Raw genomic sequence first — 56,976 nt, 5'->3', positions numbered from 1 at the left:
GGACTGCCGGTGCTCAAGTACGCCGGTTTCGGCCGCGCCGCCAACATCACCCTAGGCCTGCCGCTGGTGCGCACCTCGGTGGATCACGGCACGGCCCTCGACCTGGCCGGCTCGGGGCGCGCCGACCTCGGCAGCCTGCAAGTCGCGGTGGCTCTCGCCGCCGAGATGGCACAACGTGCTTAGCGGGGCGCCGGGGATAGACCGAAGCGGAGGTCCTATTCCAGGGATGGAATCGGTAGCGCCCAGGGATGGGTTCACAGCGCCTCCGCGCAGGTCTGTCGCCGGGTCAGCCCATTCAAGATGCTGAAGAAGCTCACAGAGACAGAAGGACACCCCTGAATGGCATCCCGCCCCCCGGGCCATCGCGCCCGCAAGCGCTTCGGCCAGAACTTCCTGCGCGACCGCGGCATCATCGCCGGCATCGTGCGCGCCATCGCGCCCCGCCCCGGGGAGCGATTGGTGGAGATCGGCCCCGGACAGGGGGCGCTCACCGAGCCGCTGCTCGAGGCGACGGGGGGGCATCTCGAGGTGATTGAACTGGACCGTGACCTGATCCCGGGGCTGCGCGTGCAGTTCTTCGATCAGCCGGGCTTCGTCATCCACGAGGGAGATGCCCTCAAGGTCGACTTCCGGGCGCTGCGCGGAGAAGGGGCGCCGCTGCGAGTGGTGGGGAATCTGCCCTACAATATCTCCACGCCGTTGATCGGCCACCTGCTCGAGGCCGGTGACGCCGTCGCCGACATGCACTTCATGCTCCAAAAGGAAGTGGTCGAGCGCCTGGCCGCCGCGCCGGGGGCGACCGAGCGCGGTCGCCTCTCGGTGCTCGCCCAGTACCACTGCCGGGTCGAGTCGCTGTTCACCGTGCCGCCCGAGGCCTTCGTGCCGCGGCCCAGGGTGGAGTCCGCCATCGTGAGGCTCACGCCCCACGCATCGCCGCCCCAGGTCGCCCGGGACGAGCGGCTACTCTTCGCACTGGTGCGTGAGGCCTTCGGCCAACGGCGCAAGACCCTGCGCAACAACCTCAAGGGGCGCCTCGATGCCGTCTCGCTCGAGACCCTGGGCATCGACCCCAGCCGGCGTCCCCAGACATTGACCGTGGAGGAATTCGTGCGCATTGCCAATCACCTCGCCCCGGAGGGCATCACCCCATGATGGCCACTGATGCCCTCGACAACGAGATCCGCGTCGACGTAGAACCCGTCTTTCGCAAGGAGGAGTCCTCGCCCGACGAGGGGCGCTACGTCTTCAGCTACACCGTCACCGTGCACAACGCTTCCGGCCACAGCATGCAATTGCTGGCCCGTCACTGGAAGATCACCCAAGGGAGCGGCAAGGTGCAGGAAGTGCGAGGCAAGGGCGTGGTGGGCAAGCAGCCCATGATCGGCCCGGGCCAGACCTTCCGCTATACCAGTCGGGCCATCCTCGATGGGCCGGTGGGGGTCATGGAGGGCGCCTATACCTGCGTCGACACCACCACCCAGCGCCCCTTCGAGCTGCCGGTCGCCCCCTTCCGGCTGGCCGGACCCAACCAGGTCCACTGAGCGTGTTCCCCTCACCGACGAGACGGAGTTGCCATGTCCACCTACGCCATCGGAGATTTGCAGGGCTGTCACGCCGAATTCGTGGCGTTGCTCGAGCGGCTCGCGTTCGATCCGCGACGCGACCGGCTATGGTTGGCCGGCGATCTGATCAACCGGGGCCCGGACTCGCTGGCCTGCCTACGCGAGGTGATGGCGCTGGGAGACCGGGCAGAGGTGGTGCTGGGCAACCACGACCTGCACCTGCTGGCGGTAGCCCGGGGTGGCGCGCCGCAGAAGCGCAAGGATACCCTGTCCGGGATCCTCGATGCCCCCGACCGGGAGCGGATTCTCGACTGGCTGCAGGCCTGCCCGCTGCTGGTCCGTCGGCCGGGCAGTGCGCAGGGCGAGACGGTGATGACCCATGCCGGGCTCCTGCCGCAGTGGTCCGTGGCGCAGGCGGCGGGCCTCGCCGGTGAGGTCGAGGCACGGCTCAACGGTGAGCAAGCCGGCGCCTTCCTCGAGAGGATGTACGGCAACCAGCCGGCCTGCTGGCGCGACGACCTCGACGGCATCGAGCGGCTGCGCCTGATCGTCAACATTTTTACCCGCATGCGCTTCATCGACGCCGAGGGCTGCCTGGACTTCGAGGCCAAGGAGGGGCTCGACAGTGCCCCCCCGGGGTTCGCCCCCTGGTTCCAGTACCCGCGCGACGACGATCCCTGGCTGATCTTCGGCCACTGGGCCGCCCTGCAGGGACAGACCCCGGGGCAGCGGGTGCGCGCCGAGGCGCTCGATACCGGCTGCGTCTGGGGGGGCACGATGACCGCCCTGGACCTGGAGAGCGGCGAGCGCATCAGTGTTCCCAGCCGACAGTAACATCCATCCGCGAGTGGAGACCCCATGACCATGCCGACCTTCCACCACCTCGACATTCCCGCCCTGGACGACTGGCTCGCGGGCGAGGCACGCCTCACCCTGGTCGATATCCGTGACCCGCTGAGCTTCGCCCAAGGGCACATCCCCGGTAGTTGTCGCCTGGACAACGATAGCGTAGCGACCTTTCTCGAGGAAGCCACTCCGGACATCCCGCTGGTGGTGGTCTGCTACCACGGCCACTCCAGCCAGCAGGCCGCGGCCTGGCTGGCCGGTCAGGGCTTTCGCGAGGTCTACAGTCTCGACGGTGGCTTCACCGAGTGGCAGCACCGCCACCCCGACCGGGTGGCGCGTTGAACATGCCACTCGACCGCGACCCCCGTCTCGACGGCCTCGAGGTCTACCGGGTCGGTGGGGCGGTACGCGATGCCCGGCTGGGATGGCCGGTCAAGGACACCGACTGGGTGGTGGTGGGCGCCACCCCCGAGGCGATGCGCCGCCGGGGCTTCAAGCCGGTGGGACGTGACTTCCCGGTGTTCCTGCACCCCGAGACCCACGAGGAGTATGCCCTGGCCCGCACCGAGCGCAAGTCGGGCCACGGTTACACGGGATTCGTGGTGCATGCCAGCCCGGAGGTCAGCCTTGAAGAGGACCTGGCTCGTCGGGACCTGACCATCAATGCCATGGCCGAGACCCCCGGGGGCACCCTGGTCGACCCCTACCGGGGACTCGATGACCTCGAGGCCCGCCGGCTGCGCCATGTCTCCCCGGCCTTCATCGAGGACCCGCTGCGTGTGCTGCGCACCGCCCGCTTCCTGGCCCGCTACGCCGATCTCGGCTTTGTCATCGCCGAGGAGACACGCGAGTTGATGCGTGAACTGGTCGTGAGCGGCGAGCTGTCCCACCTGGTAGCGGAGCGGGTCTGGGCCGAGACCGAGAAGGCGCTAGGCGAGCCCTGGCCGGAGGTCTACTTCCAGGCGCTCGACGAGTGCGGGGCCCTCGCGGAGCTGATGCCGGAACTCGCCGATAACCCCGCGGCGCTGGACGCCGCCCTGGGCCGCCTGCATCGTCTGCCGGAGGACATCGCCGACGAGGCGCTGGTCCGCTGGCGCTGGGCACGGCTCGTCGAGCATCTGGACGACGCGGCCCGGGAGCGACTCGCCGAGCGGCTCCGCCTGCCGAAGGTCCACCGTGACCTGGCCCGGCAGGCGGCCCTGACCCGATGCCTGCGGCTGGCGGCCGGACAGGAGCTCGATGCCACGCAAGTGATGACCTGGCTCGATGGCATCGATGCCTGGCGCCGCAGCGAGCGGGTGGCGCCGCTGATCGCCCTGGTCAGTCTCGATGATGCCGGGCTGGCGGCGGATCTTGCCCTGGCCTGGCGCTTGGCGGCTCAGGTCCTGCCGAGCCCCTTGGTGGAGGAGGGCTTCAAGGGACGCGCGCTGGGCGAGGAACTGGCCCGACGGCGCCGCGAGGCCATCGCGGCGGCCCTGGCCAGCTAGTTGGCGCTCCGGGAGATCGTGCGCCCTTGCCACACGAAGCCGATCGGCCACAGGCGCTGCCCGGCGGTATCGAACTCGGCCCAGTGGTCACGATAGGGGCGACCGGTCAGCGGATGCGGGGTGTCGGGGAGCAGCTCGACCAGCGGTTGCAAGACGAAGGCGTGGTGCAGGATCTCGTCCCGCGGCAGGCTGACACCGTCATGCTTCCCGGTCAGCGAGCCTACGGTCAGCAGGTCGAGGTCCAGGGTACGGGGGCTGTACTTGCGGCTGTCCTGGCGGCGGCCATTGGCGAACTCGAGCCGCTTGCACCAGGCCTGTAGCTCGCCCACCCGCCAGTCGCTCTCGAACACCACGACCAGGTTGTAGAAGTTGCGACCGTCTCGGAAGCCCACCGGTTCGCTCTCGTAGACGCGGGAAATCGCCAGGCGACCGAAGGTCTCGGCCAGGGCGTCGAGGCCGCGGTGCACGTGACGGTCGCGTTCGATGTTGCTGCCGATGCTGACGCTGACCGTGGCCATCAGTTCGCCTCGTGCCATATGCCCCGCGTGATGCTCACGCCCACGGCACGCGCGGCCGACACGGCACCGGGCTTGCGCAGGGTCAGGCGCAGCCAGGGGATGCCGAACTCCTGCTGCAGTAGGGCGGCCAGGCGCTCGGCGAAGGTCTCCACCAGGGCGAACGCGCTCGTCGCGCCGAAGGCGGCAATCCGCTCGCTGATCGCCGCGTAGTCCAGGGTCCGGGCGAGGTCGTCCGCGGCGGCGGCGGGGCGGATGTCGGTGGCGAGTTCGAGGTCCAGCTCCAGGGTCTGGGTGAGGGTGCGCTCCCAGTCGTAGACGCCGATCACGGTGTCCACCTTCAGCGCTTCGATCAGCACGAGATCCATCGAGGGGCTCCCTCTAGGCGTTGGACGACGCGGTCTACCCGCTCTGGCGGGAGATTGTACGCCACCGGCCCGGTGGAGGACAGGTGCGCCCACGTACGACCCGGGGTGCCTGTCGCCACGCGGGTGGGGCTGGCAGAATCGAGGCACTCATTGATCAGAGGCGGTGGCCGTGCTCGAATCGATCCTCACGCTGATGGCGCTGGGCTACCTCAGCGGCAGCTGGCTCGGCGCCCTGACGGTGTGTCGCCTGGTCGGCGTCCGTGATCCGCGCCTGGCCGGTTCCGGCAATCCAGGGTTCTCCAATGTGCTGCGCCTGCATGGCCGGCGACTGGCCCTGGCCACCCTGCTGGTGGATGCTACCAAGGGCATGCCGGTGCTGTGGTGGGCCAGGGCCCTGGAACTGCCGCCTTGGGGGCTGGGGCTGGTCGGGCTGGGGGTACTGCTCGGCCACAGCTATCCGGCTTGGCATCGTTTCCGCGGCGGCAAGGGGGTGGCCAGTGCCTTCGGCGTGATGCTGGTCCTGACCCCCGGCGTGGCCCTGATGTGTGCCGGGCTGTGGGCGCTGCTGGCCTGGCGGGTGCGCACGGCGGCGATCGCGTCGCTGGTCAGTGCCGCCGTGGCCCCGCTGGCCAGCATCTGGCTGGCTCCCGACTTCGTCGGGGTAGTGATCGTCTTTACCCTGCTGGTGCTGACGCGCCATGTGCTCAACCTCCGTCGCCTGGGGCGGGGCGACGAGCCGCCCCTCTAAGCTTTGGGCTACGGGCTACGGGCTACGGGCTACGGGCTACGGGCTACGGGCTACGGGCTACGAGTGCTATCCTTCGGCTCGCGGCTCGCGGCTCGCGGCTCGCGGCTTAGCGCTTACGGCACGCTGAGGGTTTCCATCGGCCAGCGCGGTACGGCCTTCATGATCCCGGTCTCGTCGTGTTCGCCGGCCTGCAGGCGCCGGGCCCCCACATAGGCAATCATCGCCCCGTTATCGGTACAGAAGCGTCCGCGAGGATAGTAGGCTCGGGCATGGCGCTTGGCACACTCGTGCGCCAGGCCTTCGCGCAGCCGGATGTTGGCACTCACCCCGCCGGCTACTACCAGCCGCTTGAGGCCGGTCTGGTCGAGGGCCCGGCGGCACTTGATCACCAGGGTGTCCACCACCGCGTCCTCGAAGGCTCGGGCCACGTCGGCCTGGGCCGCCCCGTCCAGCGCCCCTTCGGCCTCCAACTGGCGAAGGGTGGTCAGGGTATGTGTCTTGAGTCCCGAGAAGCTGAAGTCGAGTCCCGGGCGGTCGGTCATTGGCCGGGGAAAACGGAAGCGGCCGGGGTCTCCTGCCTCGGCGAGCCTTGCGACATGCGGGCCACCCGGGTAGTCAAGCCCCAGCATCTTGGCCGCCTTGTCGAAGGCCTCGCCGGCGGCGTCGTCCACCGACTCCCCGAGCAGGGTGTACCGGCCAAGGCCGTGCACCTCCACCAACTGGGTATGGCCGCCGGAGACCAGCAGGGCCACGAAGGGAAAGCCGGGGGGGGCGTTTTCCAGCATCGGGGCCAGCAGGTGCCCCTCCATGTGATGGACCCCGAGCACCGGGATGTCCAGCGCCCGGGCCATGCCGTGGGCGGTGCTGGCGCCGACCATCAGCGCGCCGACCAGGCCAGGGCCGGCGGTGTAGGCGATGGCATCGAGCTCGCCGCGTGCGACTCCGGCCTCGTCGAGGACCTGCTGGATGAGCGGTAGTAGGCGGCGGGTATGGTCGCGGGAGGCCAGCTCCGGCACCACGCCGCCGTACTCGGCGTGCATGGCGACCTGGCTGTAGAGGGCGTCGGCCGCGAGGCCACGCTCGGTGTCGTAGAGGGCGACGCCGGTCTCGTCGCAGGAGGTCTCGATGCCCAGTACACGCATGGTCATGGCTCGGTGAGGCGAAGGGAAAGCGCCCTATTCTATCCCTTTTGCCGCGCTCGCGCAGGGCACGGTGGGCAAAACGCAGGGCTATCGCAGATAGCGGTATCGCTCGGGGCTGATCCGTCGACAGGTCTGCGAGGGGGCGCTGTGAACCTCTCCCTGGGCGCTACCGACGCCGTCCCTGGCGTAGGCCCCCCTCTACGACCTGTCCCCGGCGCCCCTCGTCAGATCCAACTGCGATAGCCCTGGGGCAAAACAGGTTTGCATGGCACCCACTCGCCGTCTAGAATACTGTGCGCTGTAAGACTGGGTCGTGCACCCGGGCTGGTTTTCCGTCTTCACGCTGCGTTTCCGGGTCGCCTGGCGATGCCGGATGATTGTCGTGGAGGCGACCCCTAAAGGGTGTACGTTCAAACCGAACTCAAGTTACCCAAGGTAGGTGAGTGCTTAATGCCTTCTGTCAAAGTACGTGATAACGAGCCGTTCGACGTCGCGCTGCGTCGCTTCAAGCGTTCCTGTGAAAAGGCCGGTGTCCTCTCGGAGGTTCGCCGTCGCGAGCAGTACGAGAAGCCGACCGCCGAGCGCAAGCGCAAGGCGGCCGCTGCCGTCAAGCGTCACGCGAAGAAGCTGCAGCGCGAGCGCAAGCGTTTCGAACGGCTCTATTGATCCGTACGTGAGTCGGCCGGCGTCGAGCGGGCCGGCTCGGAAGGGACGCCAAGCGGCCGCCATGGGGTGGCCGCTTGTTTTTGCGTTCTCCTCCTCCTGCTCCTCGCTGGCATGGGTGGCCTGAATGGCTGGGCAGATACCGCAACGCTTCATCGATGATCTGCTGGCCCGCATCGACGTGGTCGAGGTGGTGGGCGAGCGTGTCAAGCTGAAAAAGGCTGGGCGTAACCATTCGGGGCTCTGCCCCTTCCACCAGGAAAAGAGCCCATCATTCACGGTCAGTGCCGACAAGCAGTTCTATCACTGCTTCGGCTGTGGCGCCCATGGCAATGCCCTGCGCTTCTTGATGGAGTACGACAAGCTGCGCTTTCCCGAGGCGGTGGAGCAGTTGGCGGCGCGGCTAGGCATGGAAGTGCCTCGGGAGGGCGACGATGACCCCCGGGCCCTGGCGCGAGAGAAGAAGCGCAAGGAAGGCGTCAACCTGCTGGAACTGGCGGCCGCCTTTTTCCGTGAGCGGTTGAAGATGCCCGAAGGGCAGGGCGCCCGCGACTACCTGGAGCGGCGGGGACTGTCGCCGGAAGTGGTGCGCGACTACGGCATCGGCTATGCCCCTGCCGACTGGGAGGCGCTCAGGCATCACCTTGTTGAGCGTGGCATCGGTGAGGCGGTGCAAGTCGAGTACGGTCTGTTGGTGCAGCGTGAGGAGAGCGGGCGCACCTATGATCGTTTCCGCGACCGGGTGATGTTCCCGATCCGGGACCCGCGCGGACGCACCATCGCCTTCGGGGGTCGGGTGCTGGGCGATGCCAAGCCTAAGTACCTCAATTCCCCCGAGACACCGGTCTTCCACAAGGGGCGCGAGCTCTACGGCCTGTACGAGGCCCGCCAGGCCGAGGTGCGCCTGGAGCGGGTGGTGATCGTCGAGGGCTACATGGACGTGGTGGCGCTGGCGCAGTTCGGCATCCGCAACGCGGTGGCCACGCTTGGCACCTCCACCAGCGAGGAGCATCTCTCTCGGCTGTTCCGCCTGGTCGGCGAGGTAGTGTTCTGTTTCGACGGCGACCGGGCTGGGCGCCAGGCCGCCACCCGGGCCCTGCAGACGGTGCTGCCGCTGATGATCGACGGCCGCCAGGCGCGCTTCCTGTTCCTGCCCGAGGGCGAGGATCCGGACAGCCTGGTGCGGCGTGAGGGGCCCGAGGCCTTCCAGGATCGCATTACCTGTGCCAGTCCGCTGTCGGAGTTCCTCTTCGAGCAGGCGGCCCAAGGGCGCGATCTCGAGCGTATCGAGGAGCGCGAGCGCTATGCCAGCCAGGTGCTAGCAGCGATCGGCCGACTGCCAGAAGGCGTGCTGAAGTCGCTGCTGTTGACGGAACTCTCGCGTCGCACCGGCGTCGATCAGTCAAGCTTCGCGGCCTTGATGGCCAAGAAGAGTGGCACCGCGACGGAGGTGTCCAAGGCTCCGACGATGGCGCCCGAAACACCCGTCGCGGCGCCGTCGGGCCGCAAGGCCGATGGCGCGACGCTCGGGCTGATGGCTCGCGCCCTGCAACTGCTGGTGCACGAGCCGGCGCTGGTCGCGCGCCTGCCCGAGCGCGACGACTGGTGTGACCCGGAGGATCCGGACGGTCGCCTGTGCCGCGAAGTAGTACGGCTGCTGAAGGCAGGGGGCTACCGCAGCGCCCAGGTGCTGCTGGCACATTTCCACGGCACGCCGGAGGGGGAGCGGCTGGCGGTGTTAGCCCGGCGAGAGCCGCTGGTGCCCAGGGGCTTGCGTGGTGCCGAGTTGGATAACTGGGTGGCGTACTTTCAGCGGCATCGGCAGCAGCCGAGTCGCCAGGAGGAGATCGATGCCCTGCTGGCCAAGCAGGCCGGGGGTGAGCGGTTGACGAGCGAGGAGCGTCGGCAACTGATGGCCTTGCTGGCCGAGGTGGGGAAGTGAGTCACGCGACCCCCATGGCGCAGGAAATTGGCGGCCGGGTTGAAATTTCTCCTACCATCACCATATATATCGGCGTCACCTGAACGGGACGCAACCTGACAACCTAACACACCTGACTGACCGCGCAAATACATCGAACTGGCAAAAAGGCGGTCTGACCCGCTATACTGTTCGGCTTATCGAGTTTTCTCTCCGCTTCAGTGCTTCAGGTGCTTCATTCTTCTTCGTCGAGATAGGGTTTCTATGGCTGGAAATGCGCAGCAGCAGTCACGTCTGAAGGAGTTGATCGCGCGCGGCAAGGAACAGGGCTTCCTGACCTATGCCGAGGTCAACGACCATCTACCCGAGGATATCGCCGACCCCGATCAGGTGGAAGACATCATCGGCATGATCAACGACATGGGTATCAATGTCGTCGAGGAAGCGCCCGATGAAGATACCCTGATGATGGCCGACCATTCCACCGACGAGTCGGCGGCCGAGGAGGCCGTGGCCGCGCTGGCGGCGGTAGAAAGCGACGTGGGTCGGACCACCGACCCGGTGCGCATGTACATGCGTGAGATGGGCACGGTGGAGCTTCTGACCCGCGAAGGCGAGATCGAGATCGCCAAGCGTATCGAGGAGGGCACTCGCGAGGTGATGTCCGCGCTGGCCTATCTGCCTGGTGCCGTGGACTCCATCCTCGAGGCCTATGATGCCACTCAGGACGAGGAGGTCCCGGGCCGCCTGTCCGATCTGTTCTCCGGCTTCATCGATCCCGACGAGGGCATCCCGGGCGTGGCCGAGGCGGAGGTGCCCGAAGAGCCCGAAGCCAGCGTTGGCGAGGCCGACGAGGATGACGACGGCACCGACGAGGAAGACGACAGCGGCGGCGGCCCGGACCCCGAGGAGGCGCGGGCGCGCTTCGAGCAGATTCGCGAACAGAACGAGGCGGTGCGCCAGGCCATCGAGTCCCGTGGGCGTGGCTCCGCGGAGGCCCAGGCCGAGCTCGCTCGCCTGGCCGAGTTGTTCTCGCCGATCAAGCTGGTGCCCAAGCACTTCGAGCGCCTGGTCGGCCAAGTGCGCATCAGCGTCGAGCAGGTGCGCGCCCAGGAGAAGGTGGTGATGCAGCTGTGCGTCAAGAAGGCCAAGGTGCCGCGCAAGGGCTTCATCAAGGCCTTCCCCGGCAACGAGTCGCGCCAGGACTGGCTTGACGATTTCATGGCCAGCAACCCCCGGTACGCCGATCGCCTGGCGCCCCTCAAGGCCGACATCCAGCGCGCCCAGCGCAAGATTGCCTTCGAGGAAGAGATGGTCCAGTTGCCGGTGACCGAGATCAAGGAGGTCAACCGTCGGCTGTCCATCGGCGAGGCCAAGGCTCGGCGGGCCAAGAAGGAGATGGTCGAGGCCAACCTGCGCCTGGTGATCTCCATCGCCAAGAAGTACACCAACCGTGGCCTGCAGTTCCTGGACCTGATCCAGGAGGGCAACATCGGCTTGATGAAGGCAGTGGACAAGTTCGAGTACCGCCGCGGCTACAAGTTCTCGACCTATGCCACCTGGTGGATCCGTCAGGCAATCACCCGCTCCATCGCCGACCAGGCGCGCACCATCCGTATCCCGGTACACATGATCGAGACCATCAACAAGCTCAACCGGGTGTCCCGGCAGATGCTCCAGGAGATGGGTCGTGAGCCGACGCCGGAAGAGCTCGGCGAGCGCCTCGAGATGCCCGAGGACAAGGTGCGCAAGGTGCTCAAGATCGCCAAGGAGCCGATCTCCATGGAGACCCCGATCGGCGATGACGACGACTCGCATCTGGGCGACTTCATCGAGGATGGCACCATCCTGCTGCCCATCGACTCGGCAACCGGCGAGGGCCTGATCGAGGCGACCCGCAACGTGCTTGGCGGCCTCACCGCCCGCGAGGCCAAGGTGCTGCGCATGCGCTTCGGCATCGACATGAACACCGATCACACCCTAGAGGAGGTCGGCAAGCAGTTCGATGTCACCCGCGAGCGGATCCGCCAGATCGAGGCCAAGGCACTGCGCAAGCTGCGCCATCCCAGCCGCTCCGAGCCGCTGCGTTCCTTCCTCGACGAATAACCGCTCGACGAGTCCCTCGAAGCGCGTGACCACGACGCCCGCCGGCGGGCGTCGTCATGTGCGCGGGGAATGATTCTGGCCTTCCTGATCGCCCGCGCTGCGCCGGGCCTCCTCGACAATCCAGTCGTGGACCGCCGCCACTCGACGGTCGTCCAGGGCGCCGGCGGCATGCACGATGCCGTACGCCATCTCCGTCTCGACCCGCTGAGGGAAGGGGGCGATCAGAGCGCGGCGCTCCAACTCGTCGGTGATCAGGGTCTGGCGCGCGATGGCCACTCCCATGCCGGCGATGGCGGCCTCCATGGTCAGGTGGTTGCGATTGAAGGTGTAGCCACGGCGAACGTTCAGCGCGGGGGCGTCGATCGTGGCCAGGTAGTGCTCCCACTCCCCGTAATCGTGGCTGCCGCGCCAGGCGGTGACGTCATGCAGCAGCGGATACCAGGCCAGGTCGGCAGGATGGCGTAGGGGAGGGCGGCCCCGCAGCAGGGACGGGGCGCAGACCGGAAAGATTCGCTCGGTCATCAGCGGGGTGATGGAAAGGCCCGGTACTTGGCCATCGTTGAGATCCAGCGCCAGATCGAAGTCGCCCTCGCGCAGCGAGAGGCTGCTGTCCTCGGCGCGCACGTGCAACTCGATGTCGGGGAAGCGGGCCTGCAGCCTTGGCAGGCGTGGCATCAGCCACTTGTGCAGGAAGGAGGGCACCGAACGCACCCGGATGACGCCGCTCATCACCCCGCTGCGCAGCCGTTTCACTTCCAGGCCGACGGCCTGATAGGCCTCGTCCACCACCCCGGCCAGTCGGCGCCCCTCCTCGGTGAGGGCCAGGCGCCGCGGCAGCCGACGGAACAGCTTGAAACCCAGGCGCGTCTCCAGTTGCTTGATCTGCTGGCTGACCGCCCCCGTGGTCACGTGCAACTCCTCTGCCGCTCGGGTGAAGGAAAGGTGCCGGGCGCTGATGGCGAAGACCTTCAGCCAGGCATGGGTCTGGGCATTGAGAAGGCGGCTCATGGTTAAGCTCTGCTAAAGCCAGGAACAGATATTATCGATTGCAGCGAGTGGGCCATAGGACGAGGATACCGTCAATGCCTGGATAAGGCACCCTGTGGCGCACGGCAGGATCACAGAACGCTTTAATTTGGCTCATCTGTCCGTGCTCGAATGGTCGTAATGGCGACGCGCGATGTCGCCCCGGAGCAAACCCGATGTCCATTAGTGTGTTCGACCTGTTCAAGATCGGTGTAGGGCCGTCCAGTTCCCATACCGTGGGCCCGATGCGGGCCGCCTATGATTTCCTCGCAGAGCTGCGTGCCGCCGACCTCCTGTCACGAGTAGCACGTATCGAGGTCTGCCTCTACGGTTCGCTCTCGGCCACCGGCGTCGGGCACGGTACCGACCGTGCGGTGATCATGGGGCTGATGGGCGAACGCCCGGATCGGATCGACCCGGCGATCATCGGACCATGCCTCGAGGAGTTGCTCGAGTCGCAGACCCTGATGCTCGATGGTCGTATGGCGATTCCCTTTGTCTGGACGCGCGACATGCAGTGGAACGACGAGAGCCTGCCGCACCATCCTAATGCCATGCGGCTGATCGCCCATGGCCACGGCGACGAGTTGCACCGCAATACCTACTACTCGGTAGGCGGCGGCTTCGTCATCGACGAGGCCCAGGCTCAGGCCGGTGATCTGGATACTGATACCACGCCGCTACCTTATGACTTCAATACCGCCGGCGAGCTGCTGGCCCTGTGCCGCATGCACGACCTGCGTATCAGCGAGCTGATGCTGGAGAACGAGAAGGCCTGGCGCAGCGAGCAGGAGATCCGCGACGGCCTGTGGACGATCTGGCAGGCGATGTGCGACTGCATCGATACTGGCTTCGCCCACGAGGGTGTGCTGCCCGGTGGACTCAACGTCAAGCGACGTGCCGCCGCCCTGCATCGCCGCCTGGTGGCCATGGAGGGTAGTCACAGCCTGATCGCCTCGACCTTCTCGGCGATGGACTGGGTCAACGTCTTCGCCCTGGCGGTCAACGAGGAGAACGCCGCCGGCGGGCGCATGGTCACCGCGCCTACCAACGGCGCGGCGGGCATTATCCCGGCGGTGCTCAGCTACTACATGAAGTTCCAGCCCGGTGCCTGCGAGCGCGACGTGGTCGACTTCCTGCTGGTCGCCGGCGCCGTGGGCATCCTGTGCAAGAAGAACGCCTCCATCTCCGGCGCCGAGGTCGGCTGCCAGGGTGAGGTGGGCTCGGCTTGTGCCATGGCTGCCGCCGGCCTCGCCGAGATCATGGGCGGCAGCGTCGGCCAGGTCGAGAACGCCGCCGAGATTGGCCTGGAGCACAACCTGGGGCTGACCTGTGACCCGGTCGGCGGACTGGTGCAGGTGCCCTGCATCGAGCGCAACGCCATCGCCTCGGTCAAGGCGATCAACGCCGCCCAGATGGCCTTGCGCGGCGATGGCGAGCACTTCATCTCCCTGGACAAGGTGATCCGTACCATGCGTGACACCGGGGCCGACATGCAGGAGAAATACAAGGAAACCTCCCGCGGCGGCCTGGCGGTCAACGCCATCGAGTGTTGAGGGAGCCGACATTCGACGGCCCGGATCAACGGCCACGCGGCACCGGCGCGATCCCCGTCCAGGGGGTCGCGCTTTTGTTTACAAGCTATTAGAACTCTTGGAGGCCTACGCCATTGGTCGAGTTCGATGCTTCTGCGGTTGCCTAGGCGTCGCACGTCCTCTAGTTTACGTTGACGTAAAGGTTAGAAGTTCTGGGCCGAGACGCAGAAGCCAGGACCCGACGTCGGCGAGCCCCCGCAACGACAACGTCACCGGGCCGACGTCACCAGAACAACGACAACGGAACGACAACGGCGGATCGCCTCGCGATCCAGAGAGGATCCCACATGACCCAGGCGTTCATACTGGAAACTCGTGGGTTGACCAAGGAGTTCCGCGGCTTCACTGCCGTGGATGACGTCAACCTGCAGGTCCGGGAAGGGCATATCCATGCCCTGATCGGCCCCAACGGGGCTGGCAAGACTACCGTCTTCAACCTGCTCACCAAGTTCCTGCCGCCGACCCGCGGCGAGATCCTCTATCGCGGCAAGCCCATCACCGGCATGAAGGCCAACGAGATCGCCCGCCTGGGGCTGGTGCGCTCCTTCCAGATCTCGGCGGTGTTCGGTCACATGACCGCGCTGGAGAACGTGCGCGTGGCCCTGCAGCGCACGCTTGGTACCTCCTTCCACTTCTGGAAGTCCGAGAGAAGCCTCGATCATCTCAATGAGCGCGCCCTGGAACTGCTCGACGAGGTCGGCCTTGCCGACTATGCCGACGTGCTCACCGTGGAGATGCCCTACGGGCGCAAGCGGGCGCTGGAGGTGGCCACCACCCTGGCGCTGGACCCTACTCTGATGCTGCTCGACGAGCCCACCCAGGGCATGGGCGCCGAGGACGTGGATCGCATCGTCGAACTGATCCGCCGGGTCTCGAAGGGGCGCACCGTGCTGATGGTGGAGCACAATCTCAGCGTGGTCAGCCGGCTGTGTGATCGCATCACCGTGCTGGCGCGCGGCGCGGTGCTGGCCGAAGGGGACTATCAGGAGGTCTCGCGCAATCCCCAGGTGCGCGAGGCCTACATGGGCAGCGAGGCAGCGGAAGAGGAGGCCAGCGCATGAGCCAGTCAGCAGAGGCGGTTCAGGACACGGCGCTCCAGTACCAGGACGACGAGGGTGCCGAGATGCTGCGGGTCAGCGACCTGCACGCCTTCTACGGCGAGTCGCATATCCTGCATGGGGTCGACTTCGACGTGAAGCGCGGCGAGTTGGTGACCCTGCTGGGGCGCAATGGCGCCGGGCGCAGCACCACCCTCAAGGCGATCATGAACATGGTGGGCCGGCGCACCGGCTCCATCGTCATCAACGGCAACGAGACCCTGGGCATGCCGCCCCACCGCATCCCGCGGCTGGGCATCGGCTACTGCCCCGAGGAACGCGGCGTCTTCGCCAGTCTCGACGTCGAGGAGAACCTGTTGCTGCCGCCCACGGTGCGCTCCGGCGGCATGGGCCTCGACGAAATCTACGCGATGTTCCCCAATCTCTACGAGCGGCGCCGCAGCCAGGGCACCCGGCTCTCCGGCGGCGAGCAGCAGATGCTGGCCATGGCGCGCATCCTGCGCACCGGGGCGCGGCTGTTGCTGCTCGACGAGATCACCGAGGGGCTGGCGCCGGTGATCGTCCAGGCGCTGGGCGAGGTGCTGGTCAAGCTCAAGGAGCGCGGCATGACCATCGTGCTGGTGGAGCAGAACTTCCGCTTCGCCGCGCCGCTGGCCGACCGTCACTTCGTCATGGAGCACGGCCGGATCATCGAACAGATCAGCGCCGCCGAGCTGCCTTCGCGGCGCGAGCACCTCAATACCCTGCTGGGAGTGTGACGGCCAGCTCGTTGGTCGGCAGACCACCAATACTCGACTGGTATCACAACAACAAACCGCCCCGCGTGGGCCACGGAGAGAACCATGACCTTCAACAAGACCCTGCTTGCCAGCACCATCGCCGTCACCGCCATGATGGCCAGCGGTGCCCAAGCCCAGATGAGCAACGATGCGGTACGCATCGGTTACCTGGCCGACATGTCCGGCACCTACCGCGACCTGGCCGGTCCCGGCGGCCTCGAAGCCCTGGAGATGGCCGTGGAGGACTTCGGCGGTGAGGTCAACGGCGTGCCGATCGAGGTGTTCAGCGCCGATGACCGCAACAGTGCCGATGTGGGTGCCAACACCGTGCGCGGCTGGATCGATCAGCAGAATGTCGATCTGGTGGCGGGGATGGTCGCCTCCTCGGTGACCATCGCGGTGACCAAGGTGCTGGAAGAGGCGGGGGGCCTGGGCATCGTCTCCGGCTCCGCGGCCTCCAGCATCACCAACGAGCACTGCACCCCCAATCATATCCACTGGGTCTACGACACCTATCCGCTGGCCCATGGCACCGCCAAGGCGGTGGTCGAGCAGGGCGGCGACACCTGGTTCATGCTCACCGCGGACTACGCCTTCGGCCATGCCCTGGAGAACGACGTGACCCAGGTGGTGGAAGAGCATGGCGGCGAGGTCGTGGGCAGGGTGCGCCATCCCTTCCCGACCAATGACTTTTCCTCCTACATCCTCCAGGCCCAGGGCTCCGGGGCCGATATCATCGGCCTGGCCAATGCCGGCTCCGATACCGTCAACGCCATCAAGACCGCCAGCCAGTTCGGGCTGACCCAGGCCGGCCAGCAGCTCGCCGGCCTGCTGATCTTCCTCAACGACGTTCACGCCATGGGACTCGAGGCGACCCAGGGCCTGCTGCTGACCACCGGCTGGTACTGGGACATGGACGAGCAGTCCCGCGAGTGGGCCGAGCGCTATTTCGAGCGGATGGGCAGGATGCCGACCATGGTTCAGGCGGGCATCTACTCCAGCACCATGCACTACCTCAACGCCGTCGACGCCGTGGATACCGACGACCCCATGGCCGTGCGTGCCCAGATGGCCGAGACCCCGGTGGAGGACATGTTCGCGCGCAATGGGCGTATCCGCGAGGATGGCCGTATGGTCCACGACATGTACCTGGCCGAGGTGAAGACCCCCGAGGAATCCACCGGCGAGTGGGACCTCTACGAGATCAAGAGCACTATTCCCGCCGACGAGGCCTACCGCCCGCTCAGCGAGAGTCAGTGCGACCTGGTCAACCAGTGAGCTGAGCCCGACCCGGCGGCGGCTGCGGCCGCCGCCCCATGACGGCGAGGAGACCCTGCCATGACGATGATATTCGGGGTGCCGCTGGCGGTATTCATGGGCCAGCTGATGCTGGGCCTGATCAACGGCGCCTTCTATGCCCTGCTCAGCCTGGGGCTGGCGGTGATCTTCGGGCTTCTGAAGATCATCAACTTCGCCCACGGCGCCCAGTACATGCTGGGGGCCTTCGCGGCCCTGCTGGGGCTTCAGTACCTGGGCATCAACTACTGGCTGGCGCTGCTGCTGGTGCCGCTGGTGGTGGGGGCCCTGGGTGTGGTGATCGAGCGCACCCTCCTGCGGCGCATCGCCCACCTGGACCACCTCTATGGCCTGCTGCTGACCTACGGCCTGGCACTGATCTTCGAGGGCGCCCTGATCAACTTCTTCGGGGTGTCCGGTTCGAGCTATCCGGTGCCCGAGGCGCTCCAGGGGGGGCTGAACCTAGGCTTCATGTTCCTGCCCACCTACCGCGGTTGGGTGCTGGTGGCGGCGCTGGTGGTCTGCCTGGGCACCTGGTTCATGATCGAGCGGACCCGGCTGGGTGCCTACCTGCGGGCCGGTACCGAGAACCCGGCGTTGATGCAGGCCTTCGGCGTCAACGTGCCGCTGCTGATCACCCTGACCTACGGTTTCGGGGTGGCGCTGGCTGCCTTCGCCGGGGTGCTGGCCGCCCCGCTCTACCCGGTATCGCCCACCATGGGCTCGAGCCTGTTGATTGTGGTCTTCGCCGTGGTGGTGATCGGCGGCATGGGCTCGATCCTCGGCGCCGTGCTCACCGGCCTGGGCATGGGCCTGATCGAAGGGCTCACCAAGGTCTACTACCCCGAGGCGGCCAACACCGTGATCTTCCTGGTGATGGTCGTCGTCCTGATGCTGCGTCCCGCGGGACTCTTCGGTAAGGAGGCATGACGTGATGGCCACTACCCATTCCCTGACCCCCGCCATGCAGCGCCAACGCAACGCCCGGCTACGCCGCAGCGCCCTCTATCTGGCCCTGCTGGCCATCGCGCTGGTGGCGCCCTTCGTCGCCTATCCGGTGTTCTTGATGAAGGTGCTGTGCTTCGCGCTGTTCGCCTGTGCCTTCAACCTGCTGCTGGGCTTCGCGGGGCTCCTGTCCTTCGGGCATGCCGCCTTCCTGGCCACCGGCGGCTACTTCACCGGTATCATGCTGGCGAGCTACCCAGGGCTGACGCCGGAACTGGGCATCCTGATTGGCACCTCTGCCGCGGTAGTACTGGGCACCCTGTTCGGCGTCGTGGCGATCCGCCGCCAGGGCATCTACTTCGCCATGGTGACCCTGGCGCTGGCCCAGATGATGTTCTTCTTCTTCGTCCAGGCGCCTTTCACCGGCGGCGAGGATGGCCTGCACGGGGTGCCGCGGGGCGAGCTGTTCGGCCTGATCAGCCTCGCCGACAACCTCAACATGTACTACTTCGTGCTGGCGGTGTTCGTGATCGGCTTCGCGCTCATCCAGCGCACCGTGCACTCGCCCTTCGGCCAGGTCCTCAAGGCGATCCGCGAGAACGAGCCGCGGGCCGTGTCGCTGGGCTACAACGTCGATGCCTACAAGCTGGTGGCCTTTATCATCTCGGCAGGGCTCGCCGGTCTGGCGGGCTCCACCAAGACGGTGGTCTTCCAACTCGCCTCGCTGACCGACGCCCACTGGCACATGTCCGGCGAGGTGATCCTGATGACCCTGCTCGGCGGGGTGGGCACCCTGTTCGGTCCGGTGGTGGGCGCCGGCCTGGTGGTCAGCCTGCAGACGCAACTCGCCCAATCGCCGCTGGGCAACTGGGTGAGCGTGATCCTGGGCGCGATCTTCGTGATCTGCGTGCTGAGCTTCCGCAGCGGCATCGTCGGCGAGATCCAGAAGATGGTGCGCAAGAACTTCAAGTGAGTCGGCCTGATGTGCCTCCCCTGTGGCGCCCTACGTGGGCGCCTTTTTCATGGGGCCGCCGGGCTGCGGGAGGGCAGGACCTCGCCGATATGGGCGACCAGGTAGTCGACGAACTGGCGCACCTTGGGCGACAGGTGGCGGTGGTGGGGATAGACCGCCCATACCGCGGTGTCGCCATGGCGATAGGCGTCGAGCACGCTGATCAGCTCGCCCGATTGCAGGTAGGGCTCGACGTAGTAGTCGGGCAGCTGGGCGAGCCCCAGCCCCTTGAGGGCGGCATCGAGTAATGCCGGACCGGAGTTCCCTTCCCAGGGGCCGTCGACGCGCACCTCGCGGCGTACCCCGTCCATGTCGAATCGCCAGTGGTCCCGGGAGCCTATCAGGCAGCGATGCCGGGACAGCTCGGAAAGGCTGTGGGGCTGGGCGATGCGGGTGAAGTAGGCCGGCGCGCCGACCACGTACTCGCGACGCTCACACAGGCGCCGGGCGATCAAGGAAGAGTCCTCGAGGTGGCCCAGGCGGATGGCGATGTCGAAGCCCTCGTCGATGATGTCCACCCGGCGGTTGGTGAAGTGCATGCGTACCCGGAGGCGGGGATGACAGGCCATGAAGTCGTGGACCAGCGGGGCGATGAAGCGCTCGCCGAAGGTGGTGGCGCAGGTCAGGCCGAGCAGGCCGCTGGGGCGGTCTTGGAGGTCCTTGACCGCGGCCTCGGCCTCTTGAAGGCCCTCGACCAGATGGCGGCAGTACTGATAGTAGACTCGTCCCGCCTCGGTCAGGCGCAGCCGCCGGGTGGTGCGATAGAGCAGGGGGGTGTCGAGCTGCTGCTCGAGCTGGCCGACCAGCCGGCTGACATGCGAGCTGGACACCCTGAGTCGTTCGGCGGCGGCATTGAAGGCCCCTTGGCGTACCACTTCGACGAAGGCCTCGACGCGGTCCCAGCGCTGCATGCGACCTCCCGATGGATTGTTGCTGTGTGGCAATAATGTGATGCGTTTGATGCAGTTTATCTCATGGTGCCGAATTGCCTAGACTGTCGTCAGGTTCATCCACCCGAACGAGGACACCATCATGAAGTCACGCGCCGCTGTTGCAATGGAAGCCGGCAAGCCCCTGGAACTCGTCGAGATCGACGTCGAGGGCCCCAAGGCCGGTGAGGTGCTGGTACGCATGGCCGCGACCAGTGTCTGCCACACCGATGCTTTCACGCTCTCCGGGGCCGATCCGGAGGGCAACTTCCCGGCGGTGCTGGGCCACGAGGGGGCCGGCATCGTCGAGGAGGTGGGCGAGGGCGTCAGCAGCGTGCGCCCTGGGGATCACGTGATCCCGCTGTATACCGCCGAGTGCGGCCAGTGCAAGTTCTGCCTGTCGGGCAAGACCAACCTGTGCGGGGCCGTGCGGGCCACCCAGGGCCAGGGCGTGATGCCTGACGGCACCAGCCGCTTCTCGCTGGACGGCAGGAAGCTGCACCACTATATGGGCTGCTCGACCTTCAGCGAATATACCGTGCTTCCGGAGGTGTCTCTGGCGGTGGTTTCCAAGGAGGCCCCGCTGGACAAGATCTGCCTGCTGGGCTGCGGCGTGACCACCGGCATCGGCGCGGTGATGAACACCGCCAAGGTAGAGCCGGGCTCGACCGTGGCGGTGTTCGGTCTGGGCGCCATCGGCCTGGCGGTGATCCAGGGCGCGGTGATGGCCAAGGCCAGTCGCATCATCGCCATCGACGTCAATCCGGAGAAGTTCACCCTGGCCGAGCAGTTCGGGGCCACCGACTTCGTCAACCCCAAGGACTATGGCGATCCCATCCAGCAGGTGATCGTCGACCTGACCGATGGCGGCGTCGACTATTCCTTCGAGTGCATCGGCAACGTCAATGTCATGCGTTCGGCGCTGGAGTGCTGTCACAAGGGCTGGGGCGAGTCGGTGATCATCGGGGTGGCCGGGGCCGGCGAGGAGATCTCCACCCGCCCCTTCCAGCTGGTGACCGGACGGGTCTGGAAGGGCTCCGCGTTCGGCGGCGTCAAGGGGCGCACCGAGCTGCCGGGCTATGTGGAGCGTTACATGCAAGGCGAGATCAACATCGACGACTTCATCACCCACGACCTGCCCTTCGAGCAGATCAACGATGCCTTCGAGCTGCTGCACAAGGGTGAGAGTATTCGCACCGTGCTGCACTATTGACAGGCGCCCGCCACCGCGTCTCTATACAAGTTGACAGGCGCCCGCCGCCGCGCCACTTTCGCCAGGCGAGACAAGCGGTCGCCGTCGGCAGAAGACGCCAAGGGCCTCGGCTGTCGGCGGTCACCTCGATCAAGGAGAGTTCCGTTATGACCATGACCGAGCACCTGGAGCTGGTGTCGGCCAACCGCAGCTTCGGCGGCTGGCACAAGCGCTATCGCCACCGCTCCCGGGCGCTGGACTGCGAGATGACCTTCGCCATCTACCTGCCGCCTCAGGCGGAAAGCGAGCGGGTGCCGCTGCTGTGGTGGCTCTCCGGCCTGACCTGCACCGACGAGAACTTCATGCAGAAGGCCGGGGCCCACCGGCTGGCGGCCGAGCTTGGCATCGCCATCGTCTGTCCGGATACCAGTCCACGTGGCCTGGAGTTGCCTGGCGAGGAGGACAGCTACGACTTCGGCACCGGTGCCGGCTTCTACGTCAACGCCACCCGGGCGCCCTGGAAGGGCCACTACCGCATGTATGACTACGTGGCCGAGGAGTTGCCCTCGGTGGTGCGCCAGCACTTTCCGGTCAACGGCCGCGAGTCGATCAGTGGCCACTCCATGGGCGGCCACGGGGCCCTGATCCTGGCGCTGCGGCGTCCCGGCCACTACCGCTCGGTCTCGGCCTTCGCCCCCATCGTCAATCCCATCCGCTCCCCCTGGGGACGCAAGGCCTTCAGCGGCTATCTAGGGGACGACACGTCCACCTGGACCCAGTACGATGCCTGCGAACTGGTGGCCAAGGGGGCCTCGCGCCAGCCGTTGTTCATCGACCAGGGTGAGGCGGACGACTTCCTCGAGGAGCAGCTCTTCCCCGAACGCCTGGAGGCGGCCTGCGCCGAGCGGGATCATCCCCTGACCCTGCGTCGCCAGCCGGGCTACGACCATAGCTACTTCTTCATCGCCAGCTTCATCGATGACCATCTGCGTTACCATGCCGAGCGATTGAAGAAGCGCTGAATCCCGGGCCAGGTCGACTGCCGTCGCGGGACGATTGTGTTCAGGGGGGTGGCGTGCAACCATGCTAGTGATGTCGGAGGGTCTCACGAGCCGCCAGGCGCGCGCCTAGTGGTGCCTTCCCGGCAGACAATCACAAAGGCTTTCGCGACACCGACCCCTCCAGAGGCGTCGGGGTTTGGAGGAATGATCATGGCACCTGATCCTCGACCCCCCGCTGACCAGACCAGGATCCAGACCCTGGGTTTTCTCCTGCTGGACAACTTCACCCTCATCTCCCTGGCCTCGGCCATCGAGCCGTTGCGCATGGCTAATCAGCTGGCCGGGCGTGAGCTGTACCGCTGGTTCACCCTGAGCCTGGATGGCGGCCCCGTGGTCGCCAGTGACGGTCTCACGGTCACCCCCGACGCGGCGACCTCGGTGCCGCTGGCGCTGGACACGGTGATCGTCTGTGGCGGGGTGGGGCCCAGTCGCAGCGTGCAACGCGAGCATCTCGTCTGGCTGCAGTCCCAGGCCCGGCTCTCGCGGCGGCTGGGCGCCATCTGCACCGGCAGCTGGGCGCTGGCCCGGGCCGGCCTGCTCGACGGCTATGAGGCCAGCATCCACTGGGAATGCCTGGCGGCCATGCAGGAGGCCTTCCCGCGGGTGGTGTTGACCCCTCGGCTGTTCACCATCGATCGGGATCGGGCCTCCTCATCCGGCGGCACCGCGCCGCTGGACATGATGCTCACCCTGATCAGCCGTGACCATGGGCGGGAGCTCGCGGCGGGTATCTCGGAGATGTTCATCTGCGAGCGGGTGCGCAACGAACAGGACCTGCAGCGCGTGCCGCTCAAACACGTGCTGGGCACCACCCAGCCCAAGCTGCTGGAGATCGTCGCGCTGATGGAGGCCAACCTGGAGGAACCCATCGACCTCGACGAACTGGCCGACTATGTAGGCGTCTCCCGCCGCCAACTCGAGCGTCTGTTCCAGCGCCATCTGCACTGCTCGCCGTCACGCTACTACCTCAAGCTGCGCCTGACTCGGGCCCGTCAGCTCCTCAAGCAGACCTCCCTGTCGATCATCGATGTGTCGTCGGCCTGTGGCTTCGTCTCCACGCCGCATTTCTCCAAGTGCTATCGAGAGCTCTTCGGCATGCCGCCACGGGACGAGCGGCAGGGGGGCGGACCGTTCAGGTCGCCCGCTCTGTCCCTCGAGAAGGAGACGGCCCAGCTGCTGCAGACGGCCTCCTTCGAGCCCCTGCCGGACGAGGGTCCGGTATCCGCCGCCATGACGGCGCTCGACCAGGCCCGGAGCGAGCCCACCTACGCCAGCGTGCGCCTCAGGACATGAGTGAGGACTGATGCGAAGCTGGCGGCGTCGGGCAGCGCGGGTCCTGGGCCTCGCGCTGCTGGGGTGGGTGGGGCTGTCGGTGCTGCTGGTGCTGATGTTCCGGGTGGTACCGGTGAGTGGCTCCATGGTGATGCTCGAGCGCAAGGTGCAGGCCTGGCGGGCCGGCGAGTCGCTGGAAATCCGCCAGGCCTGGCGTCCCTGGTCGCAGCTCGCCCCCGAGGCCAAGCTCGCGGTGATTGCGGCCGAGGACCAGCGCTTTCCCGACCACCACGGCTTCGACCTCGTCGAGCTGCGTCGTGCCGTCACGGCGAGCCTCAACGGTGATGGCCTGCGTGGGGCCAGCACCCTCAGTCAGCAGACCGCCAAGAACCTCTTCCTGTGGACCGGACGCAATTGGGTCCGCAAGGGCCTGGAGGCCTGGTTCACCCTGCTGATCGAGCTGCTCTGGCCCAAGGAGCGCATCCTCGAGGTCTACCTCAACATCGCCGAATGGGACAGTGGGGTCTTCGGGCTGGAGGCCGCGGCACGCCACTACTTCGGGGTCTCCGCCGCCGATCTCGATGCCGTCCAGGCCAGCCGTCTGGCCGCCATCCTGCCCAACCCCCGGGGCTGGAGCGCCTCCCGCCCCGGGCCCCATGTGCTGAACCGCAGCGCCTGGATCCGCCAGCAAATGGGCAACCTGGGAGGCACCGCCTACCTCGAGCGGCTGTGAGGGCCGTCGCCTTCGCGATGACCGTGACGCTTTTGGAATTCTTCCCGTCGCTTCCAGGCGTCGGGCCGAGGAATGCCGACGCTATGCTGCCGGCACGTTCATGCACTACCCCGGAGCCCCGCCATGACCTCTCAAGAGCTGCACCAGGACGCCATCGTCATCGATGGCCTGATCATCGCCAAGTGGAACCGCGAGCTGTTCGAGGACATGCGCAGGGGCGGCCTGACCGCGGCCAACTGCACGGTCTCGGTGTGGGAAGGCTTCCAGGCGACCGTCGATAACATCGTCAGGTCCAACGCCCTGATGGCCGAGTCCAGCGACCTGGTGCGCCCGGTGCGCACCACCGCGGACATCACTCGTGCCAAGGAGGAGGGCAAGACCGGCATCATCTATGGCTTCCAGAATGCCCATGCCTTCGAGGACCAGATCGGCTACGTCGAGATCTTCAAGCAGCTCGGCGTGGGCGTCGTGCAGATGTGCTACAACACCCAGAATCTGGTGGGCACCGGCTGCTACGAGCGTGACGGCGGACTAAGCGGCTTTGGCCACGAGATCGTCGCCGAGATGAACCGCGTGGGCATCATGTGCGACCTTTCCCACGTCGGCGAGAAGACCTCCACCGAGGTCATCGAGGCGTCCCAGAAGCCGGTCTGCTACTCCCACTGCCTGCCGTCCGGCCTCAAGGAGCATCCGCGCAACAAGTCCGACGCGGAACTCAAGTTCATCGCCGACAACGGCGGCTTCGTCGGCGTGACCATGTTCACCCCCTTCCTGCGCGCCGGCATCGACGCCACCATCGACGACTACGTCGAGGCCATCGATTACGTGATGAATCTCGTCGGCGAGGATGCCATCGGCATCGGCACCGATTTCACCCAGGGTCACGACCAGAACTTCTTCGAGTGGCTGACCCACGACAAGGGCTACGCTCGCCGCCTGACCCGCTTCGGCAAGATCATCAACCCCGAAGGCATTCGCACCATCGGCGAGTTTCCCAACCTCACCGAGGCGCTGTTGCGCCGCGGCTTCAGCGAGCCCCTGGTGCGCAAGATCATGGGCGAGAACTGGGTCCGCGTGCTCAAGGATGTCTGGGGGGAATAAGCCACAGGCTACGGGCCGCGAGCCGCGAGCGACAGGTCATGGACCACAGCCTAGCAGGCTGCCCGAAGCCCGAAGCCCGAAGCCCGAAGCCCGAAGCCCGAAGCCCGAAGCCCCATAACAATCAGCAAGACTCGAGGAATATACCGTGACCAAGATGGCCCCTGAACTGCCCATCGAAGTGGATGCCGAGACCGGCGTCTGGACCACCGATGCCCTGCCCATGCTGTACGTGCCGCGGCATTTCTTCATCAACAATCATGTGGCCGTCGAGGAAGCGCTGGGGGCCGAGAAGTATGCCGAGATCCTCTACCATGCCGGCTACAAGAGCGCCTGGCACTGGTGCGAGAAGGAGGCCGAATGTCATGGCCTCGAGGGCGAGGCGGTCTTCGAGCACTACATGACGCGCCTGTCGCAGCGTGGCTGGGGCAAGTTCGTCACCGAGGCGATCGATCTCGAGGCCGGCACCTGCCGGGTGCGCCTCGAGCACAGCGCCTTCGTTTATCAGCTGGGCAAGGTCGGTCGCAAGATCGAGTACATGTTCACCGGCTGGTTCGCCGGCGCCATGGACCAGATCCTTGCCGCGCGTGGAAGCGACTTGCGCACCGTCGCCGAACAGACGCAGAGCGCCGCCGAGGAAGGCTGCGACGTTGGGGTGTTCGTCACCCGTCCGCTCGACACCCAGCAGGGCTGAGGAGGCATCACCATGGCATTCGACGCGATCTTCCAGCCGATCCAGATCGGCAAGCTCACCATCCGCAACCGCGTGGTCAGCACCGCTCATGCCGAGGTCTACGCGACCGATGGCGGCATGACCACCGAGCGCTACGTCAAGTACTACGAGGAGAAGGCCAAGGGCGGCTGCGGCCTGTGTATCTGCGGCGGCTCCTCGGTGGTCTCCATCGATAGTCCCCAGGGCTGGTGGAGTTCGGTGAACCTCGCTACCGACCGCATCATCCCGCATTTCCAGAACCTCGCCGATGCCGTCCATAAGCACGGCGGCAAGATCATGATCCAGATCACCCACATGGGTCGCCGTTCGCGCTGGGACGGCTTCGACTGGTCGACCCTGTTGTCGCCCTCCGGCATCCGCGAGCCGGTGCACCGCTCCACCTGCAAGACCATCGAGGAAGAGGATATCTGGCGCATCATCGGCGACTTCGCCCAGGCCGCGCGGCGGGCGAAGGAGGGCGGTCTCGACGGCGTCGAGCTGTCCGCCGTTCACCAGCACCTGATCGACCAGTTCTGGAGCCCGCGGGTCAACAAGCGTACCGACCAGTGGGGCGGCAGCTTCGAGAACCGCATGCGTTTCGGCATGGAGGTGCTCAAGGCGGTGCGTGCCGAGGTCGGCGACGACTTCGTGGTTGGCATGCGCATCTGCGGTGACGAGTTCCACCCGGACGGCCTGTCCCACGAGGACATGAAGCAGATCGCCGCCTACTATGACGCCACCGGCCAGGTCGACTTCTTCGGCGTGATCGGTTCGGGCTGCGATACCCACAACACCCTGGCCAACGTCATCCCCAACATGGCCTATCCGCCGGAGCCCTTCCTGCATCTGGCGGCGGGCATCAAGGAAGTGGTCAAGGCGCCGGTGATCCATGCCCAGAACATCAAGGATCCCAACCAGGCCGAGCGTATCCTCGAGGGCGGCTATGTCGACCTGGTGGGCATGACTCGGGCGCATATCGCTGACCCGCACCTGATCGCCAAGATCAAGATGGGGCAGATCGACCAGATCAAGCAGTGCGTGGGCGCCAACTACTGCATCGATCGCCAGTATCAGGGCCTGGACGTGCTGTGCATCCAGAACGCCGCGACCTCGCGGGAATACATGGGCCTGCCGCACATCATCGAGAAGACCGAAGGCGCCAAGCGCAAGGTGGTGGTGGTCGGCGGCGGCCCCGGTGGCATGGAGGCGGCACGGGTCGCCGCCGAGCGTGGCCACGACGTCACCCTGTTCGAGGCCGCGGAGCAGCTGGGCGGCCAGATCACCACCGCCGCCAAGGCGCCGCAGCGCGATCAGATCGCCGGCATCACCCGCTGGTACCAGCTCGAGCTGGCGCGCCTGGGCGTCGACCTGCGCCTGGGGACCCGCGCCGACGAGGCGACGCTCAAGGACCTGCGCCCGGGCATCGTGGTCCTGGCTACCGGCGGCCATCCCTTCCTGGAGCAGGATCCGGAGTGGGGCTATTCGGAGAATCCCGAGGAGAGTCTGGTGGTCAGCACCTGGGACGTGCTCAACGGCAAGGTGGCCCCGGGCAAGAACGTGCTGATCTACGACACCATCTGCGAGTTCTCCGGGCTCTCGGCGGCCGACTACCTGGCCGAGAAGGGCGCCAAGGTCGAGATCGTCACCGACGACATCAAGCCGGGGGCGGCGGTGGGGGGGACCACCTTCCCGACCTATTACCGCAGCCTCTACGAGAAGGAGGTGATCATGACCTCCGACCTGCTGCTGCACAAGGTCTACCGCGAGGGCGATGCCCTGGTGGCGGTGCTCGAGAACGAGTACACCGGCGCCCAGGAGGAGCGGGTCGTCGATCAGGTGGTGGTGGAGAACGGGGTGCGTCCCGACGAGGCGCTCTACTACGCGCTCAAGGGGCAGTCGCGCAACAAGGGGCAGGTGGACCTGGAGGCGCTCTATGCGATCCAGCCTCAGCCCTGCCTGGCGGAGGACGGCGACGGCTTCCTGCTGTTCCGCCTGGGAGACTGCACCGCGCCGCGCAACACCCATGCGGCGATCTACGACGCCCTGCGCCTGTGCAAGGACTTCTAAAGTCGCTTCGCGTCAGCCCCGGGCTGCGGGCCGCGGGCCATGAGCCATCATGCCGCTCGTAGCCCGTAGCCCGTAGCCCGTAGCCCGTAGCCCGTAGCCCGTAGCCCGTAGCCCGTAGCCCGAATACTGAGGTTGCCACCATGCTCGATATCTTACTGCCGATACTGATCTTCGCCGCGCTCGCGCTGGCGGTGATCGGCGCCGGGCGGCGTGTCCGCCTGTGGCGCCAGGGGCGTCCCGCCCAAGTCCCCCTGCTCAAGGGACTGGCCGCCATGCCGCGGCGCTATCTGGTGGATCTCCACCACGTGGTGGCCCGCGACAAGGTGATGTCCAACACCCACGTCGCCACCGCCGGTGGTTTCGTTGCCGCCGCGGTACTGATGATCCTGGTGCACGGCCTGGGCCTGGCCGAGGGCGTGCTCGGCTGGCTGCTGCTGGCGGCCAGCGCGACCATGTTCGTCGGCAGCCTGTTCGTCGCCCGCCGTCGCCGCCATCCCCCGACGCGGCTGTCCCGGGGCCCCTGGATGCGCCTGCCCAAGAGCCTGATGGCTTTCTCGCTGAGCGTCTTCGCCATCACCCTGCCCGCCGTGGGCCTGCTGCCTGAAGACTTCGGTAGCTGGATCCTGGCGCTGGCCCTGAGCGCCGTGCTGGTCTGGGGCCTGGGGGAGATGGTCTTCGGCATGACCTGGGGCGGGCCCATGAAGCACGCCTTCGCCGGGGCCCTGCACCTGGCCTTCCATCGTCGTCCCGAGCGCTTCGGTGGCGGTCGCTCCACCGGCCTCAAAGCCCTGGACCTGGACGACTCCGAGGCGACGTTGGGCGTGGAGACGCCTGCCGACTTCACCTGGAACCAGCTGCTGGGCTTCGATGCCTGCGTGCAGTGCGGGCGCTGCGAGGCGGTGTGTCCGGCCTTCGCCGCCGGCCAGCCGCTCAACCCCAAGAAGCTGATCCAGGACATGGTCGTGGGCATGGCCGGGGGCAGCGATGCCGCCTATGCGGGCAGCCCCTACCCCGGCAAGCCGGTGGGCGAGCACCAAGGCACGCCCCATGGGCCCATCGTGGCGCGGGAGGGCAAGGCCCTGGTGGACGCCGAGACCCTGTGGTCCTGCACCACCTGCCGCGCCTGCGTCGAGGAGTGCCCGATGATGATCGAGCACGTCGATGCCATCGTCGACATGCGTCGCTTCCTGACCCTGGAACACGGCAACACGCCCAACAAGGGCGCCGAGGTCCTCGACAATCTGATCGCCACCGACAATCCCGGCGGCTTCGATCCCGGCGCGCGGATGCACTGGGCCGCCGACCTGGCGCTGCCGCTGATGGCGGACCTGCAGCAGGTCGATGTGCTGCTGTGGCTGGGTGACGGCGCCTATGACATGCGCAACCAGCGCACCCTCCGATCGCTGGTGAAGGTCCTGCGCGCGGCCGACGTCGACTTCGCCGTGCTCGGCAACGAGGAGCGCGACAGCGGCGACGTGGCCCGTCGCCTGGGCGACGAGGCCACCTTCCAGAGCCTGGCGAAGCGCAACATCGCCACCCTGGCCAAGTACCGCTTCCAGCATATCGTCACCTGCGACCCCCACAGCTTCCACGTGCTGGGCAACGAGTACGGCGAGTTGGGCGGCCACTACCGCGTCTATCACCACAGCACCTACATCGCCGAGCTCTATGAGGCGGGGCGCCTGGCCTTCCGGCCCTGGAAGGGCGGCAGCGTGACCTATCACGACCCGTGCTATCTGGGCCGCTACAACGGCGAGTTCGAGGCGCCCCGCAACGTCCTGCGTGCCCTGGGCATCGAGGTCGCCGAGATGGCGCGCTCCGGCTTCCGCTCGCGCTGCTGTGGCGGTGGCGGCGGCGCACCGATCACCGATATTCCCGGCGAGCGGCGGATCCCGGACATGCGCATGAATGACGTCCGCGAGACCGGTGCCGAGCTCGTCGCCGTGGGCTGTCCGCAGTGCACCGCCATGCTGGAGGGTGTTGTCGACAGTGGCGCCGAGATCCGCGATATCGCCGAGCTGGTGGCCGATGCCCTGGTCGAGGTGCCGGGCGGTCGCGGCAAGGCGCAGGCGCGTCCGGCCCGTCCGCTGGCCGAGGAGGTAGTGTGATGAGCGATATTCGACGTCGCGATCCCCGCAAGGAGTGGATCGCCCGCAACCGCCTGCATCCCCGGCATCTCGAGGTGCTGGCGGAACTGGGAAGAAGTGACGGCCAGGGAGCGGCCAGCGAATGGATGGGGCCCCATGGGCTGATGCGCCGGAACCCCCATGCCGTGGGCTTCATCGGGCCCAATGGCGTGAAGCGCATCGACCGCAGTGGCGTTCAGCAGGGCCAGGGCTCAGGTGGGCCCCAGGCCTCGACCGCCGCCAGCAAGCCGCGGGTCGAGATCGAGGCGCCGGCTTTCCTGGTGGCCGTGGTGCCGGACATGGCCGGCGGACGCCTGACCGGTCACGACCGCGACCTGCTGGGGCTGGCCCGCCGGCTGGCCGATGCCGACCCGGCGACGCCCGGCGCGGTGCTGGCCGTGGTCTTCGGTGAGCACAAGGAAGACGCCTTCGGGGAGGCGGGTGTCGACCGCTTGCTGCACCTCGCCGAGCCCGAGGTCGAGGGCTTCGCCCCCGAGGCCCGGCTCGGCGCGCTGGTGGCCGTGGAGCAGGCCTGGACCCCACGGCACTGGCTGCTGCCGGATTCCAAGCTGGGTGGGGCCGACCTGGGGCGGCGCCTGGCGGCCCGGCTCGGCGAGCGCCCGGCCACCGGCGTCTGGCAGCTCGAGGCCGACGCCGAAGCCCCGTCGGGCTGGCGCTGCACCGCCCGCGGGGCGGCGGGCACCCTGGACTTCCAGCGGGCCATGCCGCGCCTGATACTGGCCCTGGCCGAGTGTGCCGAGCCGGTCAGCGAGACCCACCACGCCGCCCAGGCTCTGGCGCTTCCCGAGGCGCTGCCCGCCCAACTGGCGCGCATCGAGGACCTCGGCCAGGTGGCGGTCGATCCCGCCGGGGTGGCACTGTCCGAGGCCGAGTTCATCCTCTCCGCCGGCAACGGTGTACGCGACTGGGAAGGCTTCCATCACGCCGCCGAAGTGCTCGGGGCGACGGAAGGCGCCTCCCGGGTCGCGGTGGACGACGGCTTCATGGCCCGCCACCGACAGGTCGGTGCCACCGGCACCTGGGTCACCGCCCGGGTCTACGTGGCGGTGGGCATCAGCGGGGCCATCCAGCATCTCCAGGGCATCCAGGCCTGCGACAAGGTGGTGGCCATCAACATGGATCCCGGCTGCGACATGATCAAGCGCGCCGATCTGGCGGTGATCGGCGACTCGACCAAGGTGCTCGAGGCCCTGGTCGCCCTGGTGGAACAGGCAAGGGAGGAGAAGCGCAATGCGGCCTGACACTCACGACAAGGGACGTCTCGCGGTGACCGTGCTGGTTTCCGTCGGACGTCATCCGCTGACCGGCCGCGGCCGACGCGCCGACCAGGATGCTCGGGGCGTCGAGCTGGCCCGGGCCCTGGCGGATGCCGAGGTCGAGTTGCTGCACGCTGGCCGCCTCGACGCGGGCAGCGAGGCGGCCCTGCGCGGCTACCTGGGCATGGGCTTCGAGGCGCTCTCTCTGCTCGAACAGCCCGCCGGGGCCGATGTGCTACCGGCCCTGGCCGAGGCCCTCGAGGCGGCGGGGCCGCAGCTGGTGATCGCCGGCGAGCAGGCCGAGCAGGGCGAGGGCTCGGGCCTGCTGCCCTACCTGCTTGCCGAGCGCCTGGGCTGGCCGCTGGTCAGCGGCCTGGCCGCGGTGGAAGGTGTCTCGCAGGGCGTCGCCACGCTGCTGCAGGCGCTGCCCCGGGGGCAACGGCGACGCCTCAAGGTACGCCTGCCGGCCATCGTCACCGTCGACGTCGCGGCGCCGGCCCCGCGCCAGAGCGCCTATGGCCCGGCCCGGCGCGGCCGCCTGGACGTTCAGGCGGCGCCGGTGGTGCCCGACGATGACCTGGCCCGGTGGCAGGCCCAGCCGGCGCGCAAGCGGCCCAAACGCCTGAAGATCGTCAAGGCCGCCTCGGCCCGAGACCGCTTCAAGGCCGCCGCGGCCAAGGCCGAGGGCGGTGGCGGCCAGGTCCTCACCGACATCACCCCGGAGCAGGGCGCCGAGGCCATCTTCAAGCTGCTCAAGGAGGAGGGCGTGCTCCGTTAGTCTCACGCCGTCCCTCCCCCCAACGCAAAGCCCCGGCACCAGGCCGGGGCTTTGCGTTTGTCCAGGCCATGGACGGGCCCTCAGGGCGCGATCCGCTGGCTGGCATCGGTGAAGCCCATCAGGGAGATAGCCAGGTCCATGCGGTTACCGCGAGGCCCGATCAGGCTCAGGGTCGCCGAGCTGCCACCGCGCAGCGCCTGGAGCAGGGAGGGCTCAACGGGCAGGTCGGCCCGGCAGCCCTGCTGCAGGCAGACCTGGTAAGGGAACTGCGCCGGCTCGCCACTGCCCACGCTGAGCTGCAGGCCCGGGGCGAGACGCACGCCCAGCGGCAGCAAGAAGGTCATCGCCGGGCGCCCCTCGAGCTGTGGGGGGTAGGCGACAATCACCCGCATCAGCGGCTCACCGCTGTCCGGATTGTTGACCAATTGGCTCATCGTGCAGTTGCCCTGGCCACCCTCGCTCGGGCAGAGCACCTCCCAGTCACGGAACTGCTCGGTCGTGACATCGGCGCCGGCAGCCCCCGACGACGCCTGCTGGGCAAAGGCATTGGGTGCCAGGGCCAGCAGCAACAGCAGGCCGGTCATGCACAGGCGTCGTGTGAAACGGTTCGACATCGGTGGTATCTCCTCGGCCTCGCAGGCCATGAACGCTTGATCGGATCGTGCATCCGTGACCTCCCCGAGGTGAGGGGCGTTCCCCTTGCCTCGATCAGGGGTCCGGATGGAGAGCACTACCATGCCCGTTCGACCCCCTCGAGGTCGAGTCCCGGCAGGATAGAACGCGGAAGCACAGGGCATAACGCAACGACCCCGGCGAGTGCCGGGGTCATCGGAGCGTGGAGGCAGAGCCTGGGTCAGGTGGTCGGGGCGAGCCTCAGCATGCGATGTTCCTCACGCAGGCTCTTGACCAGGCCCACGCACATCACCAGCAGCACGATAGTGAAGGGCAGGCCGGTGGCCACGGCGCCGGCCTGCAGGGCGGTGAGTGCCTCGCTGCCGCCGCCATAGAGCAGGACGCCGGCGATCACGCCTTCCAGGGTGGCCCAGAACACCCGCTGGGTGCGTGGCGCATCGACCTTGCCGCCGGCCGTGATGCTGTCGATCACCAGCGAGCCGGAGTCCGAGGAGGTAATGAAGAACACCAGCACCAGGACGATGGCCATGGTGGAGGTCAGGGTGGTCAGCGGCAGGTGCTCGAGCATCTGGAACATCGCCAGGGAGACGTCGCTGATGCCATTGGCCAGCTCGCCGACGCCGGCCGCGGACTGGGCCAGGGCGTTTCCGCCGAAGGCGCTCATCCACACGATGGTGACCAGGGTCGGGACCAGCAGCACGGCGGTCAGGAACTCGCGTACGGTGCGCCCCCGCGAGACCCGGGCGATGAACATGCCGACGAAGGGTGACCAGGAGATCCACCAGGCCCAGTAGAACACCGTCCAGCCGTGGTACCAGGTGGTGTCGTCGCGGCCGATCCAGTTGGACAGCGGCAGGACATGGCTGGCGTAGGCCAGGGTGGTGTCCCACAGGCCGTTGACGAACAGCAGGGTGGAGCCGGTCAGCACCACGAACAGCAGCAGTAGCAGGGCGATCACCATGTTGATGTTGGAGAACAGCTTGACGCCGCCGTCGATGCCGCGCCACACCGAGAACAGCGCCACCGCGGTGACGCCGATGATGATGGCGATCTGGGTGCCGATGGTGTTGGGCACGTCGAACAGGTAGTTGAGGCCGCCGGCGGCCTGGGAGGCGCCGAGGCCCAGCGAGGTGGCCAGGCCGAAGATGGTCGCCAGCACCGCGATGATGTCGATGATGTGGCCGAGCCAGCCCCGGGTGCGCTCGCCGAACAGCGGGGTGAAGGCGGAGCGCAGGGTCAGCGGCAGGCCGCGATTGTAGGCGAAGAAAGCCAGGGAAAGGCCCACCACGCCATAGATCGCCCAGGGGTGCAGACCCCAGTGGAACATGGTGGCGCCCATCGCCGCCTGGGCGCCTTCCGGGGTGCCCGCGGCGGCATTCAGGGGCGTGCCGTACCAGTCGGTGTAGTAGGCCACCGGTTCGGCCACGCTCCAGAACATCAGGCCGATGCCCATGCCGGCGGCGAACAGCATGCTGAACCACGAGACCAGCGAGTGCTCCGGCCGGGCGTCCTGGCCGCCCAGGCGGATGCGGCCCAGGGGCAGCACGATCAGCGCCAGGCACAGGATCACGAAGACGTTACCGGCGATCATGAACAGCCAGTCGAAGTGCTCGATCGACCAGCCGCGTGCCCCGGTCAGCTGGCTGTTGGCCGCCTCGGGGTAGATCAGGGCGTAGAGGATAAAGGCCAGGATGGCCAGGGCGGAGAGCGGGAAGACGGGGTTGTGGAAGTCCAGGCCGAGCACCTGGGTATTGTCCTGTCCTGGCGTCAGGACCGGGTCGTCGTCATGCTGCATCAGGGAAGTCCTCGTTTGTTGTTGTCGTGTCGCCACGCGAGGCGGTCGACGCCGGACATTCTTGGCGCATTGCGAGACCGGCAGTGTCGTGAAAACGACCTCCGGGTATCCATCGGCACATTCGTCTCGAGATGGTGGCGAGGATGTCTCGAATTGGCATGGCGGTGACTCGTACGGAACATTCCGGCCGTGAGAAGCGGCTATCGTCGAGGAGCGGCGGCTTTCGCCGCCCCCCTACAACAATGTCGAAGGAAGCCAGCCATGAGTGCAGCCAACCGCGGAGTCGTCTACAAGGGCCCGGGTGAAGTCGCCGTCGAATCCATCGCCTATCCGGAACTCGCTCTCGGCCATCGCAAGTGCGACCACGGCGTGATCCTGAAAGTCGTCACCACCAACATCTGCGGCAGCGACCAGCACATGGTGCGCGGCCGCACCACCGCCCCGTCGGGCCTGGTGCTGGGCCACGAGATCACCGGCGTGGTCATCGAAGCCGGCCGCGACGTCGAGTTCATCAAGCCCGGCGATCTGGTCTCGGTGCCGTTCAACATCGCCTGTGGTCGCTGCCGCAACTGCAAGGAAGGCCGCACCGGCATCTGCCTCAACGTCAACCCGTCGCGTCCTGGTGCCGCCTACGGCTACGTGGACATGGGCGGCTGGGTCGGTGGCCAGACCGAGTACGTCATGGTGCCCTACGCGGACTTCAACCTGCTGAAGTTCCCGGACGCCGACCAGGCCATGGAGAAGATCAAGGACCTGACGCTGCTGTCCGATATCTTTCCGACCGGTTTCCATGGCTGTGTCACCGCCGGCGTGGGTCCGGGCTCCACCGTCTACATCGCCGGGGCCGGCCCGGTAGGTCTCGCGGCGGCCGTGTCCGCCCAGCTGCTGGGGGCGGCCTGCGTGATCGTCGGTGACATGATCGAAGAGCGCCTGGCCCAGGCCCGCAGTTTCGGCTGCGAGACCCTCGACCTGACCCTGGAAGGCGACATGGCCGACAGGATCGAGGCGATCCTCGGCGAGCGCGAGGTCGACGCCTTCGTCGACTGCGTCGGTTTCGAGGCCCATGCCTGTGGCTGCAACCACGGCAAGGAAGCGCCGGCCACCGTGCTGAACTCCGCCATGTCACTGACCCGCGCCGGCGGCCAGATCGGTATCCCGGGTCTGTACGTGACCGAAGATCCGGGCGCGGCCGACGAGGCGGCCAAGCACGGCGCGCTGAGCATGCGCTTCGGCCTCGGCTGGGCCAAGTCGCACTCCTTCCATACCGGCCAGTGCCCGGTGATGCAGTACCACCGGCCGCTGATGCAGGCGATCCTGTTCGGTAAAGTGAACATCGCCGATGCGGTCAATGTTAAGATGATCACCCTGGACGAGGCGCCCAAGGGCTACGCCGACTTCGATGGCGGCGCGGCCAAGAAATTCGTCATCGACCCCCACGGCAGTGTCGCCGCTTAACGGGCGCCGCGGCCAGCTTATTCGGGGTATCGATCCCCACGGCAGTGTCGCCGCTTAACGGGCGTCGCGGCCAGCTTATTCGGGGTATCGATCCCCACGGTAGCGTCGCCGCGTAAGCGGCGACGCCGGAGGCAGCCCCGGTCGAGCCAGCGCTCGGCCGGGCTTGCCGCCGTCACCACTTGTCACACGCCTTCCGCCACCAGGTGCTCCAGCAGATGCCGCCGCATGGCCGCCGCCGCCGGTGACAGGCTGACGCGTGCTCGGCACAGCAGGCCGATCCGGCGCTCCAGGCGGGGTTCGGCCAATGGAAGGAAGCGCAGTCGCGCATGCTCTTCCTGGAACGCCAGGCGGGGCAGGGTAGTGATGCCGATACCGGCCTCGAGCATCGCGGTCAGCGAGATCATGTTGGAGATGTACAACCTGCTCTGTTCGAGCAGCCCGGCCGCCGGTGAGCCTTCGAGCAGGCGCGAGGTGCCATTGCGGATCAGGGTATGCCCGGTCAGCTCTCGCCAGTGCAGGCGGTCGCGCCTAGCCAGCGGGTGGTCGTCGCGACATATTACGCCGATCTCGTCATGCAGCAGCGGAGTAAAGTCCAGCCCCTCCTCGGCCTGCCAGAGGCTGGTGATGCCGAGTTCCACCTCGCCGCTCAGCACCATCTGATTCACCAGCTCGGAGTGGCCATCACGCAGGCTGATCTCGATACCCGGATACGCGACCACGAAGCTCGCCAGGAGGCGGGGCATCAAGCGACTGGCCACCGACGGGACGGTGGCGATATCCACGCGTCCCGCCTGATGGCTGGCCATGGCCAAGGCGTCACGGCTCACGCGGTCGTGGTGGGCCACCAGTTCGCGAAAGCGCGGTGCGCACCAGCTGCCGAAGGGCGTCAGGGTGGCCTTGCCGCCCTTCTCGAAGAGCGGCTCCCCCAGGCGCTGTTCCAGTTCCCTGATGGCCATGGACAGCGCCGGCTGGGTCCGGTGCAGATGGCGGGCGGCGGCATGAAAGCCGCCCTCATCCATGATGGCCAGCACATAGCGCAACGGCTGGATCTTGAGCTCCGGCAGCATGTCGCCTCCCGGCACGACGATAGTGATGGTGGTAAATCTAGTTTATCATTTTTAATATATTATTGATTATATTTATCTCGGATTCCCTCCTAGGATGACGACAACGTCCAAAGGAGGTTTCCATGTCCCACGTTCATTCCCTGTACATCGGCGGTGCCTGGCTCGACGGCCCGGATAGCGTCACCAACGTCAACCCCTCCGACACCCGTGATGTGATCGGTAACTATGCCCAGGCCAGCCTCGACCAGGTGCAGCAAGCCATCACCGCGGCCAGGCGCGGCCTGGCCGAGTGGCGTGGGAGCGGCCTCGAGCAGCGCTATGGCGTGCTGATGGCCATCGGCGACGAGCTGGTCGCCCGCAAGGACGAGCTCGGCGAATTGCTCGCTCGCGAGGAGGGCAAGACCCGCGCCGAGGGCGTCGGCGAGGTCTATCGCTCCGCCCAGTTCTTCCATTACTACGCCGCCGAGGTGCTGCGTCAGATCGATGAGCGGGTCGACTCCGTGCGTCCGGGAGTCGAGATCGATACCCGCCGCGAGCCGGTCGGCGTGGTTGGCATCATCAGTCCCTGGAACTTTCCCATGGCCACCGCCGTGTGGAAGATCGCCCCGGCGCTGGCCTTCGGCAATGCGGTGATCTTCAAGCCGGCCAACCTAGTCCCCGCCAGCGCCTGGGCCCTGGCTGAGATCATCAGCCGCCAGGCCCTGCCCGACGGGACCTTCAACCTGCTGATGGGCCCAGGCAGCAGCGTCGGCGATGCGCTGATCTCGAGCCCCGAGATCGATGCCCTGAGCTTCACCGGCTCGCTGGGCGTGGGCCGCCGCGTGGCTGCCGCCACCGCCGGCAACCTGGTCCGGTGCCAGCTGGAGATGGGCTCGAAGAATGCCCTGATCGTGGCCGACGACGCCGATCTGGACCTGGCCGTGGAGGCCGCCTTCGCCGGCGCCTACTCCGGCACCGGCCAGAAGTGTACCGCCTCCTCGCGGCTGATCGTCACCGAGGCGGTCCACGATGCCTTCGTCGACAAGCTGATCGCCAAGCTGAAGACCATCAGGGTCGGCCATGCCCTGGAAGCGGGCGTGCACATGGGCCCGGCCGTGGACGCCCGCCAGCTGGAAGCCAACCTGGCCTGGGTCGAGCGTGCCCGTGCCGACGGCGCCACCCTGGCCTTCGGCGGCGAGCGCCTCGAGCGCGACACCGAGGGCTTCTTCATGGCCCCGGCGCTGTTTACCGACACCACCAATGACATGGCCATCAATCGCGAGGAGGTCTTCGGCCCCATCGCCTGCGTGATCAAGGTGCGTGACTATGAACAGGCCATCGCCACCCTCAACGACACCAACTTCGGTCTCACGGCCGGCATCATCACCGACTCGCTGAAGCTGGCCAATGACTTCAAGGCCCGCGCCGAGACCGGCTGCGTGATGGTCAACCTGGCCACCGCCGGCACCGACTACCACGTGCCCTTCGGCGGTCGCAAGGACTCGAGCTTCGGCCCCCGTGAGCAGGGGCGTTATGCCCGTGAATTCTACACCGTGGTCAAGACCTGCTACGTCAAGGCCTGAGGAGACGCCCCATGTCCAAGGACATCCTGACCATCGATGGTCTGCAGTACTCGAACTGGTCCCGGGAGATCTTCGAGCAGATGCGCGAGGGCGGCGTCGATGCCGTCCACGCGACCCTGGTCTACCACGAGAACACCCGCGAGACCCTGTCACGCCTCGGCGAGTGGAACCGCCGCTTCGAGGCTCACGGCGACCTGATCATGCCGGTCCGCGAGCCCGGCGATATCGAACGCGCCCGGCAGGCGGACAAAATCGGCATCTTCCTCGGGGCCCAGAACTGCTCGCCCATCGAAGATGACATCGACATGGTCGAGGTGATGCGTCGCCTGGGCCTTTTGATCATGCAGTTGACCTACAACAACCAGAGCCTGCTGGCCTGCGGCTGCTACGAAGCCGAGGACAGTGGCATCACCCGCTTCGGCCGCCAAGTGATCCACGAGATGAACCGGGTGGGCATGGTCATCGACATGTCCCACAGCGCCGAGCGCTCGACCCTGGAAGCCGTGGAGCTCTCCGAACGCCCGGTGATCATCTCCCATGCCAACCCCAGCTCCTTCCATGCCGCCAAGCGCAACAAGTCGGACAAGGTGCTCGCGGCGATCGCCGAATGTGGCGGCCTGCTGGGCTTCTCCGCCTACCCCTTTCACTTGCGCAACGGGCCCGACTGTACCCTCGAGGACTTCTGCGACATGGTCGCCCGCACCGCCGACCTGATGGGCATCGAGCACATCGCCATCGGGACCGACCTGTGCCAGGCGCAACCCACCTCGGTGCTGGAATGGATGCGCAACGGTCGCTGGTCCAAGGAGATGGATTACGGCGAGGGTAGCAAGGCCAACGCGGACTGGCCGCGCCCCCTGACATGGTTCCGGGATAACCGCGACTTCCCGAATCTGATCGCGGGACTTCGCCAGCGCGGCTTCGACGAGGCCTCGATCGAGCGCGTCATGGGCCGCAACTGGGTCGATCTGCTGTACCGCGCCGCCGTCCCCACACCGGATGTGGAGGCCGTCGCCTGAGCACCCCGCGTCGATACCCGACAACAACAAGAGGGTCCGTGCGGACCCGGCTAACATAGGCCAATGACATGACACAAGATAACATCGCTACCCAGGCGGCCCGGGCCGCCAAGGAGCCTCGGCTGGGGGATCCCATCGTCCTCGGTCTCAGTGTGGGCTTCATCGTGCTGTTCGTCGCCCTGTCGCTGTATGACATCGACATGGTGGCGAACGCGATCGGTGCCGGCTTCGCCTGGACCGCCAGCACGCTGGGGTCCTATTTCCAGCTGCTGTTGCTGCTGACCTTCTTCATCGGCCTAGGCGTGGCCGTGTCACCGGCTGCCAGCGCCAGGATCGGCAACCGTGCGACCCCGGAGATCAGCACCTTCAAGTGGCTGTCGATCATCATGTGCACCCTGCTGGCCGGAGGCGGCGTCTTCTTCGCCGCCGGTGAACCGGTCTATCACTTCGTGGTGACGCCACCGACCTTCGATACCCAGGCGGGCACCGCCGAGGCCGTGGCCGGTGCCCTGGCCCAGTCCTTCATGCATTGGGGCTTTCTGGCCTGGGCGGTACTCGGCTCGTTGACCGCCATCGTGCTAGCCCATGCCCACTACGATAAGGGGCAACCCCTGCAGCCGCGCACCCTGCTTTACCCGGTGCTCGGCGAACGGGTCATGAGCGGCGCCCTCGGTGGCGTGGTCGACGCCCTGTGCGTGATCGCCGTGGTCGCCGGCACCGTGGGCCCCATCGGTTTTCTGGCCACCCAGGTGAGCTTCGGCCTGCACGAGTTGCTGGGCCTGCCGGCCGGTTACGCCACCCAACTGGTGATCCTGGTGGCGCTGGCCGCCGTCTATGTCACCTCCGCGGTGACCGGCATCCACCGGGGCATCCAGTGGCTCAGCCGGTTCAATGTCTTCCTGGCCCTGGCCATCGCCGCGGTGATCTTCCTCTTCGGGCCCACGCTGTTTCTGACCAATGCCTTCACCCAGGGCTTCGGCGAATACCTGACCTCCTTCTTCACCATGGCCACCATGACCGCCGAGACGGCGCCAGCCTGGTGGATGCAGTGGTGGACGGTGTTCTTCTTCGCCTGGTTCATCGGCTATGGCCCCTTGATGGCGATCTTCGTGGCGCGCATCTCCCGCGGGCGAACCATCCGCCAGATGATCCTCGCCGTGGCGGTCATGGCGCCCATCGCCACCACGGTCTGGTTCACCCTGCTCGGCGGCTCGGGGATCCACTTCCAGTTGACCGGGATGATCGATCTCACCGAGGCGCTGAACAACTTCCAGTTCGATGTCGCCACCCTCACCGTGGCCCAGGCCCTCCCGGGGGGCACCCTGATGGCCCTGGCCATCCTGGTGCTGACCACTATCTTCGTCGCCACCACCGGGGACTCGATGAGCTATGCCATCGCCGTGGTGGGCTCCGGCCACGACCAGCCCGACGCCCTGGTCCGTGCCTTCTGGGGCATCGCCATGGCACTGATGGCGGGGATCCTGCTCTATATGGGAGCGGGCCAGATCAGTGTCCTTCAGCAGTTCATCGTGATTACCGCGATTCCGGTGTCACTGGTCTTGCTGCCCTCGCTGTGGACCGGTCCCCAGGCGGCCTATGCCATGGCCAGGGCCCAGGGATTGACCTCTCGTCGTCCCAAGGAGCCTCTCCATGGTTGAGTTCGCCACCCCGACGATCCTGCCGGCCCCGCTGCGCCCCGCTGACGAGGTCATGCAACTGGAACGGCTAGGCAGCCTGCCGGCCAGTCGCCTCAGCTTCGTGCGCAGCCTGGTCCGCCAGATGGCACGCCAGCGCTGGCAGATCAGCCGCACCCGCTTCGATCTGAACGCCCAGGGTCACGGCATCGCCATCTATCGGCTGCAGACGCCCCAGGGCCGCTATCACGGGGTGATCTTCTCCCAGCACCTCGAGGACGACCAGCGTTCCGACCGGGTGATCGCCCAGGCCTGGGACGTCACCTTCGGGGTGGTCGAGGGCGACGTGGACGACGCCCTGCTCGAGCAGATGGCGGCCAACGTGCCGCTTCAGGAGGCCGGACGGCAGCACCCGCGCCTGCTGGTGTTGTCGCGCGCCAACCGCAGCCTGCGCAACTTCGCCCATTTCGTGGCGGCGCTGTCGACCGGCCGCCAGCCCGACCCGGCCGGGCTAACACGGGTCGGCTACCTCTACCGGACCACGGCGGTCTACGGCAACGGCAAGTTCGGCATCGCCGACTTCGTGCGCCTGCAGGACAACCCCGACTTCCACCGACCCTTCTCGGCCCAGATGCTAGCGGTCTACCTGCTGCGCCACTTCTCCATCGAGCAGGTCGAACATATCGCCCGCTGCCAGGCGCCCGAGAGCGCGGTGCCTATGGCCACCGAACTGCGCCGCTATCTGGGCATCGGCAACTCCACCGGCCTGGGTATGGCCCCTTTCCTGATCAACCATCCCCAGCTGATCCAGCAGTGGGTGCTGTGCCGGGAGACTGCCCTGGCGTTGGCGCTGGGCCAGGCGCCGGACGAGGAAAGCCGCCGGCGGCTGATCGAGCTCACTCGACGCGCGATGCACCACTTGGCCCAGACGGTCACCGAGGACGCCGAGCAGGGCGCGCGCAATGCCGCCACGGTGGCGGCATTGCCGGAAGTGATCGCCTGGCTCGAGGAAGTGCCGCTGGAGGCCGATCTCTGGCAGCAGCTGGTGGCCTGGAGCGCACGCACCCTGCCGTTGGAGGCCCAGGAGCTGGTCAATACTCTGCTGATCGAACTGTATCCCGAGCGGGTCGATGCCCTGGAGGATCGGATGGGCACCGACGAGCGCCTGGAACTGACCCCGGACATGCCCCTGGTGCGGCTCAAGCAGCTGATCGAGACTCATGACGACTGGGCCCTGGCCGAGGACTTCACGCAGCCCGAGGCGCGTCACTGGTTCTGGTATCGTTCCGCCGAGAAGGAGGAACCCCGGCTCGGCGTGCGTGGCGTCGAGCCCGGCGCCGAGAAGGAACTGCCGCTGGCCATCGCGCCTCGCGTCAGCCGTACCCATGCGGCCTTGAGCGACTTCCTCGATGCCCATCCCCGCGCGCTGGTGGTGGAGTTTTTGATCGCCCATCCGCGGCACAAGGACATCGTGCGGCGCATCCAGACCATGGCCGAGACGCCCTACGGGGAAATTCGTGCCAACCTCTGGCATCGGGACATGAAGCCCATGCACCTGCTACGCACCAAGCTGGCGTTCTTCGGGGCCAGCCGCTTCGATCCCAAGTCCGACCGCTGGGTGCGTATCACCCTCTTCCAGGGGGCACCGCTGGTGGAGGAACTCAACGCCGAACCCCGGGACCTGGCCGACTTCGATGACTGGAGCTTCCCGCTGGAGCCCGAAGGCATCATGCATGAACGAGACCAAGGGGTGGGAGACACACCATGAAGGCGTCCTATAACGAGTTGCAGGGTCTGTGCCGCAAGGCCTTCATTGGCATGGGCTTCGAGGAAGGCGACGCGGCGGATGCCGCCGACATGGTCGCCTGGATGCAGTGCTTTGGCCTCGGCGGCCTGGCCGCCCTGAACCGAGGCCTGGACTTCCTGCTCGACGACGATCCCGATGAGCTGCCCAGCGTGCTCTACCAGGATGGCGATCTGGCGGTGGTCGACGGCCATGGCCAGAGCGTGCTGAGAAGCTCCACCCTGGCCTTGGAGCTCGGCTTCGCCAAGGCCCGTGCCCGGGGGCTCTCGGTGACCAAGATCCGTCACTGCCACAACCGCCAGCTGATCATGGGCTACCTGGCCCGCTTGGCGGGCCGCGGCATGAATGTCACCGCCTTCTGGCGCAACGCCCAGCAGCCGCTGACCGAGCAGGTCGTCGGCTTCCGGGCCAATGGCTCGGCACCGGAGATCCGCGTCTACGCGGTCCACGAGATCCCGGAAGAGAACGAGCCCAACGACGGCATCACCCTGGTGATGGCCAACCACGTCGATTTGCTGCCGGCGATGCGTTCGGACTATCGCTACGACCTGCTGGCGCGTCACGACGAAGCGGACCTGCTGGCCTGCCGCCACCGATCCCTGGCGGAGGGCATCGAGGTCGACGAGGCCGTCTGGGAACGCCTCAAGCAACTCGCCAACCGCATGCTGGTGGAGGCCACCGAGGCCTCCCGTGAGGGTGCCGGCGCCGGCACCAACGACAACGACTGACACGAGACATCACCGATGATTCACCCCGTGAGCACCGATCTTTTCGCCTCTAAGGCGCCCCTGGAATGGGCCGTTGTCGGCAACGGCATCCTCTTCACCGCCCAGATTCCCATCGGCGCCGATGGCGAGGTGGTCGAGGGCGGTATCGAAGCCCAGACCCGCCAGACCCTGGATAACCTGGCCCACATCCTGGAGAAGGCCGGCGCCGGCATGGAGGCCCTGACCCAGGTGCTGATCTACGTCACCGCCCGAGAGGACCTGGCCACGGTCAACCGGGTCTATGCCGAGTACGTGCGCGAGCCCTACCCCAACCGAGCCGCCATCATCGTCTCCGGTTTCGCCCGGGAGGCGATGCGCGTCGAGATGGTGGCCTATGCGGCGGTAGAGATGGGCTAGCCTAGCTGATAGCGACACTCGCATGCCAACGCGCTCACGTGACAGCCGATGAAGCATTGCCCCGGCTTGGGGCCGGTGCCAACATGCGAGAAAAGGTAGTACCCACGAGAACAACGAGCCTGCCATGACCGTCGAGACCGTCACTCCCAAGCGTCGCCACCGCGGCAAGCCGCGTGGCCGTGACTTCCCCCCCGTTGCCCTGGCGGCGCTTCGCCAGCTGCTCGGTGACGAGCGGGAGCAGCCCGGCTTGCAGCGGCGCGACCTGCTGATCGAGCACCTGCATGCCCTCCAGGATGCCCATGGCCACCTGTCCCTGCTGAACCTCCGGGCGCTGGCCGCCTACATGAACCTGCCGATGGCCGCGGTCTACGAGACCGCCACCTTCTATGCCCACTTCGACGTGGTCCACGACGACCAGGTGCCGCCGCCGGAGACGACGGTCCGGGTCTGTGACTCGCTCTCCTGCCAGCTGGCCGGGGCCGCCACGCTCGAGGCCGAGCTGGCAGCGGGCGCCGACCCGGCGCGAGTGCGGGTGATTCGTGCGCCCTGTATGGGGCGTTGCGACACGGCCCCGGTGGTGGAAGTGGGGCACCATCATGTGCTGTACGCGACGCGCGAGGGCGTCGAGGCGGTGGTCGATACCGGTCACTACCATCCCGAGGCGATCGTCTGGCAGCGTCTGGAGGACTATCGCGGCGAGGGCGGCTACGGGCTGCTCGCCGATTGCCGTGCCGGCCAGGTGACGGTCGAGACGCTGACCAAGATGCTCGAAGCCTCGGGGCTGCGCGGGCTGGGTGGCGCCGGCTTCCCGACCTTCAAGAAGTGGCAGTTCGTGCGGGCCGAGCCTGGCCCGCGCTATTGCGCCATCAACGCCGACGAGGGCGAACCCGGCACCTTCAAGGATCGCTACTACCTCGAACGCTCGCCGCATCGCTTCCTTGAGGGGGCCCTGGTCAGCGCCTGGGCCGTGGAGGCCGAGGCACTGTATATCTACCTGCGTGATGAATATCCCGGCCTGCATCGGGTGCTGCGCGAGGCCATCGCCGAACTCGAGACGGCCGGCTTGAGCGATCCGGGCTATATCGTGCTGCGCCGCGGCGCGGGAGCCTACATCTGCGGTGAGGAGTCGGCGATGATCGAGTCGCTGGAGGGCAAGCCGGGCAAGCCGCGCCACCGCCCGCCCTTCGTCGCCCAGCGCGGGCTCTTCGGCCGTCCGACCCTGGTCAACAATGTCGAGACCGTCTACTGGATCCCGTTGATCCGGCAGCGCGGCGCCGACTGGTTCGCCGGCCATGGCCGCCACGGTCGCCGGGGGCTTCGCAGCTTCTCGGTATCCGGCCGCGTCCGCCGACCTGGCGTGCATCTGGCACCCGCCGGCATCACTCTCACCGAACTCATCGAGGAGTACTGCGGCGGCATGGCCGAGGGCCACCGGCTGGCCGGTTACCTGCCCGGTGGCGCCTCCGGCGGCATCCTGCCGGCCAGCAAGGCCGATATCCCGCTGGACTTCGATACCCTGCAGGAGGCGGGCTGCTTCATCGGCTCGGCGGCCATCATCGTGCTCTCCGACCAGGATGACCTCAGGTTGGTGGCCACCAACCTGTTGGCCTTCTTCGCCGACGAGTCCTGCGGCCAGTGCACCCCGTGCCGGGTAGGCACCGAGAAGATGCTGACGCTGCTCGAGCGCGACGAGTGGCAGGTCGCCGAGCTCGAACGGCTGTCCCAGGTGATGATGGACGCCTCTATCTGTGGTCTGGGGCAGGCGGCGCCCAATCCGGTGCTGGGGCTGCTGCGGGACTTCCGCGGTGAGCTCGCCGGCCACAACGTGATCGTCAAGGGGTAAGGGAGATGAACATGAGTGAACAGACCTTTTCCCTGACCTTGGATGGCGTGGAAGTGAGCGCCTTCCCCGGCGAGACCCTGTGGCAGGTGGCCAAGCGCGCCGGTGAGACCATCCCGCACCTGTGCTTCAAGGATGCCCCCGGCTATCGCAGTGACGGCAACTGTCGCGCCTGCATGGTGGAGATTGACGGCGAGCGCGTGCTGGCGGCGAGCTGTCTGCGCGAGGCCGCCCCCGGCATGGTGGTCAAGAGTGCCAGCTCCGAGCGGGCCCGCACCGCCCGGAAGGGGGTGATGGAGCTGCTGATCGCCGACCAGCCCGAGCGCGACGACGCGCCCGATCGTTCGAGCCACTTCTGGGCCATGGCCGATGCACTGGCCATCGACGCCACCGCAGCCCGCGTGCGCTGGCCATCCCGGGCCGAGCGTGAGACGCCCACCGTCCACCATGTGACGCCCCGGGCCGGCTCCCTGGTCCATGACGCCACCCATTCGGCGATGAACGTCAACCTCGACGCCTGTATCGAATGCAACCTCTGCGTGCGGGCCTGCCGCGAGGTGCAGGGCAACGACGTCATCGGCCTGGCCCACCGGGGGGCCGCCTCGAAGATCGTCTTCGACTTCGACGACCCCATGGGCGCGAGCACCTGCGTGGCCTGCGGCGAGTGCGTCCAGGCCTGTCCCACCGGAGCGCTGATGCCCGCGACCCTGGTCGATGCCGCGGGCCGCGGCGACTCCAAGGTGGCCGATCGCCAGGTCGACTCGGTCTGTCCCTACTGCGGCGTGGGCTGCCAGCTCACCTACCACATCAAGGACGATGCCATCCTCTTCGTCGAGGGCCGCGACGGGCCCTCGAACCAGAACCGCCTGTGCGTGAAGGGGCGCTTCGGCTTCGACTACCCGAACCACTCCGCGCGTCTCACCCGGCCGCTGATTCGCCGCCCCGGGGTGGCCAAGGGGCTCGATCCCGATTTCGACCCGGCCCATCCCCTCAGCCATTTCCGCGAGGCCAGCTGGGACGAGGCCCTGGATCTCGCCGCCGACGGCCTCACGCGACTCAAGGCGGCGCACGGCCCCGACGCCCTGGCCGGCTTCGGCAGCGCCAAGTGCTCCAACGAGGAGGCCTGGCTGTTCCAGAAGCTGGTGCGCACCGGCTTCGGCAGCAACCATGTCGACCACTGTACCCGGCTGTGTCACGCGAGCTCGGTGGCGGCGCTGATGGAGTGCCTCGGCTCGGGCGCGGTGACCGCCTCGTTCATGCAGGCGCTCGAGGCCGACGTGGTGCTCCTGACCGGCTGCAACCCGGCGGTGAACCACCCGGTGGCGGCCACCTACTTCAAGCAGGCGGCCCGTAACGGCACCAAGCTGATCATCCTCGATCCGCGTGGCCAGGCGCTGGATGCCTACGCCCACCGCAGCGTGCGGTTTACCCCGGGCGGGGACGTGGCGCTCTACAACGCCATGCTCAACGTCATCGTGACGGAAGGCCTCTTCGATCAGGCCTATATCGAGGCCCATACCGAGGGCTTCGCGGCCCTCCAGGCCCATGTGGGGGACATGACCCCGGAGGCGATGACCGGTCTTTGCGGGGTGGCCCCCGAGACCATCCGCGAGATCGCCCGGCTCTTCGCGAGGGCAGAGCGGGCGATGATCTTCTGGGGCATGGGCATCTCCCAGCACGTCCACGGCACCGACAATGCCCGCTGCCTGATCTCGCTGGCCCTGGCCTGCGGCCATATCGGCCGCCCCGGGACCGGGCTGCATCCGCTGCGCGGCCAGAACAATGTCCAGGGGGCCTCGGATGCCGGCCTGATCCCCATGGTCCTGCCCGACTACCAGCCGGTGACCGACGCCCAGGTGCGTGCTGCCTTCGAGGAACTGTGGGCCACGCCGCTGGACGACAAGCCCGGCCTTACCGTGGTGGAGATCATGGAGGCCATTACGGCCGGGACCATCAAGGGCATGTACATCCAGGGCGAGAACCCGGCGATGTCCGACCCGGATCTCGACCATGCCCGGGCGGCCTTGGGCAGGCTCGAGCACCTGGTGGTGCAGGACCTGTTCGTCACCGAGACCGCCCAGTTCGCCGACATCATTTTGCCGGCCTCCGCCTGGCCGGAGAAGGAGGGCAGCGTCACCAATACCAACCGCCAGGTCCAGCTGGGCCGCGCCGCCGTGCCCTTGCCCGGCGAGGCGAAACCCGACTGGTGGATCATCCAGGAGATTGCCCGACGCTTCGGCCTGGGCTGGGACTATACGCACCCCCGCGAGGTCTTCGCCGAGATGAAACGCGGCATGGCGTCACTGGACCATATCAGCTGGGCGCGCCTGGAACGGGAGGACTCGGTGACCTACCCCTGTGCCGCTGACGATGCCCCCGGGGCCGATGTGGTGTTCAGTGATGCCTTCCCGCGTGCCGGCGGCCGGGCGCGGTTCGCCCCCACCCGGCCGTTGCCGCCGGACGAGCCGGTCGACGCGGAGTACCCCACGGTGCTGACCACCGGGCGTCAGCTCGAGCACTGGCATACCGGCTCCATGACGCGCCGGGCCCGGGTGCTCGATGCCTTGGAACCCGAGGCGGTGGCCAGCCTGGCCCCGGCCGAGCTGTCGCGCCTGCACCTGGCGCCGGGGGACCCCGTCACCATCACCACGAGGCGCGGGGCGATCACCCTCACGGCGCGGGTTGACCCGTCGATGCCGGCGGGGCTGGTGTTCGTGCCCTTCTGTTACGTGGAAGCGGCGGCCAACATCTTGACCAATCCGGCCCTGGATCCCGACGGCAAGATCCCCGAGTTCAAGTACGCCGCCTGCCGCCTGAGTCGCGCCGAGCCGCAGGCGGTCTCATGAATGAGGCCACCGCGCCATGAGGAGGAAAGGGCCATGATGATCGTTGACCTGATCGATGGGGATGACTTCCGCGACCGGCTGGTGGCGTTGGGCATCCGTATTCCCGAGGGCGCCTGTCCCGAGACCTGCGCACGTATGGCGCGGTGCAAGCAGAGGGAAGTGGGGGTGCCGAGGCTTGCGGAAACGGTGCGCGAGCTGATGGCGCGCACCGATATCATGCTGCCCTCGGTGCGTGATGCCATCGAGCGCTTCCTGCTGCCCGAGTTGCGTTAGGCCGGTGCCGTGATCAAATGCGAGTCATGCATGACGCACAGCGCGTCGAGCGAGGCGTGTCTAGACTGATAATCGAGATGAGACGTTCTCATTCACCCTTTTGGGTGCATTTTTTCAAGCCAATAGGTGTCGTATGAAGCCCCAAGACTTGCTGAAGAAGATCGGGGTTCTCGGTGTATCACTCGCCTTGGTCGCCGGTCCACTGGCCTTTGCCGCAGATGATCCGGCGGCAAAGGCGACGGATTCAGCTGCCAATCCCATGGAAGGGGGAGATCTGGCCGATACGCTGGGACCGGATGGTGAAGTGCTGGCCGAAGATGAGGTGCCTACTCGGGTCGAGGCCACGGATTCGGCGGCCAACCCGGTAGCCGAGGGGGATCTGGCCGATACGCTGGGACCGGATGGTGAAGCACTGAGCGAAGATGAGGTACCCGAGCGGGTCGAGGCCACGGATTCGGCGGCCAACCCGGTAGCCGAGGGGGATCTGGCCGATCCTGAGGAGTAAGGACCTCCAGATTCGGACCACATGGTCGGACGCCCCCGTCAGTCGGGGGCGTTTTTTTGCAAGGGGGCCAATATAGAAGCTCGCCATAGGGGGCGGTGCTCCCGGGACCCACCGAGCGGTGGGCCCCGGGAGCATGGCGAGGGGTGGGCTCAGCCTTGGGCCAGCTGGAGATGCGGGGCGCTATTGCCCAGATTCTCGAGCATGCGCTCGCTGTACCAGTCGATGAAGTCGATCACCCCGAACTCGAAGGTCTCGGAGTAGGGGCCCGGCTCGTAGCCCTTGGAATTGATGCCGCGCTGATTCTCCTCGGCAAGCCGGCGATCCTGGTCGTTGGTAGCGTCCCAGACACGGCGCAATTGGGCCGGGTCGTAGTCGACGCCTTCCACGGCATCCTTGTGGACCAGCCACTTGGTGGTCACTACGGTCTTCTGGGGCCCCAGCGGCATCACCCGGAACACCACGGCGTGGTCGCCCATGTAGTGGTTCCAGGAGTTGGGCAGGTGGAGGATGCGCAGCGAGCCCATGTCGGGGCTCTGCAGGCGGCCCATCAGCTTCTTGCAGCCCGGCTGGCCGTCCATGGTCATGGAGACGGTGCCGTTCAGCAGTGGCGTGCGGGTCAGGCGGTTGCGACGACCAAGCCGCGTGAGCTTGAAGGGCACGCCCTGGGCTTCCCAGTCGGCCTGTTTGCGGGCCACCAGCGCCTTGTAGGCCGGGGTCGCCCGGGGGTCATCGGTGTCGTCGAACTCCTGCAGGGAGTTGAGCAACTCGGGATGGGCGCCGTTGCAGTGGTAGCACTCGCGGTTGTTCTCGAGCACCAGCTTCCAGTTGGCCTGCTCGACAATGCTGGATTCCACCGCGACCTTGACGTTGTCCATGTCATAGGGGGCCAGGTAGCGATCCAGCGCCTCGAGGAGCTCGTCGATGGCCGGGGGCTCGTCGGCCAGGCTGACGAAGATATAGCCCCCGGCGGTCTGCACCTGGACGGGCTTGAGCCCGTAGGCACCGAGGTCGAAATCCTTGCCCATGTCGCTGCCGGCGAACAGCAGGCGGCCATCCAGCTCGTAGGTCCACTGGTGGTAGTGGCAGACCAGCTTGGCCACCTTGCCCTTGTCGGTGACGCACAGCCGCGAGCCGCGGTGACGGCAGACGTTATGGAAGGCGTGCACCTTGCCGTCGTTGCCACGCACGATGACCACCGGGTTGTCCCCCACATCGAGGGTGATGAAGTTGCCCTTGGCGGGGATCTCGCAGGTCATGCCGGCGAACAGCCACTCCTTCTCGAAGATCTCCTGCATGTCCAGGCGAAACAGCCGTTCATCGTTGTAGAAGGGCTGAGGGAGCGAGAAGTGGTGCCGGCGCTGCTGCAGCATCTCGACGGTGGCCTCGCGGGCCGGGGCAAGGGAGTCATCCAGGCGAGCGAGAGACATGGAGTCCATGGAGGCATATCCTCATTTCAGGGCCGCTATGGCGGCCTCGGGGTTGTTCGGGGGTACAGCCAGGTGAGTGGCCGCGCGGCGGAGTGGGCCGTGGCGGGTTGCAGCGAGTGTGGAGCAGCGGTCTGGGGGGCGGTTGTCTGCCGGCGACGTGTGGCGATGCAGCAGCGACGCGGTGAAGAACGAAAAATGGCGGGGGTGGATGTCATGGACATGCCCATGTCGCAGACAGGCAAGTCGTGTCCGGCGGCGCTGCGCAGAATTCGCACAACGGCAGGCGGTGGCACCGCGGTCGGAGACCCTCATGCTGCAGCCCAGGCGACACGACAATGACAATGAACTTCCTTAACCCCGTCACCACCCAGACCTGGACCAACGGCCGCCATGCGGTGCGCTGTGTCAAGGTGATCCAGGAAACCTGGGACACCCGCACCTTCTGTTTCATGGCCGAGCAGCCGGTGCTGTTCTTCTTCAAGCCAGGGCAGTTCGTGACCCTGGAGCTGGAGATCGATGGCAAGCCCATCATGCGCTCCTATACCATCTCCAGTTCACCCTCGGTGCCCTACAGCTTCTCGATCACCGTCAAGCGCATGCCGGGTGGGGTGGTTTCCAACTGGCTGCACGACAATCTCAAGGCCAACGACGAGCTGGTGGTACACGGCCCGGTCGGCAACTTCAACATCATGGACTATCCGGCGGAGAAGTACCTGATGCTCTCCGGCGGTGTCGGCATCACGCCGCTGATGTCCATGGTGCGCTGGATGTTCGACACCAACGCCGCCGTGGATATCGAGTTCGTGCACAGTTCCCGCACCCCCACGGATGTGATCTTCCATCGTGAGCTGGAGCACATCTTCTCGCGGATTCCCGAGTTCAAGCTGCATATCGTCGCCGAGCGCAGCGACGAGCTGGGCCAGGCGTGGTCGGGGTTCCGGGGCTACCTGTCCAAGGCGATGCTCGATTTGATGGCCCCGGACTTCATGGACCGCGAAATCTTCTGTTGCGGCCCGACGCCCTACATGCACGCCGTCAAGCACCTGCTGACGCAGCACGGCTTCGACATGAGCCACTACCACGAGGAGTTCTTCGGCGCCACGCCGCTGGAGGTTCAGGAAGAGGTGATCGAGCATGTCGAGCAGGCCGAGGCCGAGGCCGAGGAATTCGATGCTGCCGACCTGATCAGCGTCGAGTTCAGCGTGACGGGCAAGAGTGTGCGCATCCAGCCCGGCGAGACGGTCCATACCGCCGCAGCCAAGCTGGGACTGCATATTCCCAAGGCCTGTGGCATGGGAATCTGCGGGACCTGCCGGGTACCGCTCAGCACCGGTGAGGTGGAGATGGACCACAACGGCGGCATCACCGAGGAGGATATCGCCGAGGGCTACATTCTCTCCTGCTGCAGCATGCCCAAGGGCGACGTGGTGGTGGCCTACTAGCCACCGCCCGGCACGCCCGATACGCCCGCCGCGGCCCATCCTGAGGATGGGCCGCGGCGTGTCGTGTCCGGACCTTTCCGTGCCCGGCGCTGAGGAAGCGCGCCGGGTGCCGAGCCAGGGGAGCCGATCCCCGACTCGGTTGTCGCGAAACGGTACCCGTGTCGCAAACGCGTCGAGTCGTGACGTCGTCAAGCATCTTGCCCCCCGAGGCCGGGGATACCATCGCGGCGAGAGTGGCCTCGAGTGACGACCACCCGCGATAACAATACCGGAGCCCTGCATGACCCACCGTGATGGATTTTCCCGCAATGACCGCCTGGCATCCGTCGATGCCTCCCTGGCCTCGGCCATCGCCGAGGAAGTCGCCCGCCAGGAGGCCCATATCGAACTGATCGCCTCCGAGAACTATGCCAGCCGTGCGGTCATGGAGGCCCAGGGCACCCAGTTGACCAACAAATACGCCGAAGGTTATCCCGGCAAGCGCTATTACGGCGGTTGTGAGTTCGTCGACAAGGTCGAGACCCTGGCCATCGAGCGTGCCTGTGCCCTGTTCGGCGCCGACTACGCCAACGTTCAGCCGCACTCCGGCGCCCAGGCCAATGCCGCAGCCTTCATGGCCCTGATCAAGCCGGGCGACACCGTACTGGGCATGAGCCTGGCCCACGGCGGTCACCTGACCCATGGGGCGGCACCCAACTTCTCGGGCAAGCATTACCATGCCGTGCAGTATGGCCTGAATCCGGCGACCGGCGAGATTGATTACGAGGAAGTCGAGCGTCTGGCCCGGGAGCACCGGCCCAAGCTGATCATCGCCGGTTTCTCGGCCTATTCGCGGGTGATCGATTGGCGTCGCTTCCGCACCATCGCCGATGAGGTGGGTGCCTGGTTGCTGGTCGACATGGCGCATGTCGCGGGCCTGGTGGCTGCTGGGCATTACCCGAGCCCGCTGCCCCATGCCCATGTGGTGACCACCACCACCCACAAGACGCTGCGTGGTCCGCGCGGCGGCCTGATCCTCTCCGCCACCGGCGACGAGGCGCTCTACCGCAAGCTCAATGGCGCGGTGTTCCCGGGCCAGCAGGGCGGGCCGCTGATGCACGTCATCGCCGCCAAGGCGGTGGCCTTCCGCGAGGCCATGAGCCAGGACTTCGTGCGCTACCAGGCGCAGGTCATCGACAACGCCCGCGCCATGGCCAATGTCTTCGTCGAGCGCGGTTTCGACGTGGTGTCCGGCGGCACCGACGACCATCTGTTCCTGGTCTCGTTGATCAAGCAGGGCGTGACCGGCAAGGACGCCGATGCCGCCCTGGGTCGCGCCCACATCACCGTCAACAAGAACGCCGTGCCCAACGACCCGGAAAGCCCCTTCGTCACCTCGGGCCTGCGCATCGGCACTCCCGCGGTGACCACCCGCGGCTTCAGTGTCGATGAGTGCGAGGCCCTGGCCGGCTGGATCTGCGACATCCTCGACGTCCTGACCGAGCGCCGCAACAGCGACGCGGTCGAGGACGAGGTGCGCGAGAAGGTGGCCGAGCTGTGCGAGCGTCACCCGGTCTATGGCGTGACCATGCCCGGCGCCGAGTCCGCCCCGTCCATCGCGTGAGCCCGTTCCCGCCGGCCATGCCGGCGGGATCCTGGAGGAGACCCCTATGCAACGTTATTCAGGCTTCGGGCTGGTCAAGCACGCGCTCAGCCACCACGAGAACTGGGAGCGTCAGTGGCGCAACCCCACGCCCAAGAAGGCCTACGATGTCATCATCGTCGGCGGCGGCGGCCACGGCCTGGCCACCGCCTACTACCTGGCCAAGGAGTTCGGCGTCAGGAACGTGGCGGTGATCGAGAAGGGCTGGCTGGGCGGCGGCAATACCGCGCGCAACACCACCATCGTCCGCTCCAACTACCTGTGGGACGAGGCCGCGGCGCTCTACGAGCATTCCATGAAGCTGTGGGAAGGGCTGTCCCAGGACCTCAACTACAACGTCATGTTCTCCCAGCGCGGCGTGTTGAACCTCGGCCACACCCTGCAGGACATGCGCGACATCCAGCGCCGGGTCAACGCCAACCGCTTGAACGGCATCGACGGCGAGGTGCTCGACGCCAAGGGCGTCCAGGCACTGGTGCCGATCATGGATTGCTCGAAGAATGCCCGCTATCCGGTGATGGGCGCCTCCTGGCAGCCGCGTGCCGGGGTGGCCCGCCACGACGCCGTGGCCTGGGGCTTCGCCCGGGGCGCCGACGCCCATGGCGTGGACATCCTCCAGCAGACCGAGGTCACCGGCTTCAAGATCCGCGATGGCCAGGTCTACGGGGTGCACACCAACCGCGGTGACATCGAGGCCAAGACCGTGGGCTGCGTGACCGCCGGCAACTCCGGCGTGCTGGCCAAGATGGCCGGCATCAAGCTGCCGCTGGAGTCGCATCCGCTGCAGGCGCTGGTCTCCGAGCCGCTCAAGCCGGTGCTCGACACCGTGGTGATGTCCAACCACGTGCATGGCTACATCAGCCAGTCCGACAAGGGCGACCTGGTCATCGGCGCGGGCATCGACGGCTACAACGGCTACGGCCAGCGCGGCAGCTACCCCACCGTGGAGCACACCCTGCAGGCCATCGTCGAGATGTTCCCGATCTTCTCCCGGGTGCGCATGAACCGCCAGTGGGGCGGCATCGTCGACACCTGCTCGGATGCCTGCCCGATCCTGTCCAAGACCCAGGTCAAGGGCCTCTACTTCAACTGCGGCTGGGGCACCGGCGGCTTCAAGGCCACCCCGGGCTCGGGGCACGTGTTCGCCGCCAGCCTGGCCAAGGGCGAGATGCATCCGATCGCCGCGCCGTTCTCCATCGATCGCTTCCACACCGGCGCGCTGATCGATGAGCACGGTGCCGCCGGCGTGGCCCACTAAGGAGATTTCGCCATGTTCTATATCCATTGCCCCTACTGCGGCGAACACCGCGAGGAAGAGGAATTCCATCCCAAGGGCCAGGCGCACATCGCCCGTCCGGCCGACCCCGCGGCCTGCAGCGACGAGGAATGGGGCGACTACCTGTTCTTCCGCGATAACCCGCGCGGCATCCACCACGAGCTGTGGGTACACGCCGTGGGTTGCCGCAAGTTCTTCAACATCACCCGCCACACGGTGACCTACGCGATCCTTGAGACCTACAGGATGGGCGAGCAGCCGAGATTTACCGCCGAGTACCCCGAGGGCCGATCATCCCGGGACGCCGCCGACCAGGCACCGCTTCGTGAAGGAGTCCGCGCATGAGCCAGCTCAATCGTCTCACCCGGGGCGGACGCATCGACCGTTCTCGCAAGCTGAGCTTCACCTTCAACGGCAAGCGTTATCAGGGCCATGCCGGTGACACCCTGGCCTCGGCGCTGCTCGCCAACGGCGTCGACTTGGTCAACCGCAGCTTCAAGTACTCGCGGCCGCGCGGCATCGTCGCCGCCGGCGCCGAGGAACCCAATGCGGTGGTCCAGCTCGGCAAGACCGAGGCCGGCCAGGTGCCCAACGTGCGGGCCACCCAGCAGGCGCTCTACGACGGTCTCGAGGCCCGCAGCACCAACGGCTGGCCCAACGTCCAGCGCGACCTGATGGGCCTGGTGGGCAAGCTGGGCGGCCAGTTCATGCCGCCGGGCTTCTACTACAAGACCTTCATGGCCCCGGCCTCGATGTGGATGACCTACGAGAAGTACATCCGCAAGTCCGCTGGCCTGGGTCGCAGCCCCATGGAGAACGACCCGGACAGCTACGACCACCTGCACCAGCACTGCGACGTGCTGGTGGTCGGGGCCGGCCCGGCGGGCCTCGCCGCCGCCCTGGCCGCGGCGCGCAGTGGCGCCCGGGTGATCCTGGCCGACGAGCAGGAGGAGATGGGTGGCTCGCTGCTCGATTCCCGCGAGCGGCTCGACGACCAGCCGGCGGATCAGTGGGCCGCCGAGGTCCTGAAGGAGCTGTCGGGTCTCGACAACGTGACGTTGCTGGCCCGCACCACGGCCAACGGCTATCACGACCACCACTTCGTGACCCTGCACGAGCGGCGCACCGAGCACCTGGCGGATACCGCGCCGCTCAAGGACGGCCGTCGTCAGGTGCGCTCGCGCCTGCACCGGGTGCGTGCCGGTCGCGTCGTGCTGGCCACCGGCGCCCACGAGCGCCCGCTGGTCTATGCGGGTAACGACGTGCCGGGCAACCTGCTGGCCGGTGCGGTCTCGACCTATATCCGTCGTTACGGGGT

51 protein-coding genes (1 of these 51 only partly in view) are annotated in these 56,976 nt (G+C 67.0%); 42 read left to right on the top strand and 9 right to left on the bottom strand.

The genetic code is table 11. From position 1 onward, the window contains the following. From pdxA to FHR94_RS12485, 6 genes are all read left to right on the top strand, one after another. Positions 1–183 carry the 3' portion of a 4-hydroxythreonine-4-phosphate dehydrogenase PdxA gene (pdxA, locus tag FHR94_RS12510; RefSeq protein ID WP_183326064.1) on the top strand. Its footprint begins 864 nt before the window's first position, so 183 of the gene's 1,047 nt are visible here — the last part of the coding sequence; its start codon lies off the left edge, out of view; its stop codon occupies positions 181–183. A gap of 156 nt (positions 184–339) precedes the next feature. Continuing rightward, entirely contained in the window at positions 340–1,152 is an 813-nt protein-coding gene (gene rsmA / locus FHR94_RS12505; protein ID WP_183326063.1) for a 16S rRNA (adenine(1518)-N(6)/adenine(1519)-N(6))-dimethyltransferase RsmA, read from the top strand. Next, the gene (gene apaG / locus FHR94_RS12500) at positions 1,152–1,541 is read left to right on the top strand and encodes a Co2+/Mg2+ efflux protein ApaG (protein ID WP_183326132.1); all 390 of its coding nucleotides are present in this window, start codon (positions 1,152–1,154) and stop codon (positions 1,539–1,541) included. The genes rsmA and apaG overlap by 1 nt, the downstream gene beginning before the upstream one ends. Before the next feature lie 33 nt (positions 1,542–1,574). Next, positions 1,575–2,396, top strand: coding sequence for a symmetrical bis(5'-nucleosyl)-tetraphosphatase (locus FHR94_RS12495; protein ID WP_183326062.1), 822 nt, complete (start codon positions 1,575–1,577; stop codon positions 2,394–2,396). A gap of 24 nt (positions 2,397–2,420) precedes the next feature. Continuing rightward, on the top strand, positions 2,421–2,750 hold the full coding sequence (glpE, locus tag FHR94_RS12490) for a thiosulfate sulfurtransferase GlpE (protein WP_183326061.1): 330 nt from the start codon (positions 2,421–2,423) through the stop codon (positions 2,748–2,750). Between the two features lie 2 nt (positions 2,751–2,752). Continuing rightward, a complete protein-coding gene (locus FHR94_RS12485) occupies positions 2,753–3,895 on the top strand; it encodes a tRNA nucleotidyltransferase/poly(A) polymerase-related protein (RefSeq protein ID WP_183326060.1) in 1,143 nt (380 codons plus the stop codon). Here the strand turns inward: FHR94_RS12485 and folK are convergent. Next, positions 3,892–4,413, bottom strand: a complete 522-nt coding sequence (folK, locus tag FHR94_RS12480) for a 2-amino-4-hydroxy-6-hydroxymethyldihydropteridine diphosphokinase (RefSeq protein ID WP_183326059.1) — start codon at positions 4,411–4,413, stop codon at positions 3,892–3,894. The two genes, FHR94_RS12485 and folK, sit on opposite strands and share 4 nt — an antisense overlap. After that, on the bottom strand, positions 4,413–4,778 hold the full coding sequence (gene folB / locus FHR94_RS12475; RefSeq protein ID WP_183326058.1) for a dihydroneopterin aldolase: 366 nt from the start codon (positions 4,776–4,778) through the stop codon (positions 4,413–4,415). Before folB ends, folK begins: the two co-directional genes overlap by 1 nt. Before the next feature lie 193 nt (positions 4,779–4,971). Between folB and plsY the strand changes: the two genes are divergently transcribed. Then, positions 4,972–5,526, top strand: a complete 555-nt coding sequence (gene plsY, locus FHR94_RS12470; RefSeq protein ID WP_183326131.1) for a glycerol-3-phosphate 1-O-acyltransferase PlsY — start codon at positions 4,972–4,974, stop codon at positions 5,524–5,526. 113 nt (positions 5,527–5,639) lie between these two features. Here plsY and tsaD read toward each other — a convergent pair whose 3' ends face one another. Next, positions 5,640–6,668 (bottom strand): tRNA (adenosine(37)-N6)-threonylcarbamoyltransferase complex transferase subunit TsaD, encoded by a 1,029-nt coding sequence (gene tsaD / locus FHR94_RS12465; protein ID WP_183326057.1) that lies wholly within the window; start codon positions 6,666–6,668, stop codon positions 5,640–5,642. Positions 6,669–7,118: 450 nt separating this feature from the next. Between tsaD and rpsU the strand changes: the two genes are divergently transcribed. The 3 genes from rpsU (at position 7,119) to rpoD (ending at position 11,358) form a co-directional block, all read left to right on the top strand. Further along, positions 7,119–7,334 (top strand): 30S ribosomal protein S21, encoded by a 216-nt coding sequence (gene rpsU / locus FHR94_RS12460; RefSeq protein ID WP_013333229.1) that lies wholly within the window; start codon positions 7,119–7,121, stop codon positions 7,332–7,334. A gap of 124 nt (positions 7,335–7,458) precedes the next feature. Further along, a complete protein-coding gene (gene dnaG, locus FHR94_RS12455) occupies positions 7,459–9,273 on the top strand; it encodes a DNA primase (protein ID WP_183326056.1) in 1,815 nt (604 codons plus the stop codon). Between the two features lie 243 nt (positions 9,274–9,516). Then, positions 9,517–11,358, top strand: a complete 1,842-nt coding sequence (rpoD, locus tag FHR94_RS12450; protein ID WP_183326055.1) for an RNA polymerase sigma factor RpoD — start codon at positions 9,517–9,519, stop codon at positions 11,356–11,358. A 54-nt stretch (positions 11,359–11,412) separates the two neighbouring features. Here the strand turns inward: rpoD and FHR94_RS12445 are convergent, their stop codons facing one another. Then, positions 11,413–12,366, bottom strand: coding sequence for a LysR substrate-binding domain-containing protein (locus FHR94_RS12445; RefSeq protein WP_183326054.1), 954 nt, complete (start codon positions 12,364–12,366; stop codon positions 11,413–11,415). 194 nt (positions 12,367–12,560) lie between these two features. Here FHR94_RS12445 and FHR94_RS12440 point away from each other — a divergent pair, with 194 nt between their 5' ends. The 6 genes from FHR94_RS12440 (at position 12,561) to FHR94_RS12415 (ending at position 19,030) form a co-directional block, all read left to right on the top strand. Continuing rightward, on the top strand, positions 12,561–13,940 hold the full coding sequence (locus tag FHR94_RS12440) for an L-serine ammonia-lyase (protein ID WP_183326053.1): 1,380 nt from the start codon (positions 12,561–12,563) through the stop codon (positions 13,938–13,940). Positions 13,941–14,266: 326 nt separating this feature from the next. Next, positions 14,267–15,040, top strand: a complete 774-nt coding sequence (locus tag FHR94_RS12435; RefSeq protein ID WP_183326052.1) for an ABC transporter ATP-binding protein — start codon at positions 14,267–14,269, stop codon at positions 15,038–15,040. Continuing rightward, positions 15,037–15,795, top strand: coding sequence for an ABC transporter ATP-binding protein (locus FHR94_RS12430; RefSeq protein ID WP_425485378.1), 759 nt, complete (start codon positions 15,037–15,039; stop codon positions 15,793–15,795). The genes FHR94_RS12435 and FHR94_RS12430 overlap by 4 nt, the downstream gene beginning before the upstream one ends. Positions 15,796–15,879: 84 nt before the next feature. Next, positions 15,880–17,094, top strand: a complete 1,215-nt coding sequence (locus FHR94_RS12425; protein ID WP_183326051.1) for an ABC transporter substrate-binding protein — start codon at positions 15,880–15,882, stop codon at positions 17,092–17,094. Positions 17,095–17,154: 60 nt separating this feature from the next. Continuing rightward, positions 17,155–18,042 carry a branched-chain amino acid ABC transporter permease gene (locus tag FHR94_RS12420; protein WP_183326050.1) on the top strand — a complete coding sequence of 296 codons (888 nt, stop codon included), beginning with the start codon at positions 17,155–17,157 and terminating at the stop codon, positions 18,040–18,042. Between the two features lie 4 nt (positions 18,043–18,046). Then, entirely contained in the window at positions 18,047–19,030 is a 984-nt protein-coding gene (locus tag FHR94_RS12415; protein WP_183326049.1) for a branched-chain amino acid ABC transporter permease, read from the top strand. 47 nt (positions 19,031–19,077) lie between these two features. On the opposite strand, the gene FHR94_RS12410 is transcribed toward FHR94_RS12415, so the two are convergent. Further along, the gene (locus FHR94_RS12410) at positions 19,078–19,980 is read right to left on the bottom strand and encodes a LysR substrate-binding domain-containing protein (RefSeq protein WP_183326048.1); all 903 of its coding nucleotides are present in this window, start codon (positions 19,978–19,980) and stop codon (positions 19,078–19,080) included. A gap of 121 nt (positions 19,981–20,101) precedes the next feature. On the opposite strand from FHR94_RS12410, the gene FHR94_RS12405 reads away from it, so the two are divergent. From FHR94_RS12405 to etfB, 10 genes are all read left to right on the top strand, one after another. After that, the gene (locus FHR94_RS12405; protein WP_183326047.1) at positions 20,102–21,211 is read left to right on the top strand and encodes an S-(hydroxymethyl)glutathione dehydrogenase/class III alcohol dehydrogenase; all 1,110 of its coding nucleotides are present in this window, start codon (positions 20,102–20,104) and stop codon (positions 21,209–21,211) included. A gap of 146 nt (positions 21,212–21,357) precedes the next feature. Further along, positions 21,358–22,212: an S-formylglutathione hydrolase gene (gene fghA, locus FHR94_RS12400; protein ID WP_183326046.1), complete on the top strand. Its 855-nt coding sequence runs from the start codon at positions 21,358–21,360 to the stop codon at positions 22,210–22,212. A gap of 189 nt (positions 22,213–22,401) precedes the next feature. Further along, entirely contained in the window at positions 22,402–23,544 is a 1,143-nt protein-coding gene (gene gbdR / locus FHR94_RS12395; protein WP_183326045.1) for a choline metabolism transcriptional regulator GbdR, read from the top strand. Positions 23,545–23,554: 10 nt separating this feature from the next. Beyond that, entirely contained in the window at positions 23,555–24,256 is a 702-nt protein-coding gene (mtgA, locus tag FHR94_RS12390; protein WP_183326044.1) for a monofunctional biosynthetic peptidoglycan transglycosylase, read from the top strand. A gap of 123 nt (positions 24,257–24,379) precedes the next feature. Continuing rightward, positions 24,380–25,357: a dipeptidase gene (locus FHR94_RS12385; protein WP_183326043.1), complete on the top strand. Its 978-nt coding sequence runs from the start codon at positions 24,380–24,382 to the stop codon at positions 25,355–25,357. A gap of 145 nt (positions 25,358–25,502) precedes the next feature. Then, a complete protein-coding gene (locus FHR94_RS12380; RefSeq protein WP_183326042.1) occupies positions 25,503–26,048 on the top strand; it encodes a DUF5943 domain-containing protein in 546 nt (181 codons plus the stop codon). 12 nt (positions 26,049–26,060) lie between these two features. Then, the gene (gene dgcA / locus FHR94_RS12375; protein ID WP_183326041.1) at positions 26,061–28,133 is read left to right on the top strand and encodes a dimethylglycine demethylation protein DgcA; all 2,073 of its coding nucleotides are present in this window, start codon (positions 26,061–26,063) and stop codon (positions 28,131–28,133) included. 140 nt (positions 28,134–28,273) lie between these two features. Continuing rightward, positions 28,274–30,241, top strand: coding sequence for a (Fe-S)-binding protein (locus FHR94_RS12370; RefSeq protein WP_183326040.1), 1,968 nt, complete (start codon positions 28,274–28,276; stop codon positions 30,239–30,241). Further along, positions 30,241–31,521, top strand: coding sequence for an electron transfer flavoprotein subunit alpha (etfA, locus tag FHR94_RS12365; RefSeq protein ID WP_183326039.1), 1,281 nt, complete (start codon positions 30,241–30,243; stop codon positions 31,519–31,521). Before FHR94_RS12370 ends, etfA begins: the two co-directional genes overlap by 1 nt. Further along, positions 31,511–32,314, top strand: a complete 804-nt coding sequence (gene etfB / locus FHR94_RS12360) for an electron transfer flavoprotein subunit beta (RefSeq protein WP_183326038.1) — start codon at positions 31,511–31,513, stop codon at positions 32,312–32,314. Before etfA ends, etfB begins: the two co-directional genes overlap by 11 nt. A gap of 80 nt (positions 32,315–32,394) precedes the next feature. Here etfB and FHR94_RS12355 read toward each other — a convergent pair whose 3' ends face one another. Together FHR94_RS12355 and FHR94_RS12350 are read right to left on the bottom strand one after the other, a co-directional pair. Further along, complete coding sequence (locus FHR94_RS12355; RefSeq protein ID WP_183326037.1) at positions 32,395–32,928, bottom strand: invasion associated locus B family protein; 534 nt, start codon at positions 32,926–32,928, stop codon at positions 32,395–32,397. Positions 32,929–33,167: 239 nt separating this feature from the next. Continuing rightward, positions 33,168–34,742, bottom strand: coding sequence for a BCCT family transporter (locus FHR94_RS12350; RefSeq protein WP_183326036.1), 1,575 nt, complete (start codon positions 34,740–34,742; stop codon positions 33,168–33,170). 261 nt (positions 34,743–35,003) lie between these two features. Here FHR94_RS12350 and fdhA point away from each other — a divergent pair, with 261 nt between their 5' ends. Continuing rightward, positions 35,004–36,197, top strand: coding sequence for a formaldehyde dehydrogenase, glutathione-independent (gene fdhA / locus FHR94_RS12345; protein WP_183326035.1), 1,194 nt, complete (start codon positions 35,004–35,006; stop codon positions 36,195–36,197). A gap of 182 nt (positions 36,198–36,379) precedes the next feature. Here fdhA and FHR94_RS12340 read toward each other — a convergent pair whose 3' ends face one another. After that, entirely contained in the window at positions 36,380–37,264 is an 885-nt protein-coding gene (locus tag FHR94_RS12340) for a LysR substrate-binding domain-containing protein (RefSeq protein WP_183326034.1), read from the bottom strand. Between the two features lie 122 nt (positions 37,265–37,386). On the opposite strand from FHR94_RS12340, the gene FHR94_RS12335 reads away from it, so the two are divergent. From FHR94_RS12335 to FHR94_RS12290, 10 genes are all read left to right on the top strand, one after another. Beyond that, the gene (locus tag FHR94_RS12335; RefSeq protein ID WP_183326033.1) at positions 37,387–38,826 is read left to right on the top strand and encodes an aldehyde dehydrogenase family protein; all 1,440 of its coding nucleotides are present in this window, start codon (positions 37,387–37,389) and stop codon (positions 38,824–38,826) included. 11 nt (positions 38,827–38,837) lie between these two features. Further along, positions 38,838–39,845 (top strand): dipeptidase, encoded by a 1,008-nt coding sequence (locus FHR94_RS12330; protein WP_183326032.1) that lies wholly within the window; start codon positions 38,838–38,840, stop codon positions 39,843–39,845. A 68-nt stretch (positions 39,846–39,913) separates the two neighbouring features. After that, positions 39,914–41,503, top strand: coding sequence for a BCCT family transporter (locus tag FHR94_RS12325; protein ID WP_183326031.1), 1,590 nt, complete (start codon positions 39,914–39,916; stop codon positions 41,501–41,503). Next, on the top strand, positions 41,496–43,247 hold the full coding sequence (locus FHR94_RS12320; RefSeq protein WP_183326030.1) for a hypothetical protein: 1,752 nt from the start codon (positions 41,496–41,498) through the stop codon (positions 43,245–43,247). Before FHR94_RS12325 ends, FHR94_RS12320 begins: the two co-directional genes overlap by 8 nt. Continuing rightward, positions 43,244–44,011 (top strand): DUF3726 domain-containing protein, encoded by a 768-nt coding sequence (locus FHR94_RS12315; RefSeq protein WP_183326029.1) that lies wholly within the window; start codon positions 43,244–43,246, stop codon positions 44,009–44,011. Before FHR94_RS12320 ends, FHR94_RS12315 begins: the two co-directional genes overlap by 4 nt. Positions 44,012–44,026: 15 nt before the next feature. Then, entirely contained in the window at positions 44,027–44,407 is a 381-nt protein-coding gene (locus FHR94_RS12310; protein ID WP_183326028.1) for a RidA family protein, read from the top strand. Between the two features lie 124 nt (positions 44,408–44,531). Next, positions 44,532–46,250 (top strand): NADH-ubiquinone oxidoreductase-F iron-sulfur binding region domain-containing protein, encoded by a 1,719-nt coding sequence (locus FHR94_RS12305; RefSeq protein WP_183326027.1) that lies wholly within the window; start codon positions 44,532–44,534, stop codon positions 46,248–46,250. Between the two features lie 11 nt (positions 46,251–46,261). After that, positions 46,262–49,093 carry a formate dehydrogenase subunit alpha gene (gene fdhF, locus FHR94_RS12300; RefSeq protein ID WP_183326026.1) on the top strand — a complete coding sequence of 944 codons (2,832 nt, stop codon included), beginning with the start codon at positions 46,262–46,264 and terminating at the stop codon, positions 49,091–49,093. A 33-nt stretch (positions 49,094–49,126) separates the two neighbouring features. Next, positions 49,127–49,366 carry a hypothetical protein gene (locus FHR94_RS12295; RefSeq protein WP_183326025.1) on the top strand — a complete coding sequence of 80 codons (240 nt, stop codon included), beginning with the start codon at positions 49,127–49,129 and terminating at the stop codon, positions 49,364–49,366. Between the two features lie 133 nt (positions 49,367–49,499). Then, a complete protein-coding gene (locus FHR94_RS12290) occupies positions 49,500–49,871 on the top strand; it encodes a hypothetical protein (protein ID WP_183326024.1) in 372 nt (123 codons plus the stop codon). A 149-nt stretch (positions 49,872–50,020) separates the two neighbouring features. Here FHR94_RS12290 and FHR94_RS12285 read toward each other — a convergent pair whose 3' ends face one another. Then, positions 50,021–51,307: an aromatic ring-hydroxylating oxygenase subunit alpha gene (locus FHR94_RS12285; protein WP_183326023.1), complete on the bottom strand. Its 1,287-nt coding sequence runs from the start codon at positions 51,305–51,307 to the stop codon at positions 50,021–50,023. A gap of 326 nt (positions 51,308–51,633) precedes the next feature. Here FHR94_RS12285 and FHR94_RS12280 point away from each other — a divergent pair, with 326 nt between their 5' ends. The 5 genes from FHR94_RS12280 to FHR94_RS12260 form a co-directional block, all read left to right on the top strand. Further along, on the top strand, positions 51,634–52,740 hold the full coding sequence (locus tag FHR94_RS12280; protein WP_183326022.1) for an FAD-binding oxidoreductase: 1,107 nt from the start codon (positions 51,634–51,636) through the stop codon (positions 52,738–52,740). Positions 52,741–53,020: 280 nt separating this feature from the next. After that, positions 53,021–54,343: a serine hydroxymethyltransferase gene (glyA, locus tag FHR94_RS12275; RefSeq protein ID WP_183326021.1), complete on the top strand. Its 1,323-nt coding sequence runs from the start codon at positions 53,021–53,023 to the stop codon at positions 54,341–54,343. Between the two features lie 46 nt (positions 54,344–54,389). Next, positions 54,390–55,640 carry a sarcosine oxidase subunit beta family protein gene (locus FHR94_RS12270; RefSeq protein ID WP_183326020.1) on the top strand — a complete coding sequence of 417 codons (1,251 nt, stop codon included), beginning with the start codon at positions 54,390–54,392 and terminating at the stop codon, positions 55,638–55,640. A 12-nt stretch (positions 55,641–55,652) separates the two neighbouring features. Continuing rightward, positions 55,653–56,003: a sarcosine oxidase subunit delta gene (locus tag FHR94_RS12265; RefSeq protein WP_183326019.1), complete on the top strand. Its 351-nt coding sequence runs from the start codon at positions 55,653–55,655 to the stop codon at positions 56,001–56,003. Further along, on the top strand, positions 56,000–56,976 hold a 977-nt coding region (locus FHR94_RS12260; RefSeq protein WP_183326018.1), incomplete at its 3' end, for a 2Fe-2S iron-sulfur cluster-binding protein. The genes FHR94_RS12265 and FHR94_RS12260, both read left to right, overlap by 4 nt.

The sequence above is a fragment of the Halomonas cerina genome, assembly GCF_014192215.1.
GTDB lineage: Bacteria > Pseudomonadota > Gammaproteobacteria > Pseudomonadales > Halomonadaceae > Halomonas > Halomonas cerina.
This window is presented reverse-complemented; position numbering and strand designations above follow the sequence as displayed.

Bases quoted from the DNA above. Each gene is read 5' to 3' on its own strand.
- FHR94_RS12285 (WP_183326023.1), bottom strand. From the start codon at position 51,307: ATGGACTCCATGTCTCTCGCTCGCCTGGATGACTCCCTTGCCCCGGCC.
- mtgA (WP_183326044.1), top strand. From the start codon at position 23,555: ATGCGAAGCTGGCGGCGTCGGGCAGCGCGGGTCCTGGGCCTCGCGCTG.
- FHR94_RS12295 (WP_183326025.1), top strand. From the start codon at position 49,127: ATGATGATCGTTGACCTGATCGATGGGGATGACTTCCGCGACCGGCTG.
- rpoD (WP_183326055.1), top strand. From the start codon at position 9,517: ATGGCTGGAAATGCGCAGCAGCAGTCACGTCTGAAGGAGTTGATCGCG.
- FHR94_RS12415 (WP_183326049.1), top strand. From the start codon at position 18,047: ATGGCCACTACCCATTCCCTGACCCCCGCCATGCAGCGCCAACGCAAC.
- FHR94_RS12430 (WP_425485378.1), top strand. From the start codon at position 15,037: ATGAGCCAGTCAGCAGAGGCGGTTCAGGACACGGCGCTCCAGTACCAG.
- rsmA (WP_183326063.1), top strand. From the start codon at position 340: ATGGCATCCCGCCCCCCGGGCCATCGCGCCCGCAAGCGCTTCGGCCAG.
- FHR94_RS12405 (WP_183326047.1), top strand. From the start codon at position 20,102: ATGAAGTCACGCGCCGCTGTTGCAATGGAAGCCGGCAAGCCCCTGGAA.
- fdhF (WP_183326026.1), top strand. From the start codon at position 46,262: ATGAGTGAACAGACCTTTTCCCTGACCTTGGATGGCGTGGAAGTGAGC.
- FHR94_RS12355 (WP_183326037.1), bottom strand. From the start codon at position 32,928: ATGTCGAACCGTTTCACACGACGCCTGTGCATGACCGGCCTGCTGTTG.
- FHR94_RS12385 (WP_183326043.1), top strand. From the start codon at position 24,380: ATGACCTCTCAAGAGCTGCACCAGGACGCCATCGTCATCGATGGCCTG.
- fghA (WP_183326046.1), top strand. From the start codon at position 21,358: ATGACCATGACCGAGCACCTGGAGCTGGTGTCGGCCAACCGCAGCTTC.
- FHR94_RS12340 (WP_183326034.1), bottom strand. From the start codon at position 37,264: ATGCTGCCGGAGCTCAAGATCCAGCCGTTGCGCTATGTGCTGGCCATC.
- FHR94_RS12265 (WP_183326019.1), top strand. From the start codon at position 55,653: ATGTTCTATATCCATTGCCCCTACTGCGGCGAACACCGCGAGGAAGAG.
- FHR94_RS12310 (WP_183326028.1), top strand. From the start codon at position 44,027: ATGATTCACCCCGTGAGCACCGATCTTTTCGCCTCTAAGGCGCCCCTG.
- FHR94_RS12495 (WP_183326062.1), top strand. From the start codon at position 1,575: ATGTCCACCTACGCCATCGGAGATTTGCAGGGCTGTCACGCCGAATTC.
- etfA (WP_183326039.1), top strand. From the start codon at position 30,241: ATGAGCGATATTCGACGTCGCGATCCCCGCAAGGAGTGGATCGCCCGC.
- gbdR (WP_183326045.1), top strand. From the start codon at position 22,402: ATGGCACCTGATCCTCGACCCCCCGCTGACCAGACCAGGATCCAGACC.
- FHR94_RS12445 (WP_183326054.1), bottom strand. From the start codon at position 12,366: ATGAGCCGCCTTCTCAATGCCCAGACCCATGCCTGGCTGAAGGTCTTC.
- FHR94_RS12440 (WP_183326053.1), top strand. From the start codon at position 12,561: ATGTCCATTAGTGTGTTCGACCTGTTCAAGATCGGTGTAGGGCCGTCC.
- FHR94_RS12485 (WP_183326060.1), top strand. From the start codon at position 2,753: ATGCCACTCGACCGCGACCCCCGTCTCGACGGCCTCGAGGTCTACCGG.
- FHR94_RS12320 (WP_183326030.1), top strand. From the start codon at position 41,496: ATGGTTGAGTTCGCCACCCCGACGATCCTGCCGGCCCCGCTGCGCCCC.
- rpsU (WP_013333229.1), top strand. From the start codon at position 7,119: ATGCCTTCTGTCAAAGTACGTGATAACGAGCCGTTCGACGTCGCGCTG.
- FHR94_RS12290 (WP_183326024.1), top strand. From the start codon at position 49,500: ATGAAGCCCCAAGACTTGCTGAAGAAGATCGGGGTTCTCGGTGTATCA.
- FHR94_RS12370 (WP_183326040.1), top strand. From the start codon at position 28,274: ATGCTCGATATCTTACTGCCGATACTGATCTTCGCCGCGCTCGCGCTG.
- FHR94_RS12425 (WP_183326051.1), top strand. From the start codon at position 15,880: ATGACCTTCAACAAGACCCTGCTTGCCAGCACCATCGCCGTCACCGCC.
- fdhA (WP_183326035.1), top strand. From the start codon at position 35,004: ATGAGTGCAGCCAACCGCGGAGTCGTCTACAAGGGCCCGGGTGAAGTC.
- glpE (WP_183326061.1), top strand. From the start codon at position 2,421: ATGACCATGCCGACCTTCCACCACCTCGACATTCCCGCCCTGGACGAC.
- folK (WP_183326059.1), bottom strand. From the start codon at position 4,413: ATGGCCACGGTCAGCGTCAGCATCGGCAGCAACATCGAACGCGACCGT.
- dgcA (WP_183326041.1), top strand. From the start codon at position 26,061: ATGGCATTCGACGCGATCTTCCAGCCGATCCAGATCGGCAAGCTCACC.
- etfB (WP_183326038.1), top strand. From the start codon at position 31,511: ATGCGGCCTGACACTCACGACAAGGGACGTCTCGCGGTGACCGTGCTG.
- FHR94_RS12325 (WP_183326031.1), top strand. From the start codon at position 39,914: ATGACACAAGATAACATCGCTACCCAGGCGGCCCGGGCCGCCAAGGAG.
- tsaD (WP_183326057.1), bottom strand. From the start codon at position 6,668: ATGCGTGTACTGGGCATCGAGACCTCCTGCGACGAGACCGGCGTCGCC.
- FHR94_RS12270 (WP_183326020.1), top strand. From the start codon at position 54,390: ATGCAACGTTATTCAGGCTTCGGGCTGGTCAAGCACGCGCTCAGCCAC.
- plsY (WP_183326131.1), top strand. From the start codon at position 4,972: ATGGCGCTGGGCTACCTCAGCGGCAGCTGGCTCGGCGCCCTGACGGTG.
- apaG (WP_183326132.1), top strand. From the start codon at position 1,152: ATGGCCACTGATGCCCTCGACAACGAGATCCGCGTCGACGTAGAACCC.
- FHR94_RS12410 (WP_183326048.1), bottom strand. From the start codon at position 19,980: ATGCAGCGCTGGGACCGCGTCGAGGCCTTCGTCGAAGTGGTACGCCAA.
- FHR94_RS12330 (WP_183326032.1), top strand. From the start codon at position 38,838: ATGTCCAAGGACATCCTGACCATCGATGGTCTGCAGTACTCGAACTGG.
- dnaG (WP_183326056.1), top strand. From the start codon at position 7,459: ATGGCTGGGCAGATACCGCAACGCTTCATCGATGATCTGCTGGCCCGC.
- FHR94_RS12305 (WP_183326027.1), top strand. From the start codon at position 44,532: ATGACCGTCGAGACCGTCACTCCCAAGCGTCGCCACCGCGGCAAGCCG.
- FHR94_RS12435 (WP_183326052.1), top strand. From the start codon at position 14,267: ATGACCCAGGCGTTCATACTGGAAACTCGTGGGTTGACCAAGGAGTTC.
- FHR94_RS12335 (WP_183326033.1), top strand. From the start codon at position 37,387: ATGTCCCACGTTCATTCCCTGTACATCGGCGGTGCCTGGCTCGACGGC.
- glyA (WP_183326021.1), top strand. From the start codon at position 53,021: ATGACCCACCGTGATGGATTTTCCCGCAATGACCGCCTGGCATCCGTC.
- FHR94_RS12350 (WP_183326036.1), bottom strand. From the start codon at position 34,742: ATGCAGCATGACGACGACCCGGTCCTGACGCCAGGACAGGACAATACC.
- folB (WP_183326058.1), bottom strand. From the start codon at position 4,778: ATGGATCTCGTGCTGATCGAAGCGCTGAAGGTGGACACCGTGATCGGC.
- FHR94_RS12280 (WP_183326022.1), top strand. From the start codon at position 51,634: ATGACAATGAACTTCCTTAACCCCGTCACCACCCAGACCTGGACCAAC.
- FHR94_RS12420 (WP_183326050.1), top strand. From the start codon at position 17,155: ATGACGATGATATTCGGGGTGCCGCTGGCGGTATTCATGGGCCAGCTG.
- FHR94_RS12315 (WP_183326029.1), top strand. From the start codon at position 43,244: ATGAAGGCGTCCTATAACGAGTTGCAGGGTCTGTGCCGCAAGGCCTTC.